Source organism: Salipiger sp. PrR003 (genome assembly GCF_010500785.1).
Lineage (GTDB): Bacteria > Pseudomonadota > Alphaproteobacteria > Rhodobacterales > Rhodobacteraceae > Salipiger > Salipiger pacificus_A.
Map to the genome: position 1 here is coordinate 1 of NZ_JAAGOV010000031.1, position 55,537 is coordinate 55,537.

Sequence of the window (55,537 nt, forward strand, 5' to 3'; positions counted from 1 at the left end):
TTCGTCGCCATCATCCGCCGGGAACAGTTCATCAGGTTTGTCGGCGTGCTTCAGACGTACTCGGATGGGAGCGTCATCGCGGGCGGGAGGTACGATCACCGGGAGGACTTCCTGCTCCCGTTCCGTAAACTTGTCGATCAGGTGATCAGTCGCACTGTACCGTGTGAGCCTGCTACGGCTGGGGCCAGTCTTGGCAACCTGTCGGTCATAGACTCCCTTTCGGGTCTGCTCGAGATAGCCAAGCTCCAGCATCCCCTGATAAGCCCGCTCAACATGGATGTTGTAGCTGAGGTCCGCAGGAGAGGCGGGGCCAGCATACCAGTTCGCGTTGAGTTGGATGGAAGCTTCACCCTTCCTCTTGCGCTGGTAGACCACAGCAACGCTGTCTCGGATCAGGGTCTCGAGAGAAGACCTCAACTTCCGAAGCTGGTCACCACGAAGCTTCCGCTTTGGCTTGCCGCTTCCGTGCCAGACATGGGCTTGGAGTTCACCGGCGATATCGTCGACGATCTGGTAGAAGCGCTTGTAGCGGTCTTCCCGTACGGTATCTCGGCTCTGGGAGTTTGTGACCACGTTAGAAACCTCGTGTGAAGCAGGTATTAGATCAGGGTAGAGGGTCAGGAGCGGCCTTGGGGGCCGCCCTTCCCCATACTAATAGGACTTAGGTGCATCAACTGCCTCCCACCCTTGGAAGCAGCTTTCGTCACGTCACAGCTTTCACAATCACATTAGACCTCAGAAGGCACCACTCTGAGCGGGGGCTAACTTGACGAACACGGGACCTCTTCCGTGATCGCACCTATATACGAGACCGGATACCCCCCGGGGTGGCACTCGCCCCCACCTTCATGCCCGACAAGCTGGTCTAAGCGGTAGCGCCAAGGCAGCGCATGAACTCTCCTAGCAGACAGGAGTATCGCAACTCTACGAGCCACTCTGTGCTTTCAGGTACGGAAGCCAAAAGTTGCACACGACCAAAGAGAAGCTGCCGTATCGCCTCCAGAGGACCGAACAGAACCGTAGTACATTCCGTAGTACAGATCGTTCCTGTTGACCTGTGACTCTCGGTGCTGATAACCCTTATTTTGCTGATGCTTACGATCGCGGAAGTGCCTGTAACGGGAGTAGAACCGCAAATCTGCGGAGCCAACTCCGGCCGCGGGTACCAACTCCGGATGGCGAAACACCGCTCCGCCACGACGTCTCGACGCGACGGCCTCTACACGCATCTTCAAACGACTCCGCGCGCCGCGTGTTGCAGCGGCGCGCGTGTCCAGAAGTCTGGCTGGGTCAGTTGCCGATCAGGGCCTTGATCCGGGCGGCTTTCTGGTTGTGGTTCTCGCTGGTGCTGATGATCGACAGGGCGTTGCCCATTTGCTGCCCGGTCATCTTGGCGACCTCTTCGGGCGATACATATTCCTCGATCAGCGCAATCTGCTCCTCCGAGAAGGTCATCGGCTCGGTCCCTTCGCCGCTGGCGATGAACTCGATCTGAGTGCGCTTTTCGGCGTCGGAGTCCGTGCCGTTGGCGGCGGCGAAGGCCGCCTCCACCTGATCATCATTCAACATCGAGACATCGACTCCCGGTGCGTATTGATTGATCGCGCTGGCCTGTTCCGGTGTCGCGTCGGCGAGAGCTGCGCCGGCGGTGATGCCGGAAATCAGAAGGGCTGCAACAAGACGTTTCATGGAAACCTTCCTTTCAAGAAGCATGACTGTGCTCTCGGGCGCAGTCGATGAGATGATCCAACCCGCCCGGCGGATGCCGGACTGCGGGCACTCGATACGGCACCGGCGGGCGCGCCCCCAAACGCTTGGGGCAGAGCGCAGGGACGCTGCGCAACCCCCAGAGTTTAACGTAAGGTAAAGCGCGCTGCTGGCAATTCCAGACGTGCACATCGGGATTTCACAATCTGTGCCGGGGCGGTCGGGCTGGGGATGCCAGAACCTGGGGCACCTGTCGTTCGGAAGAGCGCGCATCCGCCGGTCATGGCAACATTAGGTGACGCCGGTGGACGCAGCGGTCGGGCGGGTCGAGCCATCACACGCCCTGCCCAATGCGGACCCGTGAGAGCGGGGCGCGCCTGAATGCGCGTATGGCGCAAATATATCGGCTTCAGTCCTGCTTGGGCGCATATCTGCCCAGCCTTGCGGATCTCCGTCTGGCCGCAACCGCCGGGTCTTGGGTAGAAGTGCGCAAAGCACCGTTACGCCAACCGTGACGTGTCGCAGGAGGACTGAACATGAACACCCGCGCCCGCATCGGCTTCGCCGATCTTCGCCCAAAGAGGATGAGCGCCGAGGGTGCGGCCGCGCAGATCCACGACGGCATGACCATCGGCATGAGCGGATTCACCGGCTCGGGCTATCCGAAGTCGGTGCCGGTGGCGCTGGCGGCGCAGATCGAGGCGGCGCATGCGGCGGGGGAACCGTTCCGGGTGAAGGTCTTGACCGGCGCGTCCACCGGCCCCGAACTCGACGGCGCGCTGGCCAAGGCGAATGGCATCGAGTTCCGGCTGCCCTACAACTCTGATCCGATCGCCCGCGAGCAGATCAACTCGGGCAAGATGAACTACGTCGACATGCACCTCAGCCAGGTCGCGCCGGTGGTCTGGGAAGGCTTCCTTGGCAAGCTCGACATGGCGGTGGTCGAAGTCTCGGGGATCACGGCCGACGGGGCGCTGATCCCCTCGTCCTCGATCGGCAACAACAAGACTTGGCTCGATCAGGCCGAGAAGGTGATCCTCGAGGTCAACCACTGGCAGAGCCCCGCGCTCGACGGGATGCATGACATCTACTAGGGGACGGCGCTGCCGCCGAACCGCGTGCCGATCCCGCTGGTGCGCCCGGACGACCGGATCGGCCAGACCCATTTCCGCATCGACCCGTCGAAGGTGGTCGCGGTGGTCGAAACCGAGGCGCCGGATCGCAATCTGCCCTTTGCCAAGCCCGACGCGGTGGCCGAGGCCATCGCCGGGCACCTGCTGGAATTCCTCGCTCACGAGGTCGCGCGCGGGCGCCTGCCGCCGAGCCTGCTGCCGCTGCAGTGGGGTGTCGGCAACGTCACCAACGCGGTGCTTTCGGGGCTGATGGAGTCGCCGTATCACGGCATGACCGCCTTCACCGAGGTGATACAAGACGGGATGCTGGACCTTCTGGACGCGGGCAAGGTGCGGATGGCCTCGGCCACGGCCTTTTCGCTCAGCCCCGAGGCGGCGGAGCGCTTCAATCGCGATGCCTTGCGCTACCGGGACAAGCTGATCCTGCGGCCGCAGGAGATCTCCAACCATCCCGAACTGGTGCGCCGGCTGGGCTGTATCGCGATGAACGGGCTGATCGAGGCGGATATCTACGGAAACGTCAACTCGACCCACGTCATGGGCTCGCGCATTCAGAACGGCATCGGAGGGTCGGGGGATTTCGCCCGCAACGCCTACCTTTCGATCTTCATGACCCCCTCGACCGCCAAGGGCGGCAAGATCTCGGCGATCGTGCCGCAGGTGGCGCATGTGGATCATATCTCGCAGGATGTGCAGGTGATCGTCACCGAGCATGGGCTCGCCGACCTGCGCGGGCTCGCGCCGCGCCAGCGCGCCGGGGTGATCATAGATCGCTGCGCCGACCCGAACTACGCGCCGCTGCTGCGCGACTACTACGCTCGGGCACTGCAGGGGTCCCTTGGCAAGCACGCCCCGGTGCTGTTGAACGAGGCGCTGAGCTGGCACCAGCGCTACATCGACACCGGCTCGATGACCTAGGGCCGCTGGCCGGGTGCGCGCGCTCAAGCAAAAAGCCCGGCCAAAAGGCCGGGCTCTTTCGTCTCCCGCGGGGAGGGATCTCAGATGTTCTCGGCTTGCGGCATGCCGAGCACGTGGAAGCCGCCATCGACGTGGATGATTTCGCCGGTGGTATAGGCGCCTGCATCGGAGACCAGGTAGGCGGCGGTGCCGCCCACGGCCTCGAGCGTCGCGTTCGAGCGCAGCGGGGCGTTCTGCTCGGTGAACTTGTAGGTCTTGCGCGCGCCGCCGATGGCCGCCCCGGCAAGGGTCTTCATCGGGCCGGGTGAAATCGCGTTGACCCGGATGCCGTCCGGGCCGAGGTCGTTCGCCAGATAGCGGGTCGCTGATTCCAGCGCCGCCTTGGCCACGCCCATCACGTTGTAGTTCGGCACGACCTTGACCGATCCGTCGTAGGTGAGGGTGATCAGCGAGCCGCCATTCTCGACCATCAGCGGGTGCGCGCGGCGCGCCACTTCGATGAACGAGTAGCAGGAGATGTCCATCGAGTTCTTGAAGTTCGAGCGGCTGGTGTTGAGGAACCGGCCGGTCAGCTCGGACTTGTCAGAAAAGGCGATGGCATGCACCACGAAGTCGATGGTCGGCCAGCGGGCACCAAGCTGCTCGAACGCCGCGTCGAGCGAGGCGTCGTCGGTGACGTCCACGTCGACCATGAAGTCCGAGCCGACGCTCTGGGCCAGCGGCTCGAGCCGCTTGCCGAAAGCATCCCCCTGGTAGGTGAAGGCGAGCTCCGCCCCCGCCTCGTGCAGCGCCTTGGCGATGCCCCATGCGATGGAGCGGTCATTCGCCACCCCCATGATCAGCCCGCGCTTGCCCTTGAGAAGCTCGCCCATGTCCGTCTCTCGCTTGTTATTCTTGATATTTGCTGAGCAGCATCGACCCGTTGGTGCCGCCGAAGCCGAAGGAGTTTGTCATCACCGTGTCGAGACCCGCGTTCTCGACGAGGCTGGTGGCAATCTCTTCGGGTTTCAGCGCCGGGTCCAGCGTCTCGACGTTGATCGACGGTGCGATGAAGTCGTTCTGCAGCATCAGCAGGCAGTAGATCGCCTCCTGCGCGCCGGTGGCGCCCTGGCTGTGGCCGGTCATCGACTTGGTCGAGGAGACCGGCGGCGTGCTGCCTTCGCCGAAGACGCGGCGCACGGCCTCGATCTCGCCGACATCGCCGACCGGGGTCGAGGTGCCATGCGCGTTGATGTAGCCGACCTTGCGGTGCTCGGGCAGGGTCTGCAGCGCGAGGCGCATGGCGCGCTCGCCGCCCTCGCCCGAGGGGGCGACCATGTCATGCCCGTCAGAGGTCGCGGCATAGCCGGTGACTTCGGCGTAGATCTTGGCGCCGCGCGCCTTGGCGTGCTCGAGTTCTTCCAGCACGACGATGCCGCCGCCAGCCGAGATGACAAAGCCGTCGCGGCCCGCGTCAAAGGCGCGCGAGGCCTTTTCGGGGGTGTCGTTGTACTTCGAGCTCATCGCGCCCATGGCGTCGAAAAGGCACGACAGCGTCCAGTCGAGTTCCTCGCCGCCGCCGGCGAACATCACGTCCTGCTTGCCCATCATGATCTGCTCGGCAGCATTGCCGATGCAATGCAGCGAGGTCGAGCAGGCCGAGGTGATCGAGTAGTTGATGCCCTTGATCTTGAAGGCGGTCGAGAGGTTCGCCGAGATCGTCGAGCACATGGCCTTGGGCACGGCGAACGGCCCGACGCGCTTGGTGGCACCGGTGCTCAGCACGGTCTGATGCGCTGTCAGCAGGGCCGAGGTCGAGGGGCCACCCGAGCCGGCGACGAGGCCGGTGCGCGGGTTGACCACGTCGCCTTCCTCGAGCCCCGAGTCCGCAATCGCCTGTTGCATGGCGATATGGGCATAAGCCGCGCCCGGGCCCATGAAGCGCAGGGTCCGCTTGTCCACGTGCTCGGACACGTCGAGATCGATGGCCCCGGCGATCTGGCTGCGGAAGCCGTGTTCCTTCATCTGCTCGTTGGCGGTGATGCCCGAGCGGCCCGCCTTCAGCGAGGCGAGTACTTCTTCGGCATTGGTGCCGATGGACGAAACGATGCCCAGTCCCGTGACGACGACTCGACGCATGGGAGACCTCCCTCTCAGCTCTCGGAAAGAGCGACTTTCATATCTTTGACCTGGTAGATGACCTCGCCATCCGCCTCGACGATGCCGTCCGCGACACCCATGGTGAGCCGGCGTGTCTGCACGGCCTTGGTGAAATCAACCTTGTAGGTCAGCATCTTGCGGTCCGGGCGCACCATGCCGGTCAGCTTCACCTCGCCCACGCCGAGCGCGTAGCCGCGGCCCAGCCAGCCGCGCCAGCCAAGGTTGAAGCCGGTCAGCTGCCACAGGCCGTCAAGGCCGAGGCAGCCGGGCATGATCGGGTTGCCCGGGAAGTGGCAGTCGAAGAACCACAGGTCCGGGGTAATGTCGAATTCCGCGACCACGTGCCCCTTGCCGTGCAGGCCACCATCACCCGAAATATCGGTGATGCGATCCATCATCAGCATGGGCGGCGCCGGAAGCTGCGCATTGCCCGGTCCGAAGAGCTCGCCGCGCGCGCATTTCAGAAGATCTTCCTTGCCGAAGCTGGTGGGATAATCGGCCATGCAGGCGCGCCCCTTTGTACTTTGTGTCAGGTTGCGCCCCCTCTATCATCGCGAAACCGCGCCATGCAAGCCTGCGCATTGCGCCGTCACCTTGCGGCGCGGACCATGCCAGCTTCGGATTTCCATTTGAAAAGGGCACCTGCGAACCATTATATACGTCTCATGGAGCTAGGGCACTGGACTGAGCTATGACGAGCGACCCCATTCAAAGAGGCAGCGACTGGTTGAGCCAGGCGGGGCTCCGGCCCACGCGGCAGCGCGTTGCGCTGGCGGCGCTGCTGGTGGGCGACGGCAAGCACCGGCACGTCACCGCCGAGAGCCTCTATGCTGCGGCCCAGGCCGAGGGTGAGGGCGTGTCTCTGGCCACGGTCTACAATACGCTGCGCGCCTTCTGCGATGCCGGGTTGATCCAAGAGGTCACGGTTGACGGCAGTCGCAGCTATTTCGACACCAACACCCGCGACCACCCGCATTTCTTCTGGGAGGACGAAGGGCATCTGACCGACGCCCCCTCGGAGGACCTGGTGATTTCAAAGCTGCCGAGCGCGCCGGACGGGGCCGAGATCGCCTCGGTCGACGTGGTGATCCGCCTGCGCAGGAAGTAATCCGCGCTCCCGGTGACGTGTGAAGGGTGCGCCGCCCCTGTTTCTGCGGCGCTCTCCCCCGGCGTATTTGGGCCCGGCATATTTTAACGCGGTGCGTTTTGACATGGCCGCCCCTGCGGCGGACCCGAGGCATGCGCCGGAACCCTGTGCGCGGCGGTGGCGTTTTTTATGGGAAACCGGAATAGGAGGTCCCCATGAGCCGCAAGCTGACCCTGCAATCCATCGAACCGATTACCCATAACGTTCACCACTTGGTCTTCGACCGGCCCAAAGGGCTCGACTTTGTGCCCGGGCAGGCGATCGACCTGGCGCTCGACCGCGATGGATGGCGCGAGGAACGGCGGCCCTTCACCTTCACCTCGCTGCCGGGCCAGGATCGGCTGGAGTTCGTTATCAAGTCCTACCCCGAGGACGCCGAGGGCCACGACGGGGTAACCGAGCGCATCGGCCAGCTGCAGCCCGGCGACACGGTCCTCGTCGAGGAGCCTTGGGGCGCGATCGAAGACAAGGGCGACGGTGTCTTCATCGCCGGCGGTGCAGGCGTCACGCCGTTCATCGCCGTTCTGCGCAAGAAGTTGGAGGAGGCGGGCACGCTCGAGGGCAACACGCTGGTCTTTTCGAACAAGACCGAGGCTGACATCATCCTGCGCGAGAGCTTCGAGGGGATGCCGGGGCTGAAGACGGTCTTTGTGGTCACCGAGGAGACAGCGAGCCCGCTGCATCGTGAGCAGATCGATGGCGAGCTTCTGGCCCAGGTGGTCACCCCGGGGCGCGACGTCTGCTATGTCTGCGGACCGGATGCGATGCTCGACGACATGTCTGCGGCACTGCGCGGGATCGGCGTCGACGACGGTCGCATCGTCACCGAGGAATTCGACTAACCTGCAGCGGTCGGGGCGCTCAGAACCATTGCCCCGGCTCCATCAGCCCGAGGTCCAGTAGCTGCTGCGAATGCCATTCGAAGCGCGCCGAGTTGTGCCAGCGGAAGCCGGCGATCTCGGCGCTCGAGCCGGGGTTGCGCTTCAGCGCCTTGGCAGTCCGGAACGACGCGATCGCGGCTGTCAGATTGTTGTGCCAGGGGCAGGCATAGGTGTTGTATTCCTCGTCGCTGAAGGTGTGATCGTCGCGCAGCCTCAGGCCCTTGTCCGCGCGGAAGAGGGAGATGCGGTCGATGTTGCGCCGCTCCTTCGGAACGTGCTCGTCGAAGCGCCAGCGCAGCCCTCCGAAGAAATCCAGCTGCCGTTCCTTGGGGTGACCGTGGTTCGCCGGGTCCGGGCGGGCCTGCGCGTAATAACCCGAGCGGTCCAGCCAGGCGTCGTCCAGTGAGACCGCGCTCGGAGCCGCGCAAAGATCGCCGGCGTAGAGGTCGATCACGTAGGTGAGCATCGCGTCGCGTCGCTCCTCGGCGTGATAGGCCAGCATTTCGCCGATGCTGCGGGTTTCGCAAAAGGGGAAAAAGAGGAACTCGGCGTTGTAGCAATAGTACATCCAGCGCCCCGGGACCGCCCCGCCCATGCGCGAGACCGCGCGCGGCACCGCCCCGGGCACGTGGGGATCGAAGTCGATGCGATGGGTGCGTTCGGCGACGTCTGCGGCAAGTTCCAGATGGCGCGGCATGAACATGAGAACGGGGGCGAAGCCAAGCTGCATGTGGTGGCGCGCGGTGGTGTCGACCTCGGCCTGATCCTCGCAGAAGATCATCGCCAGCGGCCGCGCGCCGGTTGCCTTGCGCAGCCCCGCCGCCTGCCGTTTCAGGAACTCGTCCAACCCGCTATACTGCATCCGCTCTTCGCCCGGCGTTTTGACCGGACAGTCGGGGAAAAGCGATTGCATTGCAAGACGGGGCGGTATTGCGCTATGCGCACGCCCTGAAACGCCGAACCGGAGTGCTCACATGTCCCACTCGAAGTCCGAGCCGAAGAAGCTCTTCATCAAGACCTACGGGTGCCAGATGAACGTCTACGACAGCGAACGCATGCTCGAGGCGCTGGGCGGGCAGGGTTACGTCGAGACCCAGAGCCCCGACGACGCTGACATGATACTGCTCAACACCTGCCACATCCGCGAGAAGGCCGCCGAGAAGGTCTACTCCGAGCTGGGCAGGTTCCGTCACCTCAAGGAAGAAAAGCCCGATCTGAAGATCGGCGTCGCCGGCTGCGTGGCCCAGGCTGAGGGCCGGGAGATCATGCGCCGCCAGCCCCTGGTCGACCTCGTGGTCGGCCCGCAGAGCTACCACCGCCTGCCTGAACTCGAGGCAAAGGCGGGGCGGGGGGTGAAGGCGCTCGACACGGACTTTCCCGAGGAGGACAAGTTCGAGAAACTGGTATCGCGTCCCAAGGCCAAGCGGGGTCCGACCGCCTTCCTGACGGTGCAGGAGGGCTGCGACAAGTTTTGCGCCTTCTGCGTTGTGCCTTATACCCGGGGTGCAGAGGTCTCGCGTCCGGCCCAGCGTGTGCTTGCCGAGGCACGCGATCTTGTCGAGCGCGGCGTGCGCGAGATCACTCTGCTGGGCCAGAACGTCAACGCGTACCACGGTCACGAGCAGGGGCTTGCCGGGATCATCCGCGATCTGGCAAAGATCGACGGCCTCGAGCGCATTCGCTTCACTACCTCGCACCCCAACGATATGGACGACGCGCTGATCGCGGCGCATGGCGAAGTCGAGAAGCTGATGCCCTACCTGCACCTGCCGGTCCAGGCGGGCTCCGATCGAATCCTCAAGCGGATGAACCGCCAACACACCGCCGAGAGCTACCTGAAAGTGGTCGAGCGGCTGCGCGCGGCGCGGCCCGACCTGCACCTCTCGGGCGATTTCATCGTCGGCTTCCCGGAAGAGACCGAGGAGGATTTCCAGGCGACGCTCGATCTCGTCGAGGCGGTGCAATACGGCTCGGCCTACTCGTTTAAGTATTCCGAGCGTCCGGGCACCCCGGCGGCCGAACGCGCGCAGGTCTCCGAGTCGGAAAAGGACGACCGGCTGCAGCGTCTTCAGGCCCTCCTCGTGCGCCAGCAGCGCGCGCTGCAGGACGCCATGGTCGGCCGCGAGGTCGGCGTGCTCTTCGAAAAGCCCGGCCGGCAACCGGGGCAGATGGGCGGCAAGTCCGACTACCTGCACGCGGTCCACGTGATGGGCGAGGGGCTCTCGGTGGGCGATCTGCGCCGGGTCCGCATCCTCGAGTCCGGGGCCAATTCGCTGAAGGGCGAGCTGGTCTGAACAAAGCGCCGCGCCGTATTTTTGCCACAGGTTCGGGTAAAACGCCGGGGATTGATCCGTAGGCCGCGACAATGCGGCCCCAACGCCGCCGATGATCGCCGCTTGGACACAATATATGGTAGTTCTCTCTTCACAGAGTGGAAATTGCTGCTAGTCTCCCGTCGCGTAAGGGGTTTGGCCCGGTGCGGATCGTTCCGCGCCTGAGGGCCAATGGTATCAACATCGAAAGGGACAGAGGCTGTGGCGACACGCTTTTCCAAGACCCTCCGCGGCATTCTGGGAGTGGCGGCGGTTTCCGCGCTTGCCCTGACCGGCGTCGCGGCTCCGGCAGCCGCTGCCGCAGACGGTCTGAACACACCGGTCATTTCCACGCAGAACACCCGCACCATCCGCGGGGAGCGCTACATCCCGGGCATCTCGCTGTCGCCGGACGGCTGCGAAATCTGGGTCATGGACGATGGTGCCGAGGGATATGCCGTCTCGCGGGTCACCCGCGACGGGCGCCCGGTCTGCCACGAGATCAACATCTGTGGCACGCTGAAGGCAGACCAGTATTTCGCCACTGACAGCTACAGGATCTACCCGCAGAGCCGCGGCCGCCTCGAGGAATTCTTCCGCGACTCCACGGCCTTTGGGTACATCATCGTCGGCCACACCGACTCTCGCGCCAGCAACGCCTACAACGACCGGCTGAGCCTGAACCGCGCCAACTCGGTGGCCGCGGTGGCCAACGCCAGCGGCGCCCGTATCATCGACGTGCGTGGCTACGGCGAGAACTACCCGGTGGCGACCAACAGCACCGTCGAGGGCATGGCGAAGAACCGCCGTGTCGAAATCCTGTGCGTGCGCTGAGGGGGACCGGCCAGATGAAACTCGCAAAACTCGCCCTCGCGCTTGCTGCCGTCTCGAGCCTTGCCGCCTGCGACATGCCGATCGGCGAGGACAAGAGCCAAGACGTCAACCTGGTCGACCGCAACGACCTGTCGCAGATCCGTTGGGGCGTCTGGGTCGACCCGGACGGCTGCGACAACTGGATCGCCGATGATGGCGTCGAGGGCTATCTCGCCCGCCGTCTCGACAAATACGGCAAACCCGTCTGCTCCGGCATCGCCCCACCAACCGTGGCCACCGGCCCGTTCAAGCAGGGCGCCACTTCGGTGATCGGGGATCCGCTCTGACCGGGGTGCCCACAGTCAAATGCCAACGGCCGCGCGATGCCCACCGCGCGGCCGTTTTGTTTCTTTCACACCGGTGCCGCGCCGAAGCTGCTTGACCTCGGGCCCTGCGGCTTGGCACCATGAGCTTGCACTCAAGCGCAGGAGACATGCGTGAACACAGGCATCCTGACCGAAGCCATCCTGGAATTCCCGGACAACCGCCTCCTCATCGATCTGTGCGGGGAATACGACCGCAACCTCACCGACATCGAAGCCCGAACCGGCGTGCAGATCCTGCGCCGGGGCAACCAATTGGCGCTGCACGGCCCGGCCGAGGCGCAGGAAGCCGCGCGCGAGGTGCTCAACGCCCTCTACCAGCGGCTGGAACAGGGCCGCTCGGTCGGCCGCGGCGACATCGACCGCGAGTTCCGACTCGCCCCCGAGGAGCAGGAACCGGGCGACCAACTCGAGATGTTCTCGGCAGGCAAGGTCGAGATCAAGACCCGCAAGAAGCTCATCGAGCCGCGCACGGACGCGCAGAAAGCCTATGTGCGCGCGCTTTTCGAGAATGAGCTCGCCTTCGGCATCGGCCCGGCCGGCACGGGCAAGACCTATCTCGCCGTCGCCGTTGGCGTGAACCTCTTCATCACCGGCCAGGTCGACAAGATCATCCTCAGCCGTCCTGCGGTCGAGGCGGGCGAGAAGCTCGGCTACCTGCCTGGCGACATGAAGGACAAGGTCGACCCCTACATGCAGCCGCTCTACGACGCGCTGAACGACTTCCTGCCCGGCAAACAGCTCGCCAAGATGATGGAGGAGAAGACCATCGAGATCGCGCCGCTGGCCTTCATGCGTGGCCGGACCCTGTCGAACGCCTTCGTGGTGCTCGACGAGGCGCAGAATGCCACCTCCATGCAGATGAAGATGTTCCTCACCCGCCTCGGCGAGGGCTCGCGCATGGTGATCACCGGCGACCGCAGCCAGGTCGACCTGCCGCGCGGCGTGCAATCGGGCCTGCAGGACGCCGAGCGCCTGCTCAGCCACATCGACAAGATCAGCTTCAACTATTTCACCTCTGCCGACGTGGTGAGACACCCCCTTGTGGCGAAGATCATCGAGGCCTACGAGAAGGACGCGGAGCGCGGGGCCTGAGGGCCCCCGCTTCTTCTTCTTGGTTCCAATATCCCGGGGGTCCGGGGGCGCCGCCCCCGGCTTGAACATATGGCTCAGCTCACCGACACGATCATCGAGGACGACCGTTGGGAGGAGGCCGGGCTTGAAGACCTCGCCGAGACCGCGGCCCGTGCCGCGCTGGTCCATCTCGGCCTCGATCCCGAAGGGTTCGAGATCGCCCTTCTTGCCTGCGACGACGCGCGCATCGCAGAGCTGAACGCAGAGTTCCGAGAGAAGCCGACCCCGACCAATGTGCTCTCCTGGCCCTCCGAGGAGCGCGGAGCCGAGGTCGAGGGGGAGGCGCCGGAGTTGCCCGAGACCGAGGACGGCCCCTTCGCCACCGAGCTCGGTGATCTCGCCATCGCCTTCGAGACATGCGCCCGCGAGGCGCAGGAGGCGGGCAAGACCATGGCCGACCATGTGACGCATTTGATCGTTCATGGAACCTTGCATCTTCTGGGCTATGATCACCTGCGTGACGGCGATGCGACGCTGATGGAAAATTTAGAGACGGAAATACTTGGCAAGATGGGTATCGCGGACCCATATTCGTCTGACCTCTGAGAGACACAGGATCAAAAGGACCGATGGGAGACACTGACGACTCGTCTAATGCAGCGCATGGCGCGCAGGAAAACGAGCAGATTGACCGGCCTCCGGGTTTCTTCAAACGCATCTTTTCGGGCCGTGTGAACGGAACCGAGGCTGCGACAGAAACGGGGCAGGGTCTCGTGGCCGCTTACGAGCGGCCCGTACATGGCATGATGAACCTCCGGCGCATGCGCGTGGAGGACGTGGCGATTCCCAAGGCGGAAATCGTTGCCGTGCCCGATACACTCGCCATGGATGAGCTTGTGACGGTCTTCCGCGACAGCGGCATGACCCGTCTGCCGGTCTATTCCGGCACGCTCGACACGCCTGTCGGAATGGTGCACCTCAAGGATTTCGCCCTGCTGCACGGCTTCAACGGCCATGGCGAAGAGTTCGACATGAAGAAGATGCTGCGTCCGCTGCTCTTCGTGCCGCCCTCGATGCCGATCGGCGTGCTGCTCACCAAGATGCAAACCGAACGCCGGCACATGGCGCTGGTGATCGACGAGTACGGCGGTGTCGACGGTCTCGTGACGATCGAAGATCTGATCGAACAGGTGATCGGCGAAATCGAGGACGAGCATGACACCGAGGAAGGCCGCAACTTCTTCCGCGAGAAATCGGGCAGCTGGCTGGCGCTGGCCAAGACCCCGCTCGAGGAGTTCGAGGCAGCCACCGGTATTGCGCTCACCGACCCGGACGAGATCGACGAGGAGGAGATCGACACGCTCGGCGGCCTCGTCTTCATGCTCGCCGGTCACGTGCCGGCGCGCGGCGAGGTGATCCCGCATCCCGACGGTATCGATTTCGAGGTGGTCGACGCCGACCCGCGCCGCATCAAGCGGCTGCGGGTGCGTCCTTCGGCCCCGGCCGCCGACGTATCCATCACCCCTCCGGCGCTGCTGCCGCCGGCGAAACCCGAGGGTGCGGCCCAGCTGAGCGGCGGCGACACCGGGGTCGCGCGTGGCTGAACCGGAGGTGCGGCCCGATGCGGAAACTGCGGACAACCATCGCGAGATGATGGCCCCCGTTGCCGCCCGGGCCGCACGCCTGCTGACGGGCCGTGCCGCGGTTCTCCCGGCGCTTGCCTGCGGCGGGCTCATGGCCTTGGGACAGGCGCCGTGGAACCTGTGGTACGTCGCGCTGGCGGGGCTCGTGCTGTCCATGGCGCTCTTTGCACTGCAGCGCAGGCCTCGTGCCGCGCTCGCCATCGGTTGCGGCGTCGGCACGGGCTATTTCGGCCTGGCGCTCAACTGGCTCACCGAGCCATTTCAGGTCGATGCTGCGGTCACCGCCTGGATGGCGCCCTTTGCGCTCTTGTTCATGGCGGCAGGGCTGGCGCTCTTCTGGGGACTTGCCTTCTGGGGCGCCGTACAGGCACCGCGGGCCAGGCTCTTCGCGCTCGTGGTCAGCTGGGGGCTGGCCGAGCTGGCACGAGGCTATCTCTTCACTGGCTTTCCCTGGGGGCTCGTCGGCTACCTCTGGGAGCCAACGGGCGCGATCCAATGGGTAGCCTGGACTGGTTCCTTCGGGCTGACGCTCGTGACCCTGGCATTGGCGGCGCTGCTGGCCCGCGGGCTGTGCGGCGCGTGGCAGGCGGGGGCGCTGGGGCTTGTCCTTGTGCTCGGGCTGCTTGTCGGTGGGGCGCAGATGGTGCCGCCGCTGCAGGACTTGGGCGGCCGCCCGGTGGTCCGCCTTGTCCAGCCCAACGCGCCGCAGACCCAGAAATGGGACCGCGCCTATATCCCGATTTTCTTCGAGCGACAGGTCGAGTTCACCGCGGCCCCGGCGCAGGACGGTCTGCCGCGCCCCGAACTCATCGTCTGGCCCGAGACCGCGGTGCCGCGGCTGCTTGAGAACGCCGAGGGCGAGCTGCGGGTGATCACCGATGCCGCCCTGCCGGGCCGGGTGGTGCTCGGCATCCAGCGCAGCGAGGGCTACGATTACTTCAATTCCCTGGCACTGGTCACGCAGGGCCCGAAGGTCGAGGCGGTCTACGACAAGCACCATCTGGTGCCCTTCGGCGAGTACATGCCCTTCAAGGAACTCTTCCGCCACATCAACGTCAGCGGTATCGCCGCGCGGGCGGAGGGCGGCTACTCCGCCGGGCCGGGGCCGCAGCTGCTCGATCTGGGCGGGGAGATGGGCTACGCGCTGCCGCTTATCTGCTACGAGGCGGTCTTCCCCCAGGACCTGCGCGGCGCTCCGCGGCCCGAGCTGCTGCTGCAGATCACCAACGACGCCTGGTTCGGCAATTTCTCGGGCCCCTATCAGCACCTCGCGCAGGCCCGGATCCGGGCGATCGAGCAGGGCCTGCCGATGCTGCGCGCCGCCAACACCGGCGTGTCGGCGGTGATCGACGGCGCGGGGCGCGTGCTGAAATCGCTGCCGCTGGGCGAGGCCGGCTTCATCGACGCCCGCCTGCCGCCGCCGCTGCGCGTGACGCTCTACAGCCGGACCGGCGATCTGCCCCTCCTTGGGCTTCTGGCCGTGCTGATGCTGCTCGCCTTCCGCCCGGCTCTGCACAAGTCGCGACGTAATTCGGATTGACGCCGCTTTCGTTGCCGCGTAGCGAGAAGGTTCATATCCCTGTCACAACGGCTTCCTGGCGTGACAGCTGGTACCTAATGGAGCGCTTATGTCCCGACAGAACTATATCTTCACCTCGGAATCCGTTTCCGAGGGGCACCCCGACAAGGTGTGCGATCGCATTTCCGATGCCGTGCTCGACGCTCTTCTGGCAGAGGACCCCCTGGCCCGGGTCGCCTGCGAGACCTTCGCCACCACCAACCGCGTGGTGATCGGCGGCGAGATCGGCCTGACCGACCAGGACAAGCTGCATGACTACATGGAGCGCATCCCCGATATCGCCCGCGCCTGCATCAAGGATATCGGCTACGAGCAGGACAAGTTCCATCACGCCACCTGCGAGGTGACCAACCTGCTGCACGAGCAATCGGCGCATATCGCCCAAGGCGTGACCGGGCAGGGTGACCGCGACGAGGGCGCGGGCGATCAAGGCATCATGTTCGGCTATGCCACCAACGAGACGCCCGAGCTGATGCCGGCGCCGATCCTCTATTCGCACGCCGTTCTCAAGCGGCTCGCCGAGGCGCGCAAGTCCGGGGCCGAGCCGATGCTGGGTCCGGACGCCAAGTCGCAGATCTCGGTGCGCTACGAGGGCGGCAAGCCGGTCGGCGTGACGTCGATCGTGCTGTCGACCCAGCACAGCGACGAGGGGCAGACTTCGGACGATATCCGCGCCATCGTCGAGCCGTACATCCGCAGCACGCTTCCCGAGGGCTGGATCAGCCCCGAGACCGAATGGTGGGTGAACCCAACCGGCAAGTTCGTCATCGGCGGGCCGGACGGCGATGCGGGCCTGACCGGGCGCAAGATCATCGTCGACACCTACGGCGGCGCGGCTCCGCATGGCGGCGGTGCCTTCTCGGGCAAGGATCCCAGCAAGGTCGACCGCTCGGCGGCCTATGCCGCGCGCTACCTTGCCAAGAACGTCGTGGCGGCAGGTCTGGCCGAGCGCTGCACCGTGCAGCTCTCCTACGCCATCGGCGTCGCCAAGCCTTTGTCGATCTATGTCGATACCCACGGCACCGGCGATCTTGAAGCCGCGGCGATCGAGCGGGCCATCCCCAAGGTGATGGACCTGACCCCGCGCGGCATCCGCACCCATCTCGAGCTGAACAAGCCGATCTACCAGCGCACCGCGGCCTATGGCCACTTCGGCCGCGCGCCCGAGTCGGACGGCGGCTTCTCGTGGGAGCGGACCGATCTTGCAGAGGCGCTGAAGCGCGAGATCTGAAGCCGGGCAATTCCCATCAATCGGAATTGCGCGGGATCAGGCGGGCCGGAAGGAGACCTCTGGCCCGCTTCGCTTTTGGCGCTCTGACCTATGGTCAATCCCGGCGCCGCATGCCATGGCATGCCACATGGATTTGTGGATTGCCGTCACCCTCTGCGCTGCCTTCTTCCAGACCTTGCGCTTCATGCTTCACAAGGTGCTGAGCACGGGCGGGCTCACCGCAACCTCCTCGACCTTCGCGCGCTTTGCCTATGCCGCGCCCGCCGCCGTGCTGGTCGTAGCGACCTACCTGATCGCCACTGGGCAGGGCTGGCCGCAGCTGAGCTCCGCCTTCTGGGCCTATGCGCTCTTCGGCGCCCTGGGGCAGATTCTCGCCACGGTCTTGGTCGTGGCGCTGTTCCGGCAGCGCAACTTCGCCGTCGGCATCACCTTCAAGAAGACCGAGGTCATCCAGACCGCGCTCGTCGGCCTCGTGGTGCTGGGCGAGAACATCTCGGCGGCGGGCTGGGGGGCGATCCTCATCGGCCTCATCGGGGTCCTGCTGCTCTCCGAGACGCCGGGCCTTTCGGGCAACTGGCTGCGCCGCATCGGCAGCCGGGCGGTGGCACTCGGCCTCGCCTCTGGCTTCTTCTTTGCGATCTCCGGTGTCGGCTATCGCGGTGCCTCGCTCGAGATCGCCTCGGAGGCGCCCTTTCTTCGCGCCGGGGTGACACTGGTCTGCGTGGTGCTGTCGCAGGCCCTCGGCATGGCGCTCTGGCTGCGGCTCTTCGAGCCGGGGCAGATCACCGCCGTCTGGCAGGCACGTCGCACCGCGATCTGGCTTGGCCTCACCTCGATGGCCGGGAGCCTGTCGTGGTTCACCGCCTTTACCCTGCAGACCGCCGCCTACGTGCAGGCGCTGGGGCAGGTCGAGCTGATTTTCTCGGTCATGGCCTCGGTTCTGGTCTTCAAGGAGAGCATCACCCGCCGCGAGCTGGCGGGCATCGGCTTCCTGTGCCTGTCGGTGCTGATCCTCGTGCTCGTGCTCTGAGCGCCGGATCCGGGTTGCGCCGGGCGGGGGAGGCTGACATTTTCCGCGCCAGAAAAGGAGCCCGCCCCATGTCCTTCACCCTTGCCACCTGGAACATCAACTCGGTCCGCCTGCGCGAGCCCATCGTCCTCAAGCTGCTCGCCGAAGAGGGGCCGGACGTGCTGTGCCTGCAGGAGACCAAGAGCCCGGTCGACAAGATCCCGCTCGAGCAGTTCGCGGCGCTTGGCTACACCCATATCGTGGCGCGTGGGCAGAAGGGCTACAACGGCGTCGCCATCCTGTCGAAGCTGCCGCTGCTTGACGCCGGCGATCAGGATTTCGCCACCCTCGGCCACGCCCGCCACGTCGCGGCGAAGCTCGAGAACGGCGTCACCATCCACAACTTCTACGTCCCCGCCGGCGGCGACGAGCCGGACCGCGAGGTGAACGAGAAGTTCGGCCAGAAGCTCGACTACCTGACCGAGATGCGTGACTGGTTCCACGCCCACAAGCCCGAGAAGTCGATCCTCGTCGGCGATCTCAACATCGCCCCGCGCGAGGATGACGTCTGGAGCCACAAGAAGCTGCTAAAGATCGTCTCGCACACGCCGATCGAGGTCGAGCACCTGGCGCAGGCGCAGGACGCGGGGGAGTGGGTCGACATCACCCGGCAGGACATCCCCGAGGGGCAACTCTATTCGTGGTGGTCCTACCGCGCGCGCGACTGGGACGCGGCGGACAAGGGGCGGCGGCTCGATCACGTCTGGGCGACGCCGGATATCTCGAATGCCGGGCACGGCTCGCGCATCCTGCGCGCCGCGCGTGGCTGGGAGAAGCCCTCGGACCACGTGCCGGTTTTCGCCAGCTTCGACCTCTGAGCCACAGTCGCGTCCGGGCGGCGCACAAGTCCGGGCGCTTGCGGAACAATCCGCGATGCGCTCTGGTTGAGGCGGGGCCGGGACAGGGTTCCCGGACGCAACATCGGAGCGCCGTGCATGGGCCCCAACACCACGATCTTCGCCGTCTTCCTGGCGGTTGCCCTGCCGCTTCTGGTGGCCTTCGCCGTCTGGCGCGCGGTCACCACGGCGCGCACGCCGCAGGGGGCCGTCGCCTGGACGGTCTTTCTGGTCGCGGCGCCGTGGTTCGCGCTGCCGGCCTATCTCTTCTTCGGGCAGCACAAGCTCAAGGGCTACCGCATCACCCGGCGCAGCAGCCGCCTCGTGCGGCGCGAGATGGACGCATTCTGCGCCGACTACCCGCCCGCAGAAGCCGACGGGGCCCGCTACCGCGCCTTCGAGCGACTGGCGGCGATGCCGGCGGTTGGTGGCAACTCGGCGAACCTCCTGGTCGACGGCAAGGCCACTTTCGAGGCGGTTTTCGAGGCGATGGACCGGGCGGAGCATTACCTGCTGGTGCAGTTCTACACCATCGCCGAGGACGGACTGGGCAACGAGATGGCCGAACGGATGATCGCGGCCTCGGCGCGCGGCGTGTCGGTGCGACTGATTTTTGATGGGGTGGGCAGCTACGGGCTGCCGGCGCATTACCTCAATGCCCTGCGCGACGCCGGGGTGCAGGTGGTCGATCCGGCGAATGCGCCGGGTCCGACCAAGCGCTTCCAGATCAACTTCCGCAACCACCGCAAGACGGTGATCATCGACGGGCAGGAGGGCTTCATCGGCGGCCACAACGTCAAGGATGACTATCTCGGCAAGAACCCCACCTTCGGCCCTTGGCGCGACACGCACCTGCACCTGCGCGGCCCGATGGTGGCGCAGCTGCAGCTGGTCTTCGCAGAGGACTGGCACTGGGCCACCGGCGAGAGCATCGGGGGCGGGCTCAACTGGCGGCCCGACAGTGCCGAGGAGAACCTCTCGGGCCTGGTGCTGCCCTCGGGGCCTGCCGACGACATGGACACCGGAGCGCTCTTCTTCATCTCGGCCTTGGCCGAGGCGCGCGAGCGGGTGTGGATCGCGACGCCGTATTTCGTGCCCGACCAGGACGTGCTTTCGGCCCTCGTTGGCGCCGCGCTGCGCGGCTGCGACGTGAAGGTGCTCGTGCCCGATGCCATCGACCACTACCTTCCGTGGCTCGCCGCCCATGCCTTCTTCGATGAGGTCCGCGCCGCCGGGGTCGAGGTGCTGCGCTACGAAGGCGGCTTCGTCCACCAGAAGGTCGTGCTGGTCGACGACGACTTCGCCGCAGTGGGCTCGGCAAACCTCGACAATCGCTCTTTCCGGCTCAATTTCGAGACAATGGCCCTGATTTTCGACCGCGGCTTCGCGTCGCGGGTGGCGAAGATGCTGGAGGCCGATTTCACCAGCGCCTACAAGATGGACAAGCCGCTGCACGAGCACCCGAGGTGGGTGCGTGCCGCCGCGCCCTTTGCGCGGTTGCTGGCCCCGATCCTGTGAAGGTGTCCGCCATGTCGCCCCTGTCCGCCTCTCCCAAGCCTGCCGCGACTACCGCCGCGAAAACCGTGCTGAAGGTCGCCAGCTACAATATCCGCAAGGCAATGGGCATCGACCGCCGCCGCGATCCGGCCCGGATCCTGCAGGTGCTCAACCACATCGGCGCCGACGTGGTGGTGCTGCAGGAGGCCGACCTGCGGCTCGGCCCGCGCCCCGCGGCCATCCCGCGTTTCCTGATCGCGCAGGAAACCGACTACGAGGTCGTGAACCTCGCCCGCAACGACGTCAGCCTCGGCTGGCACGGCAATGCCATTTTCGTCCGAAAGGGGCTTGAGGTAACCGACATCCGGCGCTTCGATCTGCCGGGGCTGGAGCCGCGCGGCGCGGTCATGGCTCGGGTCGAGGGGGTGAACGTCGTGGGCGCGCACCTCGGACTGCTGCGCCGCTACCGGCTCAAGCAGATGTCCGAGATCCGCGACCAACTCGGTGAGCTACGCGCCGAGGCGGCGATCTTCGGCGATTTCAACGAGTGGTCCGACGTGCGCGGCTACGAGCCTTGGGAGCGCGATTTCACCCTTACCCTGCCGGGCCGAAGCTACCACGCCTCGCGGCCCTTCGTGGCGCTGGACGGCATCGCCTACGGCAGCGCCCTGGCGCTCGACGATGCAGGGGTCGAGGAGGGCGGCGCGGCGCGGCGCGCCTCGGATCACCTGCCGATCTGGGCGCAGCTCTCGCGCCGCGGCTGATCCCATCGCGGCCAGTGTCGGGAGGCGGTCTTGCATCACGCCATGTCCTGCGCCATGTAACACTCCAAGCTAACCGCCGCAGCGGAGGATCATATGCTGGAACTGGGCAAGACCGAGGCCCCCAAGGGCGATCTCATCAAGGACGTCAGCGAAGCTGACTTCATGGCCGAGGTGGTCGACGCCTCGCAGGAGGTGCCGGTCATCGTCGACTTCTGGGCGCCGTGGTGCGGCCCCTGCAAGCAGCTCGGCCCGGCTCTCGAGGCCGCGGTGACCGAGGCGCGCGGCGCCGTCAAGATGGCCAAGGTCAACGTCGACGAAGCGCAGATGATCGCCGGTCAGCTGCGCATCCAGTCGATCCCGACGGTCTATGCCTTCTACAAGGGCCAGCCGATCGACGGCTTTCAGGGCGCGCTTCCGGCCTCCGAGCTTAAGGCCTTCATCGACCGGGTCGTGCAGGCCTCGGGCGGTGACGCCTCGGGCGGGCTCGACGAGGCCGTGGCCACTGCCGAGGAAATGCTCGAGCAGGGCGCCGCAGCCGATGCGGCACAGGTCTTCGCAGCGGTGCTCGAAGAGGATCCGAAGAACGCCAAGGCCTTCGCGGGCATGGTGGCGTGCTATCTCGCGCTTGGCGAGATCGAGCAGGCCGAGGCGGTGCTGAACGGCGCACCGGTGGAAATTTCCAAGGCCCCCGAGCTGGAAGCGGCACACGCCAAGATCGAGCTTGCCAAGCAGGCGAGCAACGCCGGCCCCGTCGCCGAGCTGACCGCCAAGGTCGAAGCGGACCCGGCGGACCTGCAGGCGCGCTTCGATCTCGCGCAGGCGCTCTACGCGCATGGCCAGACCGAAGAAGCGGTGACCCAGCTTCTCGATCTCTTCCGCCGCGACCGCGAGTGGAACGACGGGGCTGCCAAGACCCAGCTCTTCACCATCTTCGAGGCGCTCAAGCCGAACGATCCGGTTGTGCTCAACGGACGTCGCAAACTCACCTCTATGATATTTGCCTGATCGCCGATGCGCCCTAGCTCGCAGGTCATGGTGAGACGAACCGACCTTCCCGGAATGATCCCGGTCTTTCCGCTGCCCGGAGCCCTGCTGCTGCCGCGGTCGCGCCTTCCGCTGCACATCTTCGAGCCGCGCTATCTGGCGATGCTCGACGACGCGCTGAAGACCGACGCGCGGCTCATCGGCATGGTCCAGCCTGCGGCGAACGGCTCTGACGAGCGGCCCTCGTTGCAGCGCATCGGCTGCGCCGGGCGCATCACCCAGTTCTCCGAGACCGAGGACGGGCGCTACATGATCACGCTGTCGGGCCTGTCGCGCTTCCGGGTGATGGAGGAAGTCGACGGCTTCACCCCCTACCGTCGCTGCAAGGTCTCATGGGAGGGGTTCGAACATGATCTCACGTCGCATGCCGACCACGACGACAGCTTCGACCGCGGCGCCTTCCTGCGGCTTCTAGACCGGTATTTCGAGGCGCGCGGCCTCTCCGCCGACTGGGACACGCTGAAGGATGCCGAGGACGAGCTGCTGATCAACTCGCTCTCGATGCTGCTGGATTTCGCGCCCGAAGAGAAGCAGGCGTTGCTGGAGGCCCCGCGCCTGGAGTCGCGCCGCGAGACGCTGGTGACACTGATCGAGTTTGCCCTGCGCGGCGGAGAAGAGGACCTGATTCAATGAGCGAAGAGACATTCACCTTTGACCGCCGCATGCTCGAGGCGCTGGTCTGCCCGGTGACCCATGCCGTGCTCGACTACGATGCCGGGCGTCAGGAGCTTGTCAGCAGGGGCGCGGGGCTCGCCTTCCCGATCCGTGAGGGCATCCCGGTGATGCTGATCGACGAGGCCCGGCGGCTCGACAGCTGAGCGCAGAAAAGCGAGGGGGCGCGCCCCTCGCGCTCCACGGAATATTCCCGGCTGAAAGAACAAGGCGCGGTCCAAAGGGGACCGCGCCTTTTCCTGTCTCAGATGTCGAGCGCGAGCGCGCGGGCGAGGATCGCCGCATCCACGTTGCCGCCGGAGACGGTGCAGATCACCGCCTCGCCCTCGATCTCGCTGGCGCGGAAGAGCGCCGCGGCCAGGGCCACCGCGCCGCCGGGCTCGGCGATGATCCTGAGATGGCGGGCCGCGAGTTGCATGGCCTTGAGCGCCTCTTCCTCGGAGACGGCCAGTCCCGGCCCGCAGAGCCGCTGCATGATGGGGAAGGTGAGGTTGCCCGGCTGCGGCGTGACGATGGCGTCACAGATATTGCCGCCCATGGCCGCGTTGCGCTGGATTGTGCCCGCCGCCAGCGAGCGTTTGACGTCGTCAAACCCGTCGGGTTCGGCGGGGCGTGCGCGCAGGCCGGGGGCTTTGGCCTCGAGCGCCAGCGCGATGCCCGAGGTCAGCCCGCCACCGCCGCAGCAGACGAGCACATCGGCTTCGGTCACCCCCTCTTGGGCAGCCTGCTCGGCGATCTCCAGCCCGCAGGTGCCTTGCCCCGCGATCACCTCGGGCTCGTCGAAGGGTTTGACCAGCGTGAGGCCGCGCTCCGCCGCCAGACGGGCGCCGAGCGCGTCGCGGTCTTCCTTCTCGCGGTCATAAGGAACCACCTCCGCGCCGAGCCCCCGGGTGCCGGCGACTTTCGCGGCGGGGGCGTCGGCGGGCATGATGATCACTGCGGGCACCCCGAAGCCCTTTGCCGCCGCCGCGATGCCCTGCGCGTGGTTGCCCGAGGAGAAGGCGATCACCCCCTTGGCCCGCACCTCGGGATCGAGCGCGGAGAGCGCCGACCAGGCGCCGCGGAACTTGAAACTGCCGGTGTGCTGCAGGCACTCGGCCTTCACCAGCACGCGGCGCCCGGCGATCTCGTCGAGGAAGGGCGAAGAGAGCAGCGGCGTGCGGCGGGCGTGGCCTTGCAGCCGCCCGGCGGCGGCTTCGATGCGGGTGATGTCCATGGGATATCCTCGGGTTGTCGGTCTCGGGCAGACCCTGTGCCGGCCCGGGGGGCAAGTCAACGGGCTTGCCAGGCGGTGCCTCCGCTGGTGAGAGTAACGCCATGATCGAACGGCGCCACGAGGACAACGGCACACGCCCGCGGGCGCTCTACTCGCCCTGCGGGACCTATCGATACGGGTTGGAACGGCTCTGGCGCGAGACGCCGGGGCCCGTGCTGCTCTGGGTCATGCTCAACCCTGCCAAGGCCGACGAGCGGCGCAACGATCCCACCATAGACCGCTGCCAGCGGCGGGCGCAGGCGATGGGCTTCGGCGGCATGCGCATCGCCAATATCTTCGCCTTCCGCGCGCCGACCCCGGCCGAATTGCGCCGCGCCGAGACCCCGGTGGGGCCGGAGAATGACGCGCTTTTGCTGCGCTGGCACGCCGAGGCGGGGATGACGCTGGCCGGCTGGGGGATGCACGGTGCACATATGGGACGCGGGCCGCAGATCGCGGCGCAGCTCATTGGCGCCGTGCATGTGCTGGGTCTGACGAGGGACGGGCACCCGCGGCATCCGCTCTATGTGGCCTACAGCCAGCAGCCGCGGCTCTGGCATCGGCAGGCTGGATCGGCCGCCGGATGACCCCGATTGGCCGCGCCGGGGAACTTCGGGCTTCCCTTCGCACCTGAATCGCCCTATATGCGCGCATCCGGCCATGCGGGCCGGAGCGCTCCAAGGGCCCTGCTGGACGACATCCCGGCTTGTGCCATCCCTCAAACCTTCAAGGAGACCCCGATGTCGATCACCGTTGAAGAAAAGAACCGCCTGATGAAGGAATTTGCAACCAAGGAAGGCGACACCGGTTCGCCCGAAGTCCAGGTTGCCATCCTCACCAGCCGCATCACGACCCTGACCGAGCACTTCAAGACCCACAAGAAGGACAACCACTCGCGTCGTGGCCTTCTGAAGCTCGTGGCTCAGCGCCGCAAGCTGCTGGACTATCTGAAGGGCAAGGAAGAGGCACGTTACACCGACCTCATCCAGCGCCTCGGCATCCGCCGCTGATCCGCGCAGGATACGGAAGTCGCAGCGCCCGCTCCTCTGGAGCGGGCGTTTTGCGTTTCGGGCCTTGCGCCCTGGGGGCGGTCCCCGGCCTGTCCGAGGGCGCGCCGCGCTTATCACTTCCCAAAAGGCGGATTCTCCTGTATGCGCGCCCCATCTGAGACGTGACGCCTTTGGCTCCCGGGCACATGCAAGAGGATAGGGAGCGGTGGCAATGGGGCCACCATAGGAACGGGAGACCCGGAGGGCCGGGAGTGCTCCCTTACAGGATACGCTACATGTTCAACGTAACGACGAAATCCATGCAGTGGGGCGAGGAAACCCTCACCCTCGAGACCGGCAAGGTTGCCCGTCAGGCAGACGGCACCGTCATCGCCACGCTCGGCGAGACCTCGGTCATGGCCAACGTGACCTTCGCGAAGGAACCGAAGCCGGGCCAGGATTTCTTCCCGCTGACCGTCCACTACCAGGAAAAATACTATGCCGCGGGCAAGGTGCCCGGTGGCTTCTTCAAGCGCGAGGCGCGTCCGACCGAGAAAGAGACGCTGACCGCACGCCTGATCGACCGTCCGATCCGTCCGCTCTTCGTCCCCGGCTTCAAGCATGAAGTGCTGGTGATGTGCACCGTGCTGTCGCACGATCTGGTCAACGACCCCGACGTCGTGGCGATGATCGCCGCCTCGGCCGCGCTGACCATCTCGGGCGTGCCCTTCATGGGTCCGATCGCCGGCTGCCGCGTCGGTTACACCGAGGGCGAATACGTGCTGAACCCGACCGTCGACGACATGCAGGGTCTGCGCAACAACCCCGATCAGCGTCTCGACCTCGTCGTCGCCGGCACCAAGGACGCCGTGATGATGGTGGAATCGGAAGCCTACGAGCTGACCGAAGACGAGATGCTGGGCGCCGTGACCTTTGCGCACGCGCAGATCCAGCCCGTCATCGACCTGATCATCGATCTGGCCGAATCCGCCGCGAAAGAGCCTTTCGACTTCCAGGCGCCCGACTACTCGGAGCTTTTCGAAGTGGTGAAGGGTCTGGGCGAAGCCAAGATGAAGGCCGCCTACGCGATCACCGACAAGCAGGCGCGCGTCGCCGCCGTGTCGGCCGCCAAGGAAGAGATCAAGGCACAGCTGAGCGAAGAGCAGCTCGAAGACGCGAACCTCGGTTCGGCGATCAAGAAGCTCGAGTCGGTCGTGCTGCGCTCGGACGTGGTGAAGAACAAGCGTCGCATCGACGGCCGCGCGCTCGACCAGGTTCGTCCGATCGTATCGGAAACCTCGGTTCTGCCGCGCACCCACGGCTCGTCGCTGTTCACCCGCGGTGAGACCCAGGCGCTGGTCGTGACCACGCTCGGCACCGGCGACGACGAGCAGATCATCGACGCCCTGCACGGCAACTTCCGCAGCAACTTCCTGCTGCACTACAACTTCCCGCCGTACTCGGTGGGTGAAGTGGGCCGCGTTGGCTCGCCGGGTCGCCGCGAAATCGGCCACGGCAAGCTGGCATGGCGCGCGCTGCAGGCCGTGCTGCCTGCACCGACCGACTTCCCCTACACCATCCGCGTGGTGTCCGAGATCACCGAATCCAACGGGTCGTCCTCGATGGCCTCCGTCTGCGGCGGCTCGCTGTCGATGATGGATGCAGGCGTTCCGCTGAAGGCACCGGTGGCCGGTGTGGCCATGGGCCTCGTGCTGGAAGACGACGGTGAGTATGCGGTGCTGACCGACATCCTCGGCGACGAGGACCACCTCGGCGACATGGACTTCAAGGTCGCAGGCACCGAGAACGGCATCACCTCGCTGCAGATGGACATCAAGGTCGCGGGCATCACCCCCGAGATCATGAAGCAGGCGCTGGCACAGGCCAAGGACGGCCGGATGCACATCCTCGGCGAGATGGCCAAGGCCCTCACCGAAGCCGGCGACTTCTCGGTCCACGCCCCGCGCATCGAGACCATGCAGATCCCGACCGACAAGATCCGTGAAGTGATCGGCTCGGGCGGCAAGGTGATCCGCGAGATCGTCGAAGTGTCGGGCGCCAAGGTCGACATCAACGACGATGGCGTGATCAAGATCGCCTCGGCCAACGGCGAAGCCATCCAGAAGGCCTACGACATGATCTACTCGATCGTGGCAGAGCCGGAAGAGGGCGCCGTCTACAAGGGCAAGGTCGTGAAGATCGTCGATTTCGGCGCCTTCGTGAACTTCTTCGGCAAGCGCGACGGCCTCGTGCACGTCAGCCAGATCGAGAACCGCCGCCTGAACCATCCGTCGGATGTGCTGAAGGAAGGCCAGGAAGTCTACGTGAAGCTGCTCGGCTTCGACGATCGCGGCAAGGTGCGCCTCGCCATGAAGATGGTCGACCAAGAAACCGGCGAAGAGCTGGCAGCGGACAAGAAGGAAGAGACCGCGGAGTGATCCGCGGCCTCGGCCCTCGCTGAAATGCACAAACGCCCCGGCCTTTCGGTCGGGGCGTTTTCTGTTGGGGGGACACTCGCCGCTGCGCGCGCTGCGCCCGCGTCTGGCTTCAGTGCAGCAGGGCAGGGGCCCGAGGCTGATCCAGCACCAGAGACGAGGTGCCCGCTCCGGCCCAGAAGCCTTCGAGGTGACGCGCAGGGTCGACTTTCTGGCGCATCTCCTCGGTAAGGGCCAGTAGGCCGGTCACCTGGTCCTGCGACCAGCTCAGCAGCAGCCCGGGCGCCGAGATCGCCGAAATCGGCGCATCCATCAGGGCCACCGGCGGCTCGTCCCGGTGCAACGCCTCGACCGGGCAGTCCAGCGAGGAGGTGCGGGTCTCGTCCCAGAGGGTGACCTCGTCGAGGCGGAGCGCCTCGAAATAGGGCACAAGCATTGGCTCGAGGACCAGCGGCAGCCAGTCCTCCTCCGGCTTGTAGAGCCCTTCGTGACGGCAGTGCCGCGCGATCCGTGAGACAAGCGTGGCATCGAGATCCGGCGGCTCGGCCCCGATCACCCAGAGCCAGACCATGCGTGCGAAATGTCGGAAGTCGCTGACACCAAGCGCCTGGGCGATCATGTCCCAGCGCACCGGCTGGCCGGTGGTCTTGATGATCTCATCGAAGGCCTCGGGGGCTTGGTCGGGCTGCGGCCCGCCAAGGCTCTCGAGCAGCGCCTCGAGTTCCTGCGGTGTCGTCGCTTCACTGCGCAGCGGACCCCAGGCGGTGGTTTCCGGCGTAAAGCCGGGCACGCGGAAGAAGGGGTTGAGCACCACGAAGACATGATCGTAGTCGCGCATCCACCAATGCAGGAGCTGCGCGTTCATGTTCGGATGTTCGAGACGTCGGGGCGTGTCGGTCAAACTGAGTCCTTTCCGGCCAGAGCGCCGGGCTTCTATCATCTGGTGCGTCAACGGCAAGCTGCGGGGGGATTCACCATGCGTGGCGGGGGAATCTCACCCTCGTTCGCACTTTTTTAACAATTTTCGACGCAGATCGAAAGGGCAAGCCGTCGTGACGCCACTCACGGAATTTGCACGACAATGGCTGGGATGCGCTTCGGACTCCGCAGGGTTCGGGGTCCGAGGCGCAGGCAGCTGGCGGGCTGAGCTTTGGGCTGGAACACGCTGGGCTTACATGTGCGGTCTGTCGACCATCCCGGAGCCGGACAGGTTTCGAAAAGCCGGAGACGTTGCAAAAAAGAGGCCGGGCGCGTGGCCCGGCCCAGTCCAACAGGGAGGTGCATGTGATGACCCGCACATGCCACGGGAACTGTTGAGGGACCTGACCGACGGGAGGAGTCCTATCCGAAAGGCTAGGTCAGAGTATCACCAAGTACAGTGTCAACCAATGGGCGAGCAGACGAAGATTGGCGGAAAACCGCTATGACGTGACATTTCCGCCGATTCGTCAGGCAACAAGCCGATAACCCCCGGATTCTGTGACCAAAATACGTGCGTTCGAGGGATCGGGTTCGATTTTCTGCCGCAGTCGATAGATGTGGGTCTCGAGCGTGTGCGTCGTCACACCGGCGTTGTAACCCCAGACTTCGTGCAGCAGAATCTCGCGCGGCACCACGCCTTCGGTCGAACGGTAGAGGAACTTGAGGATGTTCGTTTCTTTCTCGGTCAGCCGGATCTTACGGTCGTCCTCGGTCACCAGCAGCTTCATCGACGGCTTGAAGGTGTAGGGGCCGACGGTGAAGACCGCATCCTCGGACTGCTCATGCTGGCGCAGCTGCGCGCGGATGCGGGCCAGCAGCACCGGGAATTTGAAAGGCTTGGTGACATAGTCGTTTGCACCAGCGTCGAGGCCGAGGATGGTGTCGGCATCCGTGTCATGGCCGGTGAGCATGAGGATGGGCGACTTGACCCCCTGCTTGCGCATCAGCTTGCACAGCTCGCGGCCGTCCGTGTCGGGCAGGCCGACGTCGAGGATCAGCAGGTCGTAGACCTGTTCCTTCACCCGCGCCATGGCGGCAGCGCCGGTCTCGGCCTCGAACACCTCGAAATCCTCGGTCATGACCAGCTGCTCGGCCAGCGCTTCGCGCAGGTCGTCGTCGTCGTCCACCAGAAGGATGTTCTTGATCTGGGCCATTTGCCTCTCCGTCGTGCCGTCTCTGTCTTGCTGGGTCACATGTAAGCGTAAGGGGGAACAAACAAGTTTTGCTGCAGGGTTCTCACGCTCTCGTGTTGCGGGATGGCTTTTGTTACAGCAATGAAGCTGCTTTGTTTCAGCGCCTTCCCGGGCCGGCTGGCCCGGGTGTACCATCCGCCACGCTCGCCGCGGCCCAGACAGGAAGACGCCCATGTCCCTCGCGCCCGATCTCGGAGAATTGCTCGCCCGTGCCCGCGCCGACCTGCGCATGGGGGTGCCGGTGGTGCTGAAGGCGCGGGCCGGCGGCGCGCTGGTGATCGCGGCCGAGACAGTTTCGGCGGCGCGGTTGGCGGTGCTGCGGGCGCTGCCGGGAGAGCTTGACCTGACCATTACCGCGCGCCGGGCCGAAACGCTGAAGGCGCGGGCCTATGACGGCGATCTGGCGCGGGTGATCCTTCAAGGCGATGCGGGGCTCGACTGGGTGCAATCGATCGCCGATCCGGCGGATGACTTGGCCAAGCCGATGAAGGGCCCGCTCGCCACCCGCCGGGGCGGCGACACCGGGCTGCACCGGCTGGCGATCACCCTCGTGAAATCGGCGCGGCTGCTGCCCGCCGCCCTGATCCTGCCGCTTGCGGACCCCGAAGGCTTTGCGCAGGGCGAGATGCTGACCGTCGTCGAGGCCGACCCGGCAGGCCCCTACATGCTGACGCTGGCGCGGCTCGATCACGTGGTCTCGGCCAAGGTGCCGCTGCGCGCGGCGCAGAACGCCCGGCTGCACATCTTCCGGCCCGAGGATGGCTCAGACGAGCATTACGCCATCGAGATCGGCCGCCCGGACCGTTCCAAGCCGGTACTCTCGCGACTTCATTCCGCCTGTTTCACCGGCGACCTGCTGGGCTCGCTGAAATGCGACTGCGGACCGCAGCTCAATGCGGCGCTGGCGCAGATGGGCGAGGAAGGGGCAGGCGTCTTGCTCTACCTCAACCAAGAAGGGCGGGGCATCGGGCTGGCCAACAAGATGCGCGCCTACGCGCTGCAGGATCAGGGCTTCGACACGGTCGAGGCGAACCATCGGCTGGGCTTCGAGGATGACGAGCGCGACTTCCGCCTCGGCGCGGAGATCCTGCGCAAGATGGGCTTCGGCGCGGTGCGGCTGCTGACCAACAACCCCAACAAGATGGCGATGATGGAGCGCTGCGGCATCACCGTCGCCGAGCGCGTGCCGCTGAAGGTGGGGCTGAACACCTACAACGAACGCTATCTTGCCACCAAGGCCGAGAAATCGGGGCACCTGCTGTGAGCGGCGCGGGCGTGCGTGTGGGGGCGAATGACCTGGTGCTGACCCGCGCCGGTCTGCGTTTCGCGGGGCGGACGTGGCCCTGCGTTATCGGGCGCGGCGGCGTGCGGGCCTGCAAGCGTGAGGGCGACGGGGCGACGCCGGTCGGCGTCCACCGCGTGGTCGCCATGCTCTACCGGCCCGACCGCAAGGCGCGGCCCGCTTTCTGGGCAGAGCCGATCCGGCTGCGCGATCTCTGGTGCGACGACAGTGGCTCGCCGGCCTATAACCAGCTGGTGCAGGCACCTTTCGCACCCAGCCACGAAACCCTGCGACGGGCCGATCCGCTCTACGATCTCGTGCTGATCACCGACTGGAACTGGCCCGAGGCCGAGCCGGGCCGCGGTTCGGCGATCTTCCTGCACCAGTGGCGGCGGCCGGGCTATCCGACGGCAGGCTGCGTCGGTTTCGCGCCGGGCGATCTGCGGGAGATTGCCGGGCGGATATTGCCGGGCACGCGGCTCGTGGTGCCCGAGCCGCTGGACGGCTGGCGCGCGGGCTGAGGCGGCAGCAGCGGGGGCACACCCCGTGCCGCCATGGGAAATCTTGTGCTGGCGAAGAAAGCGGCCGCGGGTCCTCTCAGGCCACGAGGCTGTGGGCGATGCCTTCGAGCAGGCCGAGGCATTGCGCCAGCTGGCCGCGGGTGACGAATTCGTCGGGCTTGTGGGCCTGGGCGATCTCTCCGGGGCCGCAGACCACCACGGACAGGCCCATCTGCTGGAACAGGCCGGCCTCGGTGCCGAAGGGCACCACGTCGGCGGAATTGCTGCCGGTGAGGCGGGAGATCAGATCGCGCGCCGCGTTGTCCTCCATCGGGATCAGCCCGGCGACCTCGCCGATCACCTCGGTGGTGATCTCGGCGTCGGGGTGCACGGCGCGCATGGCGGGCAGCAGTTCATGCTCGATGCAATGGGCCAGCGCCTCGTTGACGAACTCGGCGTCGCCGGGCTGCACCGGGCGCATTTCCCAATCGACCTCGGCCTTGCCGGGAATGACGTTATGCGCGACACCGCCGGCGAGGCGGCCGACGTTCACCGTGGTCCAAGGCGGATCGAAGCGGCTGCCGTGCGGCGCGCGGGCCTTCAGCGCCTCGGCCATCTCCATCAGCCGCTGGGTATAGCGCAGCGCGTAGAGCACCGCGTTCACGCCGCGGTCGGGGGCGGAGCCATGGCCCTCGAGCCCCGAGAACCGCGTGGTGTATTCGCAGCAGCCCTTGTGCCCCTCGATCAGCCGCATGCCGGTGGGCTCGCCGATGATCGCCATGCGCGGCGCGTGGCCGCGGCGCTGCAGCTCGGGCACCAATGCGCGGGCGCCGAGGCAGCCGACCTCCTCGTCATGGGTGAAGCAAAGATGCAGCGGGCGGCGCAGCGTCATCTTCGAGACCGGCTCGGCCAAGGCCAGCGCGGCGGCGATGAAGCCCTTCATGTCGCAGGTGCCACGGCCGTAGAGGTGATCGTCGCGCAGGGTCAAGGTGAAGGGGTCGCTGCTCCAGTCCTGATCGGTCACCGGCACCACATCGGAATGCCCCGAGAGCACCACGCCGCCGGGGATGTCCGGGCCGAGCGTGGCGAACATATTGGCCTTGGTGCCGGTCGCGTCGCGGAAGAGCTCGACCTTTGCGCCGAGGTGCTCGAGGTGATCACCCATCATGGCCATCATCGCGAGATTGCTCTCGCTCGAGACGGTCGGGCAGGCGATGAGGTGCTTCAGGTGCTCCTCGGTGGCGGGCAGAAGATGGCTCATGACCGAAGGCTTAGCAGGGACGGACGCCCGGTCAAACCTCTTGCGACCCGCGAAGAGGGAGAAGGCGCCCGATCCCTTGTGTGTACCGGGGGCGTTTCAGGGGACGCAGAGGCCGGCGTTTCGCTCTGCTCGGAAGAACACGAAGATCTGGCGTTTTTCTCGCCATTTGCTCTTGAAATGTGCGGTTGCGGGGCCGCTACGCCGGAGGTCACGGCGATTCTGCGCTGATTTTCATCGAAATTCCGGTTCAGACGCCGTTCATGACCCCGCGGAAGCCGGAGGTAATCGGCCTGCTGAGCAATGTGTCATGACGATTTTTTGCTGCGAAGGGACGCATTTGTGCCCGATGGTCCTGCAAAGACGCGAATCTCTTCGCGTTCGCGGCAACACGGTTGCAACATGGGTCTGGACGCGCTCTTATCCTACGCAAGACAGCGGAGAAAAATCCGCGGAACACAAAACGGGGAGCCGGATTTGCCAGATACCGGGACAAGCGACGCTTTTGTCGCCTTTGAGCGCGTGCAGAAAAGCTATGATGGCGAGACCCTTGTCGTCAAAGACCTGAACCTGAGCCTGCCCAAGGGCGAGTTTTTGACGATGCTGGGACCGTCGGGTTCAGGCAAGACCACCTGCCTGATGATGCTCGCCGGTTTCGAGACCGCCACCCATGGCGAGATCAAGCTCGACGGCGTGTCGATCAACAATATCCCGCCGCACAAGCGGGGCATCGGCATGGTCTTCCAGAATTACGCCCTTTTCCCGCACATGACCGTTGCCGAGAACCTCAGCTTCCCGCTCGAGGTGCGCAAGATCGGCAAGTCGGACCGCGAGGCCAAGGTCAAGCGGGCCCTCGACATGGTCGAAATGGGGGCCTTCGGCGGCCGCCGCCCGGCGCAGCTCTCGGGCGGCCAGCAACAGCGGATCGCGCTGGCGCGCGCGCTGGTGTTCGAGCCCGAACTGGTGCTGATGGACGAGCCGCTCGGCGCGCTCGACAAGCAGCTGCGCGAGAAGATGCAGTTCGAGATCACCGATCTTGCGCACCGACTGGGGATCACCGTGGTCTATGTGACGCACGACCAGACCGAGGCGCTGACCATGTCTGACCGCGTCGCCGTGTTCAACGACGGGCGCATCCAACAGCTCGCCCCGCCGGATCAGCTCTACGAGCAGCCCGAGAACAGCTTCGTGGCGCAGTTCATCGGCGAGAACAACACGCTCGAGGGCACCATCGCCGAGATCAGGGGCGACAATTGCGTGGTCAAGCTGGACGGGGGCGAGGTGATCGACGCCAAGCCGGTCAACGTGACCAAGGTCGGCGAGCGTACCCGTGTTTCGATCCGCCCCGAGCGCGTCGAATACAACAAGGATCGCCTGCAGGAAGGCGCCCACACGCTCAAGGCCAAGGTGCTCGAGTTCATCTACATGGGCGACATCTTCCGCACCCGGCTCGAAGTGGCCGGCAACCGCGACTTCGTCATCAAGACACGCAACGCGCCCGACCAGGTACGCCTGACCCCGGGCACCGAGATCGAGATCGGCTGGTTGCCCGAGGATTGCCGCGCGCTCGACGCCAACTGACGAGACTCTGCCCGCGCTGCCCCCCTTGCAGTGGGCGGGCGGTGCGGACCGGAAAGGTTCCGGCGGTTTGCCCGTGTCCTGGAACCCACAATACACAACGGGCTATCTAAGGGAGTTACAGATGAAACGGACCAAGACCCTCCTGGCCACCACCGCGCTCACGGTTGCCGCAGGCGCCGTCTCCGCGCAGGAAATGGCCAACGACATGACCCTCGTGTCGTGGGGCGGCGCGTATCAGACGAGCCAGATCAAGGCCTATGCCGACCCCTACAAGGAAATGCACCCCGAGGTGAACATCTCCTGGGATGAAAGCTCGGCCGAAGCCGTGGCAAAGCTGCGCGCGATGAACGAGGCCGGCAACATCACCTGGGACCTCGTCGACGTCGTGGCCTCTGACGCCATCCGCCTGTGCGACGAAGGCCTCGCCATGGAATACGATCCCGACGAGCTGCTCGCCGAGGCAGACGACGGCACCTCGGCCGAGGACGACTTCGGCGATATGATCGTCTCCGACTGCTTCATCCCGCAGATCGTCTATTCGACCACCTTCGGTTACCGCACCGACATGGTGCCCGAGGGCGCGGATGCGCCGTCGGACATCTGCTCGATCTTTGATCTCGAGACCTACCCGGGCAAGCGCTCGCTCGAGAAGCGCCCGATCAACAACATGGAATGGGCGCTGTACTGCGACGGCGTGGCCAAGGACGAAATCTACGACGTTCTGGCTACCCCGGAAGGCCAGGACCAGGCGCTCGCCAAGCTCGACACCATCAAGGACAGCGTCGTGTGGTGGTCCGCGGGTGCCGACACACCGCAGCTTCTGGCGGACGGCGAAGTCTTCATGGGCTCGACCTACAACGGCCGCCTCTTCTCGGTGATCGAGGAGCAGGACCAGCCGGTCGCCATGATGTGGGACATGCAGGTGTTCGATCTCGACGGGTGGATCATCCCCGAAGGCCTTGACGACGCCGCTCTGGCGCGTGTGAAGGACTTCGTGAAGTTCGCCACCGACACCCAGCGTCTGGCCGATCAGGCCGCCTACATCTCCTATGGTCCGGCACGCCAGTCGTCGGCTCCGCTTGTCGGTCAGCACGCCGACCTGGGCATCGACATGGCGCCGCATATGCCGACCGATCCGGCAAACGCGACGAACACGCTGCTCTACAACTACGAGTTCTGGGCGGACTATCGCGACGACATCGACGCGAAGTTCCAGGCCTGGCTCGCGCAATAAGCGCAGACGCGACATGGAGAGGGGCCGCATGGCCCCTCTCTGCACTCAAAGACCCATAATCTAATAAAAACAGACCCGCAGGGGGTAGGATGACAGCTTCGACCGATGTCCCGGAGAAAGGTGCCAACGGGCCCATGCTGGCCGCGGATGGTACGCCGCTAAAAAAGAGCCTGTCTCGGGCGTTGCGCGTGCAGAAGTTGCGAGCCCTCGCGCTCATCGCTCCACTGCTGATCTTCGTTCTGGTCACCTTCATCGCGCCGATCGGGGACATGCTGTTCCGCTCGGTTGAGAACCAGATTGTTTCGAACACGATGCCCACGACCACCAGGGCGCTCTACGACTGGGACGGCACGGGCCTGCCGCCCGACCAGGTGTTCGAAGATGCCTATTACGATCTGTTTGTGGCCGCCGAACGCAAGGAGCACACTCGCCTCGGTTCGCGCCTGAACTACGAACAGACCGGCGCATCGTCGCTCTTCCGCAAGTCGGGCCGTGGGCTCGACGACATCGGTGAGCTCTATCAGGATCAGTTCGAGGATCTCGACGAGAATTGGGACGACGCGCAGATTTGGGCCGAGATGATGGGCTCCGAGGACTGGCTCGCCAAGGAAGCCGCCTGGGAGAAAGGCGAGCGCCTGCCGAAATTCGCGCTGCGTGACGGCGTCGAGGAGCTGCTGCCGCGCACCGCCGAGCAATATGAGATCTTCGCGAATTACACCCACCGCGAAGAGGGGGACTCCCTGCTCGACGAAGAGCCCTGGTCGGCGGTGCACACCGCCCTCTATCAGGACCTCTCGACGCAGGATGTCTCGGGCTACACCGGCCCCCACGCCGACATGCTCAAGGCCGCCGCCGCGCTGGTGGCCAGCCCCGATTTCGAGACCGTCAGCTTCAAGGACGGCTTCGGCGAGATCGACAAGGACTGGCTCGAGCCGCAGATCTGGCGGACGCTGAAGCTCTACGCGCCCGACTACACCTCGGGCTATTTCCTCAACTCGGTGGATATGAAACTCACGCCGGACGGTGCCGAGGCGCGCCCGGAGAATGAGCGCATCTACATCATGCTCTTCAAGCGCACGCTGTTCATGAGCCTCGTGATCACCTGCAGCTGCATCCTGCTGGGCTACCCGGTGGCCTACATCCTGTCGAACCTGCCGGCGCGCAAGGCGAACCTGCTGATGATCCTCGTGCTGCTGCCGTTCTGGACCTCGCTCTTGGTGCGAACCTCGGCCTGGAAGATCATGCTGCAGCAGCAGGGCGTCATCAACGACGTGCTGGTGTGGATCGGACTGGTTGCCGATGACGGCCGCCTGACGATGATCAACAACCAGTTCGGCACGATCGTGGCGATGACCCACATCCTGCTGCCCTTCATGATCCTGCCGATGTACTCGGTGATGTCGACGATCCCCAAGACCTATGTGCGGGCGTCAAAATCGCTGGGCGCGACCGACTGGACGACCTTCTGGCGGGTCTATTTCCCGCAATCGGTGCCGGGCATCGGCGCGGGCTCGATCCTCGTGTTCATCCTCGCCATCGGCTACTACATCACCCCCGAGATCGTCGGCGGCACCACCGGTACCTTCATCTCGAACCGGATCGCCTATCATATCTCGACATCGCTGAACTGGGGCCTCGCGGCCGCGCTCGGCTCGATCCTACTGGCGGTGGTCCTGATCCTCTACTGGGCCTACGACCGCATCGTCGGCATCGACAACGTGAAGCTGGGGTAACGGCCATGAGCAACGTCATTCTCACGCCCGCCATCAAGAAACCCCTGTCGCTGACCCTACCGGTGCTCGCCGCGGCGGGAGCCTTCGCCGGGGTCTTCATCGGCGCGGCCAACGGCTCGGTGCTGCTCGGCATCCTGCTCGGCGCGCTGGTCATGGCCGGCTTCGCCTTTGCCGCCATGTCACTGTCGAAGGAGCTGGAAAAGCCGTTGCGCTGGGGCATCATCGTCGTCTTCGCGCTGCTGGGCTTTCTCAGCGGGGGCGTCTCGGGCGGCCTTGTCGGAGCGCTCTTCGGCTGGTTCTTCGGCTGGTTCACCTACTGGATCGGCTTTGGACGCTACCGCGTGCCGCTGGTGCCCTACCTGTCGTCGGGACAGGTGCTCTGGCATTACAGCTTCCGCGTCATCTGCGGCGCGATCTTCGTCTTCCTGATCACGCCGATCCTGGTGGTCATGCCGCTTTCGTTCAACGCGGAGGACTTCTTCACCTTCACCCCCGAGATGCTGCGCTTCGATCCGGCGGGCTACTCGCTGAAACACTACCGGGACTTCTTCACCAACCCCGAATGGACCGGCGCGGTGAAGAACTCGCTGATCATCGCGCCGCTGGCGACGATCATCTCGGTGAGCCTTGGCACGTTGGCGGCCATCGGCCTGTCGCAAAGTCACGTTCCGGGCAAGCGCGCGATCATGGCCATCCTGATCTCGCCGATGATCGTGCCGCTGATCATCTCGGCCACCGGCATGTATTTCTTCTACTCGAAGATCAATATCGTCGGCACGCTCTGGGGCGTGGTTCTGGCGCATGCGGTGCTGGGCATTCCCTTTGTGATCATCACCGTCACAGCGACGCTGGTCGGCTTCGACCGGAGCCTCGTGCGGGCGGCGGCAAACATGGGCGCGAACCCGGTGACCACCTTCTTCCGGGTGCAGATGCCGCTGATCCTGCCCGGGGTGATCTCGGGCGCGCTCTTTGCCTTCATCACCTCCTTCGACGAGGTGGTGGTGGTGCTGTTCATCGGCTCGGCCGAGCTCCAGACCCTGCCGTGGCAGATGTTCACCGGCCTGCGCGAGCAGCTCTCGCCGACCATCCTCGCGGCGGCGACGGTGCTGGTGGCGATCTCGATCCTGCTGCTGGCGACGGTCGAGATGCTGCGCCGCCGCTCCGAGCGCCTGCGGGGCATGTCGCCGGGCTGAGCGCTGGTACAGGCGAAAGAACGCTGGAGAGCCGCGGATCACCGCGGCTCTTCACGTTTCGGAAACCGGTGCAGGGGCAAGCTGCGCGGAGATTCACTCCCAGTCGCGTGGCCCCTATGACCCAACACGATTCCCAGCTTATCGCGCAAACCCGCAACAGCGCCGTCGGCGAGGTGCCCTTCGAGCTGAAGGACCTGTTCTTCTCGCGCACCGACGAACGCGGCGTGATCATTCACGGCAACAGCGTGTTCCGGAAGATCTCGGGCTACATGTGGGAGGAGTTGAAAGGCGCGCCGCACAAGCTGGTGCGCCATCCCGACATGCCCAAAGGGGTGTTCCAGCTCTACTGGGACAAGCTGAAGGCGGGGGATTACGTCGCCGCCTACGTGAAGAACAAGTCCAAGGACGGGCGCTATTACTGGGTGCTCGCCGTGGCCTGGCCGATCGCGGGGGGGTATATCTCGGTCCGGGTCAAACCCTGCTGCGGTCTTCTCGACCGGGTGAAGGAAATCTATTCCCGCCTGCGCGAAGCGGAGACCGAACAGGGGGTTACCCCGGTACGCAGCAAGGACATGCTGCTGGCCGAGGTCGCGGAGCTTGGCTACACGTCCTACGAGGGGTTCATGACCGCCGCGCTCGCGCAGGAGCTGGAGGCCCGGGCGCAGCGCATGGGCACCAAGCTCGGCCCCCGGCAGCTGCGCTTCATGACCATGGCCAAGACCATCCTGCAAATCCGCGAGGAAACCGACCGGATGACCGAGATCATCAAGGCGATCCGCACGGTGCCGATGAACATGCGCATCCTCGCCTCGCGGCTGGAAAACGCTGGTGGGCCGATCAGCGCCATCTCGGTCAACTACGGCTCGATGCTCGACGAAATGGCGGCTTGGGTGCGCGGCTTCGTCGAGGGGGAGGACAGCACCTACATGCGCATGCTAACGACGATTCAGCAGGGCCAGTTCCTCGTTTATGCCGGCAGCCTGCAGGCAGAGATGTCGGCGATCTTCCAGGAGGATGTGCGCCATGCCAACGCGAAAGAGGACGTCATCCGGGACAAGGAAACCCTGATCGCCGAGGAGATCGTCTTTCAGAAGGCGGCGATCGATGCGCTCAAGGTCGTCGAGATCGAGGCGACGCGGCTCGGGCGGTCGGTGCTGGACATGAAGCGCTATGTCACCGGGCTCAGCTCCACGCGCATGATGTGCAAGATCGAGAGCGCGGCGCTCAGCGGCACCGGGGACTCTCTGGCCGGGATCGTCGACCAACTCGACGCGGGGCAGGATGAAATCGAGGCGCGGCTCGCCCGGATCGTCGAGCTGAACACGGTTATCCAGTCAAATACGGCGATGCTGCGCGCGATGAGTTGACCTGACGCATCCCGGCGCCCGGCGCACAGGCAAACGGCCCGCGCGGGGCGCGGGCCGTTGTCGGGATGCGAAACCCGGGGGCGGGGGGGGGCGACCCCCCCTGAGCGGCCGCTTACGAGCGGACCAGCTTTTCGTAGGTCTCGGCGATGTCGCGGGTCAGCGCGCCAACCTCGAAAGTGTAATCGCCAATCTGTCCGACCGGGGTCACCTCGGCGGCAGTGCCGGTCAGCCAGCACTGCTCGAAGCCTTCCATCTCCTCGGGCATGATGTGGCGCTCGTGCACGGTGATGCCCTTTTCCTTCAGCAGCTTGATCACCGTCTGACGGGTCAGGCCGTTGAGGAAGCAGTCGGGCGTCGGCGTGTGCACCTCGCCATCCTTCACGAAGAAGATGTTGGCGCCGGTCGCCTCGGCCACGTAGCCGCGGTAGTCCATGAAGAGCGCGTCCGAGCAGCCCTTGGCTTCGGCGGCGTGTTTCGAGGTGGTGCAGATCATGTAAAGACCCGCCGCCTTGGCGTGCACGGGGATCGTCTCCGGGCTCGGGCGCTTCCACTTCGCGATGTCGAGCTTGGCGCCCTTCATCTTGGCGTCGCCGTAGTAGTTGCCCCAAGCCCAGGCCGCGATCGCCAGGCGCACCGGGTTGCGCGCCGAGGCGACGCCCATGTCCTGACCCGCGCCACGCCATGCGACAGCGCGCACGTAGGCATCGGTGAAGCCGTTGGCTTTCAGCACCGCGTCCTTGGCCGCGTCGATTTCTTCAACGGAATAGGGGATCTGGAAATCGAGCTCGCCGGCCGAGAAATGCAGCCGCTTGGAATGCTCGTGGCCAAGGAAGATCTTGCCGTTGTAGGCCCGCTCGCCCTCGAAGACCGAGCTCGCGTAATGCAGCGCATGCGTCAGGACGTGAACCTTGGCATCTCGCCATTCCACCATCTGGCCATCCATCCAGATCTTGCCGTCGCGGTCGTCGAAAGCTCCGTCCATGGGTCATCTCCTTCACACAGGCGCTTTGCATTAGTTGCGTTCTTTAGGTCCGCCTCGGACATAATGTTGCGCAAAAACTGCGACTCGCTAACAGTTCGCTCTTGGAATGTCAACAACGCTGACTTAAAGTGCAGAAAACGAACGCAGAGGGTTTCATGGCAGAGGCGTCGGCAAGTCAGGTTCTGGGCGGTGAGTCGCTGCTCTTTCTGACGGATGAGCAGCTGCGGCAGGGGATCGAGGCGATGTTCTTCGCCTATCGCGGGTTCACCGCCGACCCGGACCGCATCCTGCAGGGGCTCAGCTACGGTCGGGCCCACCATCGCGCGATCCATTTCATCCATTGCGCGCCGGGCACGACGGTCAACAATCTGCTCAATATTCTCGGGGTCACCAAGCAATCGCTCAACCGGGTGCTGCGCACGCTGGTCGAGGACGGGCTGGTCGAAAGCCGAGTTGGCCGCGCCGACAAGCGCGAGCGCCATCTTTACCTGACCGAGGCCGGGGACGCGCTGGAAAAGCAGCTCTCGGACGCGCAGCGCGCGCGGATGCGGGCGGCGTACCGGCAGGTCGGACCCGAGGCGGTGGCGGGCTTCAAGCAGGTGCTCGAGGCGATGATGGACCCCGAGATGCAGCGCCAGTACCAGCGGCTCCGGGAGAACCGTGGATGAGCGATCCAGACGCGCATCTGCTGATCGTCGACGACGATGAACGCATCCGGAGCCTGCTGCAGAAGTTCCTGATCCGCCACGGCTTTCTTGTTAGCGCGGCGCGCGACGCGGCGCATGCGCGGCGGCTTCTCGCGGGGCTCGATTTCGATCTGATCGTGCTCGACGTGATGATGCCCGGTGAGGACGGCATCAGCCTCACCCGCGCGCTTCGCGAGACCCGCCACACGCCGATCATGCTGCTCACCGCCCGGGGCGAGACCGAGGACCGGATTGCCGGGCTCGAGGCCGGGGCGGACGACTACCTGGCCAAGCCCTTCGAGCCCAAGGAGCTGTTGCTGCGGATCAACGCGATCCTGCGCCGCATGCCCGAGAGCCCCGCCGCCGACGCGATCCAGCCCAAGCTGCTGACCCTCGGCCCGATCCGCTACGACATCGAGCGCGGCGAGATGTGGCACGGCGACGACCTGGTGCGGCTGACCGCGACCGAGAGCCAGCTGATGCGCATCTTCTCGGCCAAGCCCGGCGAGGCGCTGAGCCGCACGCGGCTGGTGGAGGAACTGGGCCGTGACAAGGGTCAGGCGCAGGAGCGCGCGGTCGACGTGCAGATCACCCGCCTGCGCCGTAAAATCGAGAGCGATCCCAAGCAACCGCGCTATCTGCAGACCGTGCGCGGCGCAGGATACATGCTCGCGCCGGATTGACCGCAGCAGGAGGGGGTCCGCTTGCCGGCGCGCCTGCCCTTGTCCCTGCAGAGGAATCACGCTCTGCTGCCCCGGACCCACAACCGGAGGAGGGCCACAATGGGCTGCGCGCTGATCACCCATGCCGACTGTCTCGACCACCTGACGCCCGACGGCCACCCCGAACAGGTGGCCCGGCTCGACCACGTGCTGCACGCCTTGCAGGGGCTTGATCTGTTGCGCCTCGCCGCGCCGCGCTGCGAGGATCGCGACATCCTGCGGGTGCACCCTCAGGCCTATCTCGACCGGCTGAGCGGGGCGCTGCCCGGCGAGGGGCTGATCCCGCTCGACGAGGACACCTGGCTCTCGCCGCGTTCGCTGGAGGCCGCGCGGCGCGCGGTCGGCGGAGCGGTGCGGGCGGTGGATGCGGTGCTGGCGGGGGAGGTGAAAACCGCCTTCTGCGCCACCCGTCCGCCGGGCCACCACGCCGAGGCCGAGACGCCCATGGGCTTCTGCCTCTTCGGCAATGCGGCGATCGCGGCGAAACACGCGCTCGACCACCACGGGCTGGAGCGCGTCGCCATCGTCGACTTTGACGTGCACCACGGCAACGGCACGCAGGCCCTTCTCTGGGATGAGCCGCGCGCTTTGGTTGTCACCTCGCAGCAATACCCGCTCTGGCCCGGTACCGGCGCGGCCGACGAGACCGGTGGGCACCACAATGTGCTCAACCTCCCCCTGCCGCCGGGCAGCGGAGGCGCGGAGATGCGCGCCGCCTACGCGGCACAGGCCTTCCCGCGGCTCGAGGCCTTCCGTCCCGAGCTCGTCATCGTTTCGGCCGGCTTCGACGCCCATGCCGACGACCCGCTGGCCGAGCTCAACTGGCATGAGGAGGACTTCGAATGGCTCACCCGCGAGCTTTGCCGGATCGCGCAGGGCACCGCGCAGGGGCGGGTGGTCTCGCTTCTCGAAGGTGGTTATGATCTGCGCGCGCTCGCGGACTCGGCCCGGGTGCACGTAGAAGAATTGATCGAGGCAGGCAGATGACTGACACCCCCGTCGCAGAGATGAGCTTTGAACAGGCAATGGCGGAGCTCGAGCAGGTGGTGACCCAGCTCGAACGCGGCGAGGTGCCGCTCGAGGAGTCGATTGCGCTCTACCAGCGCGGCAGCGAGTTGCGGAAGCACTGCGAGACCAAGCTCAAGGCGGCCGAGGAGAAGGTCGCCGCGATCACCCTCGACGCGAACGGCGAGCCCACGGGCACCAAGCCGGTCGAGGGGCTCTGACCTTCCATGTTCGCACAATCCCTGGTCGGTGCGGCGGCGGCAGTCGCCGCCCACCTCGAAAGTGTCCTGGACGAGCACGAGGCACTGCCGGTGGTCGAGGCCATGGGCTATGCCACCCGCGGCGGCAAGGCGCTGCGCGGGTATCTGGTGCTGGAATCCGCCCGGCTGCACGGGGTGCCCGAGGGCCACGCGATCTGGCCCGCCTGCGCCATCGAGGCCGTGCACGCCTATTCGCTGGTGCATGACGATCTGCCTTGCATGGACAATGACGACCTGCGCCGGGGTCTGCCCACGGTGCACCGCAAGTGGGACGAGGCGACGGCGGTCCTCGCCGGGGATGCGCTGCAGGCGCTCGGCTTCGAGCTGGTGAGCGACCCGCGTTGCCATCCCTCGGGCGCGGTGCGCGCCGATCTGGCGCTGTCGCTGGCCCGCGCCGCGGGCGCGCGCGGCATGGTCATGGGGCAGGCGCTCGACATGGCCGCCGAGGCCACCGACGTGCCGCTGGACCTGGCGCAGATCACCGCGCTGCAGGCAGGCAAGACCGGGGCTTTGATCCGCTGGTCCGCCGAGGCCGGCGCGCGGCTGGCCGAGGTCGACCCGGCGCCGCTCACCGCTTACGCGGACCGGCTCGGTCTTGCCTTCCAGATCGCCGACGACATCCTCGACGTCGAAGGCGATGCGGCGATGATGGGCAAGGCCGTGGGCAAGGATGCCGGGCGCGGCAAGGCCACCTTCGTCTCGCTGCTGGGACTCGACGCCGCCAAGCTGCGCGCGCAGCAACTGGTGGACGAGGCCTGCGACGCACTATCTCCCTATGCAGACCGGGCGGAAAACTTGCGGGCCGCAGCGCGCTTCGTTATCTCCCGCAGCAACTGACGCCAGAGGTGCACCCTATGTCCTCCCGCCCCGAGACTCCCATGCTCGACCGTGTGACCACGCCCGCCGATCTCAAGCGGCTCTCGGATGACGAGCTGATCCGGCTTGCCCACGAGTTGCGCTCCGAAACCATTTCGGCTGTGTCCGAAACGGGGGGGCACCTTGGGGCCGGGCTCGGCGTGGTGGAGCTGACGGTGGCATTGCACGCGGTCTTCGACACGCCGCGAGACAAGCTGATCTGGGACGTCTCGCACCAGTGCTACCCGCACAAGATCCTCACCGGCCGCCGCGACCGCATCCGCACGCTGCGCATGAAGGATGGGCTGTCGGGCTTCGCGAAACGCTCCGAAAGCCCCTATGACCCCTTCGGCGCCGGCCACAGCTCGACCTCGATCAGCGCCGCGCTCGGATTTGCCATGGCGCGCGAGCTCGGCGGTTCCTGCGAGACCGGGCTTGGCGATGCCATCGCGGTGATCGGCGACGGCTCGATGTCGGCGGGCATGGCCTTCGAGGCGATGAACAACGCTGGCCATCTCGGCAAGCGGCTGATCGTCATCCTCAACGACAACGAGATGTCGATCGCGCCGCCGACCGGCGCCATGTCGTCCTACCTCAGCCGGCTCTATGCCGAGGCGCCGTTCCACGATCTCAAGGCCGCAGCCAAGGGTGCCGTGAGCCTGCTGCCGCCGCCCTTCCGCGAGGGTGCCAAGCGCGCCAAGGACTTGCTGAAGTCGATGACGGTGGGCGGCACGCTTTTCGAGGAGCTGGGCTTTTCCTACCTCGGCCCGATCGACGGGCACGACCTCGACCAGCTGCTGCCGGTGCTGCGCGCGGTCAAGGCGCGGGCCACCGGACCGATCCTGATCCACGTGCTGACCAAGAAGGGCAAGGGCTATGCCCCGGCCGAGGGCTCGGCCGACCGCGGCCATGCCCGCGCCAAGTTCGACGTGGTCACCGGCGAGCAGAAGAAGGCGCCCTCCAACGCGCCCTCCTACACCAAGGTCTTCGCCAGAGCCCTCACGCAGCTCGCCGCCGCGGACCCGCGGATCTGCGCGGTGACCGCCGCCATGCCCGACGGCACCGGGCTCGACCTGATGGCCGAGCGCTTCCCGGACCGCGTTTTCGACGTGGGCATCGCCGAGCAGCACGGGGTGACCTTCTCCGCGGGCCTCGCGGCGGGCGGGATGAAACCCTTCTGCGCCATGTATTCGACCTTCCTGCAGCGTGGCTATGATCAGGTGGTGCACGACGTGGCGATCCAGCGCCTGCCGGTGCGCTTCGCCATCGACCGCGCCGGGCTGGTGGGCGCCGACGGCGCCACCCACGCGGGCGCCTATGACATCGCCTTCATGGCAAACTTGCCGGGCATGGTGGTCATGGCCGCCGCCGACGAGGCCGAACTGGTCAATATGGTCGCCACCGCCGCCGCGCATGACGAGGGGCCCATCGCGTTCCGCTACCCGCGCGGCGAGGGCGTGGGCGTCGAGATGCCCGAGACCCCGCAGATCCTTCCCATTGGCAAGGGCCGGATGATCCGGAGCGGAAGCAGGGTGGCGATCCTCAGCTTTGGCACGCGGCTGCAGGAGGTGCTCAAGGCCTGCGAGAAACTCGAGGCGCGGGGCATCTCCCCGACCGTGGCCGACGCCCGCTTCGCCAAGCCGCTCGACCGCGAACTGATCCTGCAATTGGCGCAGGACCACGAGGCGCTGTTCACCATTGAGGAGGGGGCGGTCGGCGGTTTCGGCAGCCACGTTGCGCAGCTGCTGTCGGAGGAGGGCGTCTTCGACCACGGACTGAAATTTCGCTCGATGGTGCTGCCTGACACCTTCATCGACCACTCCAGCCCCGCCGACATGTATGCGACGGCCGGTCTCAATGCCGAACAGATCGAGGAAAAGGTCCTCACCACACTCGGCGTGGACGTCCTCAACAAGCGCGCCTGACCGCAGCCCGGGCGGGCACCTCCGCCTTTCTTCGACGGAGAAGATACTTGGGGGTGTGCCCGCAGGGCGAGGGCGCGCCCCCACTCTGGCTTCCCCTTGCCGGCGCGCACACGCTTGCGTGTCGCCGGGCCCAAAACCCTTGCCCCGATCAGGGCGACCGGTTAGGACGCGCCCCACACCGGTCGCAGCCTACCCGGTCATCAAAACAAGGGTTCACAAATGAAGACTATCGTCATCTGCTCCGGCGGGCTGGATTCCGTCTCGCTCGCCCATATGGTTGCCGCAAACGGCGATCTCACGCGCCTCGTCTCCTTCGACTACGGCCAGCGACACGCCAAGGAACTGGACTTCGCCAAGGCCGCCGCCGCGCGGCTCGGTGTACCGTTCCAGCGCATCGACATGCGCGGCATCGGCGCCGCGCTCACCGGTTCGGCGCTGACCTCGGACATCGACGTGCCCGACGGGCATTACGCCGAGGAGACCATGCGCATCACCGTGGTCCCCAACCGCAACGCCATCATGCTCGCCATCGCCTTCGGCGTCGCCGCGGCCAATGGTGACGAGGCGGTTGCCACCGCCGTGCATGGCGGGGATCACTTCATCTACCCCGACTGCCGCCCCGGCTTCACCCGCGCTTTCGAGGCGATGCAGCGCGCGGCGCTCGACGGCTACGCGGATGTGCAACTCTACACGCCCTTCGTCGAGCGCAGCAAGGCGGACATCGTCACCGAGGGGGCAAGGTGCGGCACCCCCTTCGCCGAGACTTGGTCCTGCTACAAGGGTGGCGAGGTGCATTGCGGCTGCTGCGGCACCTGCGTCGAGCGGCGCGAGGCGTTCCACCTTGCGGGGATCGAGGATCCGACCGTCTACGCCGACCCCGACTTCTGGGTCCGGGCCGTCGCCAGCCGGGAGGAGGCGTGATGTTCCGGATCAGCAAGGAGTTCCACTTCTCTGCCTCGCACCAGCTGACGCATCTGCCGAGCGATCACCAATGCGCCCGGATGCACGGCCACAACTACATCGTCGTCGTCGAGTTGGCGGCGCGCGCGCTCAATGCGGACGGCTTCGTGCGCGACTATCACGAGCTGGCGCCGCTCAAGGCCTATATCGACGAGTACTTCGATCACCGGCATCTCAACGACGTGCTGAACGTGGCCTCGACCGCCGAGAACCTCGCGCTGCATTTCTACGAATGGTGCGCCGCGCGCTGGCCCGAAACCGCCTCGGTCAAGGTCAGCGAGACGCCGAAGACCTGGGCCGAGTACCGGCCCGCGCCGCAGGCCGCCTGACATGGTGCTGCGCATTGCCGAGATTTTCGGCCCGACAATCCAGGGTGAGGGCGCGCTGATCGGCGAGCCCACCGTCTTTGTCCGCGCAGGCGGCTGCGACTACCGCTGCAGCTGGTGCGACAGCCTGCACGCCGTGGACAGCGCCTTTCGTCACAGCTGGACCCCGATGAGCGACGATGAGGTCTGGGCCGAAGTCACGCGCCTGTCGGGCGGGCGACCGATCACCGTCTCGCTGAGCGGCGGCAACCCGGCGATCCAGGACTTCGGCCCGGTGATCGAGATCGGCCGGGCAGAGGGCTACCGCTTCGCCTGCGAGACGCAGGGCTCGGTGGCGCGCCCGTGGTTCGCGCGCCTCGACACGCTGGTGCTCAGCCCCAAGCCACCCTCGAGCGGCGAGACGGTGGACTGGGACATCTTTGCCGCCTGCGTCGCTTCGGGGCAGGGCGCGCGGCAAGTGGTGATGAAGATCGTGATCTTCGACGCTGCTGACTACGCCTGGGCGAAGGATGCCCACGCCCGCCATCCCGAGCTGCCGCTCTACCTGCAGCCCGGCAACCCCGAGGTCGATCCGCAAGTGCCGGTCGATCCGCAGGGCCTTGCCGAAAGGCTTCTGTGGCTCACCGAGACGGCCACCGCCGACGGATGGTTCGCCCCCCGCATTTTGCCGCAGCTGCATGTGCTCCTCTGGGGCAACAAGCGCGGCGTTTGAAATCCCATTTCCGGAGTTCCCGAAATGACCGACAGCATCTACAGCAACCTCAAGCAACTCGGTGGTGCCACGGTACTGCCCACCTCGCCCGAGGAGGCAGAGCTCGAGCGCGTCCCGAACCCGCAGGCCGACGTCGCCTACAACGTGCGCTTCACCGCACCCGAATTCACCTCGCTCTGCCCGATGACCGGCCAGCCCGATTTCGCGCATCTGGTGATTGACTACGTGCCGGGGGCCTGGCTGGTCGAAAGCAAGGCGCTGAAGCTCTACCTTGGCGCCTTCCGCAACCACGGCGCCTTCCACGAGGATTGCACCATCTCGATCGCCCGGCGGCTGGTGGACTTCCTCGAGCCGCAATGGCTGCGCATCGGCGGCTACTGGTATCCGCGTGGCGGCATCCCGATCGACGTCTTCTACCAGACCGGGCCGATGCCCAAGGGGGTGTGGATCCCGGACCAGGGCGTGCCGCCCTATCGCGGGCGCGGCTGAGAGGACCGGGCCTCAGCGCTCCTCAGCGAGCAGCGCTGCGAGACCCGCCCGGTAGTCCGGGTAGAGCAGCGTGACACCCAGCTCATGCTTGATGCGGTCGTTCCTTACCCGCTTGTTCTCGGCGTAGAAGCTGCGCGCCATGGGGCTCATCTCTGCAGCGTCGAAGGCGACCTCGCGCGGCGGCGGCAGGCCGAGCAGGGCGGCGGCGTGCTGCAGCACCGCCTCGGGCGGGGCGGGGTCGTCGTCGCAGAGGTTGTAGATGGCGCCGGGGCGGGGCTGGCGGATCGAGGCCTCGAGCGCCTGCGCGATGTCCTCGACGTGGATGCGACTGAACACCTGTCCGGGCTTGACGATGCGCCGTGCCGTGCCTTGGCGGACCTTTTCGAAGGGGCCGCGGCCGGGGCCATAGATGCCTGCAAGCCGGAAGATGTGCAGGGGCAACCCGTCGATGGCCTGCCAGGCCGCCTCGGCCTCGACGCGGGCCTTGCCGCGCGCCGTGGTGGGGGCGAGGGGCGTGTCCTCGTCCACCCAGTCGCCGCCGTGATCGCCGTAGACGCCAGTGGTCGAGAGGTAGCCGAGCCAGTCGAGCGTCGGGGCACGTTGGGCGATGGCGGCACCGATCTCGTCCAGCGCGGGATCGCCGCCATCGCGCGGGCCGGCGGACACGAGCACATGGCTGGCCTGCGCCAGCGCCGCCTCGAGCGCGTCGCGCTGCCAGAGCACGGGCTCGACGCCCTGCGCCTTGAGGTCGGATGCCTTGGAGGGGTCGCGGTGGGTGCCGAGCACGCGCCAGCCTTGAGGGATCAGGCGGCGGGTGAGGGCGGCGGCGGAATAGCCGTGCCCGAGAGTGAGAAGCGTGCGTGTCATGCGCGGCAACCTGCGGCGAGGCGGGGCGCTTGGCAAGCCCCGTGCGGGCAGGCGCCCTTCCGCTCATGCGGCATCGCGCGGGATAGGCCAAAGCGCGCAATGGAGGTATCAGGGCGTATCTGAGGCTACGTGGAATTCGGAATGTCCCGAAAGACCGAAATGACCCGGCGCGCCTGGCTGTCGCTTGTGCTCGTGCCGCTGGTGGCGCCGCTCTCTGCCTGCGCCGTGCAGCAGGAAGAGACGCCCGAGGTGACGCGCTTCGACCCGCCGCTCTATCCCAACGAGACCCCCGAGTTGCGCGCATCGATCAACAAGTGGTCCGACTATTACGAGGTGCCCCGGCGCTTGGTCCACCGTCTCGCGATCCGCGAGAGCACCCATACCCCCGAGGCGCGCAATGGTCCCTATTACGGCCTGCTGCAGATCCTCCCCGCCACAGCGCGCACCATGGGCTTCCAGGGAAAGCCGCGCGAGCTGCTCGATGCGGACACCAACCTCGAATACGGCGTGAAATACCTGCGCGGCGCCTGGTTGCTGTCGGATGGCAATCCCGACGCGGCCATCGGGCTCTATGCCAAGGGCTATTACTACGAGGCCAAGCGGCGCGGCATGCTTGTCGCGACCGGCCTGCGCCGGGGCTGAGCCTCAGCGTTCCAGAAGGGCGAGCAGTTGCGCCTCGGACCGGCGCAGCCCCGGGCGGTCGGGCGCGCGATCCAGCGCCTTCGGCAGGCCGGTCTCGGCAAGGGCGATCACCTCCGGATGGATGTAGGAGTTGCGCGCCACGGTCGGCGTATTGGCCAGCCGCTCTGCCGCCGCCTCGGCCATCGCCTTGATGCTGATCCGCTCCGCGCTCCGCGCCGCCTCCAGCGCCGCGACGCTGCCGTTCCAGGTACGGAAGGTCTTGGCGGTGAGCGCCGGGTTGCCGGTCCGCTCGGCCAGCCAGCGGTTGATCTCGTCGGAGCGCAATCCGTGCGGCTGGCCATCCTCGTCGAGCCAGGCGATCAGCTCCTTGCCGGGCAGGTCGCCGAGCGCGGTGAGGGCGCGCTGCAGAGTGCGGTCCTTCAGTTGCTTGTGGACGCGCTTGCCGCCCTTGCCGGGGAAGCGCAGGTGCAGCGTGCCGCCGTCGAGCCGCAGGTGCGTGCCGCGCAGCGTGGTCGCCCCGTAGCTGCCGTTCTCCATCGCGTAATCGGCATTGCCGACGCGCAGCCCGGCGCGATCCAGAAGTGCCAGAGTGGCGGCCAGAGCGAACTCCCTGTCGCCGGGATCGCGGGCGCGGAGCTGGCCGAGTATGCTGCGCCTGAGGCCGGGCAGGGCAGCACCGAACTCGGCGAGATGCCCATATTTTCGCTCTGACCGAAATGCTGTCCAGTCGGGGTGATAGCGGTATTGCTTGCGGTCCCGCGCGTCGCGGCCGGTGGCCTGCAGGTGGCCGTTGGCGCGCGGGCAGATCCACACCTGTTCGTAGGCCGGGGGCACCGCCAGCGCCCTGATCCGGGCGCGCTCCTCGGCGGCGTCGATCCGTGTGCCGTCGGGGGCGATATAGCTGAAGCCGCGCCCGCAGCGCCGGCGCAGGATGCCGGGCTGGCTGTCAGGGTAGTAGATGAGATCGAGGCGCGGGGTCATGCCTGCGAACGCCGCGCGCGGTACGCCGGTTCCGCAGGCTGATCGCGACGTCTTGAACCCGCCACCTCTTCCTGCCACGCTGGCTTGAAAAATAGCGGAAGGAGCCGCAGATGCAGGACATGCAGGCGAAATTGCAGATCGTTTCCCCCGAGGCCCCGGAGCCGGAGCTCTTTGACGAAGCCGAGGCGGCGGTCGAGCGGCTCTGCATGCTTTACGCCCAGGCCTCGGAGTTCCTGAAGGAGCACTTCCTGTCGTCCATGGCCGAGGGGCATCCGGGCGTCCGCTACCGCGCCTTCTATCCCGAGGTGCGGATCACCACGACCAGCTTCGCCAAGGTCGACAGCCGCCTCAGCTTCGGCCACGTCTCGGCGCCGGGCACCCATGCCACCTCGATCACCCGGCCGGACCTGTTCCGGCAGTACCTGAAGCAGCAGATCGGGCTGTTGATCGAAAACCACGGCGTGAAGGTGCAGGTGGGTCTGTCGGACACCCCGATGCCGGTTCATTTCGCGGTCGCCAATTTCCCCGAGCTGACCGTGCCGCAGGAAGGGGCGGGTCAGTTCATCCTGCGCGACGTCTTCGACGTGCCGGACCTGAGCACCACCAACGACGACATCGTCAACGGCGTGGCGCGCCCGGCGCCCGACGGCACCGAGCCGCTGGCCCCCTTCACCGCGCAGCGGGTGGATTACTCGCTGGCCCGGCTGGCGCATTACACCGCCACCGACCCCGCGCATTTCCAGAACCACGTGCTCTTCACCAACTACCAGTTCTACGTCAGCGAGTTCGAGGCCTATGCCCGCAAGCAGCTTGCCGACCCCGAGAGCGGTTACATCTCCTTCGTCTCGACCGGGAACGTCGAGATCACCGATGCCGAGACCGAGATCCCGCTCACCGCGAAGATGCCGCAGATGCCGACCTACCACCTCAAACGCAAGGACGGCTCGGGGATCACCCTGGTCAACATCGGCGTCGGCCCGTCGAACGCCAAGACCGCCACCGACCACATCGCCGTGCTGCGCCCGCACGCATGGCTGATGGTCGGCCACTGCGCCGGGCTGCGCAATTCGCAGAGCCTTGGAGATTTCGTGCTGGCCCACGCCTATCTGCGCGAGGACAAGGTGCTCGACGACGACCTGCCGGTCTGGGTGCCAATCCCGGCGCTGGCCGAGATTCAGGTGGCGCTGGAAGATGCGGTTGAGGAGGAGACGCAGCTCTCGGGCTATGATCTCAAGCGGGTGATGCGCACCGGCACCGTCGCCTCGGTGGACAACCGCAACTGGGAGTTGCGCGACCAGCGCGGCCCTGTGCAGCGGCTGAGCCAGTGCCGCGCCGTGGCGCTCGACATGGAAAGTGCGACCATCGCCGCCAACGGCTTCCGCTTCCGGGTGCCCTATGGCACCTTGCTTTGCGTCAGCGACAAACCGCTGCACGGCGAGCTGAAACTGCCCGGAATGGCGTCCGATTTCTACAAGACACAGGTGGCGCGTCACCTGATGATCGGGATAAGAGCCATGGAGCATCTCCGTTCGATGCCGCTCGAACGGATCCATAGCCGTAAATTGCGTAGCTTCGACGAAACAGCCTTCCTGTGATCTGGCGGTTTGCAGCTCGAAACGCGTAGATTTCTCTTGCAAACAGCCACTATTCGTTGTGTTTCGACTCTACATAGAGTTAAGTGACCTCAATGGGGCCCAAGTACTCGGGCAGTTCAAGGAGACCATGAAATGGCGAAGCCGATGACCAAAACCCAACTCGTGGCTGCACTGGCAGAAGAGATGGGCGCAGACAAGAAGACCGCGTCGACCGCTCTGGAAGCGATCACCGACATCATCACCAAGGAAGTTGCAGGCGGCGGCGCCGTGACACTCCCGGGCGTTGGCAAAATCTACTGCCGTGAGCGTCCCGAGCGCATGGTGCGCAACCCCGCCACCGGCGAGCAGTTCAAGAAAGAGGCCGACAAGGTGGTCAAGATGACCATCGCGAAGGCGCTGAAGGACAGCGTCAACGGCTGATCTTTCCTGCTCGACTGAGCATCAGGGCCGCGGTTTCGCGGCCCTTTTTTATTGATTTTCAGTTATTTAAAGGTCCTGAAGGCGCGCGATCTGCTGGCCTTCTGCGTCGAAGTTCGACGGATCGAGCCAAGCTTCGAAGCGCGCGCGCAGGGTCGGCCATTCGCTGTCGATGACTGAGAACCACGCTGTGTCGCGGTTGCGGCCCTTGGTCACCACAGCCTGCCGGAACGTGCCCTCGTAGCTGAAGCCGAGCCGCTCGGCCGCGCGGCGCGAGGGGCCGTTGAGCGCGTCGCATTTCCATTCGTAGCGGCGGTAGCCGAGCTCGTCGAAGGCGCGCTTCATCATCAGGTACATGGCTTCGGTCGCCGCCGGGCTGCGCTGCAACAGGGGGCTGAAGTGGATGTGCCCGACCTCGATCACGCCATTGGCCTGGTCGATCCGCAGGTAGGAGGCGATTCCCACCGGCGTGCCGTCCAGCGTGCAGATCGTTTGGAAGAGGGGGTCCGTGCTCTTTGCGCAGCTTTCGATCCAGGCCTGCGCTTCGGCCAGATCGCGCAGTGGCGCGCCGGGCAGGTAAGTCCAGTTCGCGCCGCCGTCGTCCTGGGCGAAGGCCTCATAGAGCGCCGGGGCGTGCTCCGAGCGCGTCTGCTCGAGCCTCACGAAGCGTCCCGTCATCGGCGCGTTCGGCGGGAAGGGGCGGGGAAACGATCCTTCGACGGGCAGCCCGATGGGCTGCCCGTGGTCGTTCGTGCGATGATCCGTCATCTCAGCCGAAGATCGTCCCCAGCGCGCCATCCACGGCCTCGACAATCTGGTCGATGTCGTCCTTGGTGGCGATCAGCGCCGGGGCGAAGCACAGCGTGTTGTTGTAGCCGGGGATCGAGCGGTTGGTCATGCCGATGATGACACCGCGCTTGTTCACCTCGGCGACGACGGCGGCCACGCGCTTTTCGTCCATCGGCTCGCGGGTGCTGCGGTCGGTCACCAGCTCGGCACCGAGGAACAGACCCTTGCCGCGGGCCTCGCCGATGACGGCGTGCTTGTCCTTCAGCGCCTCGAGCTGGCCGAGCATGTATTCGCCCATCGCCGTGGTGTTCTCGAGCAGGCCCTCGTCTTCGATGATGCGCATGTTCTCGAGCGCCGCGGCGGGGCCGGCGGTGCAACCGCCGAAGGTCGAGATGTCGCGGAAGTAGTTCATCGGGTCCGAGGCGTCGTCCTTGAACAGGTCGAAGACGCGCTCGTTGGTGACGCAGCAGGCGATGGCGGCGTAGCCCGAGGCGACGCCCTTGGCCATGGTCACGAAGTCCGGCTCGACGCCGTAGTGCTGATAGCCGAACCAGGTGCCGGTGCGCCCGACGCCACAGACCACCTCGTCGATGTGCAGCAGGATGTCGTACTTGCGGCAGATTTCCTGCACGCGCTGCCAGTAGCCGGCCGGCGGCACGATCACGCCGCCGCCCGCGGTCACCGGCTCGAGGCAGAGCGCTCCGACGGTGTCGGGGCCTTCGCGCAGGATCACCGCTTCGATGGCATCTGCCGCGCGCTGGCCATAGGCCTCACCCGACAGATCGCCCCACCCCTGATCCCCGGCGCGGTATTCGAGGCAATGCGGCACCGCCACGAAGCCCGGCGCGAAGGGGCCGTATTGCGCGTTGCGCTCTTCCTGCCCGCCGGCCGAAAGCGCGGCGATAGTGGTGCCGTGGTAATCGCGCTCGCGGTAGAGGATCTTGTGCTTCTTGCCGCCGTAGCGCTTGTGCGCGATCTGGCGGACCATCTTGAAGGCCTTCTCATTCGCCTCGGAGCCCGAGTTGCAGTAGTAGACGCGGCTCATGCCCGGCATCTTGTCGATCAGCTTCTCGGCAAACAGCGCGCCGGGGATCGAGCCCGCGGCGCCGGCATAGTAGTTCAGCTTCATCAGCTGCTCGGAGATCGCATCGACGATGGTCTTGCGGCCGTAGCCGACGTTCACCGTCCAGACCGCGCCCGACACCGCGTCGAGCTGCTCGCGCCCGGTCTGGTCCCAGACGCGCATGCCCTTGCCCTCGACGATGATCTTGGGGTCGCTGGTCTCGAACTGCTTGTGCTGCACAAGGTGGTGCCAGACGTGGGCCTTGTCGGCTTCGACGACGTGGCTGAGGTCGTTCTGGGTGAGGGTGCCGTCCATGGAAGCTCTCCTGAATTCCGGGCGCCGCAGCGGGCGCGAAAGCGTGACTCCGCGATGCGGGATGTTAGCACATGTGCCAGAAGAGGCGGGAAGTCGTAGCGCC

At 66.0% G+C, this 55,537-nt stretch carries 55 protein-coding genes, 1 pseudogene and 1 riboswitch; of the genes and pseudogenes, 42 read left to right on the plus strand and 14 right to left on the minus strand.

Annotated features, from left to right (window positions below; translation table 11 throughout):
• A partial coding sequence (locus G0D83_RS07115) for a hypothetical protein (protein WP_164191198.1) occupies window positions 1-591 on the plus strand: 591 nt, incomplete at its 5' end.
• A 699-nt stretch (window positions 592-1,290) separates the two neighbouring features.
• Here the strand turns inward: G0D83_RS07115 and G0D83_RS07120 are convergent.
• On the minus strand, window positions 1,291-1,689 hold the full coding sequence (locus G0D83_RS07120) for a hypothetical protein (protein ID WP_164191201.1): 399 nt from the start codon (window positions 1,687-1,689) through the stop codon (window positions 1,291-1,293).
• A gap of 554 nt (window positions 1,690-2,243) precedes the next feature.
• Here G0D83_RS07120 and G0D83_RS07125 point away from each other — a divergent pair.
• A pseudogene (locus tag G0D83_RS07125) lies at window positions 2,244-3,758 on the plus strand (acetyl-CoA hydrolase/transferase family protein).
• Between the two features lie 80 nt (window positions 3,759-3,838).
• On the opposite strand, the gene G0D83_RS07130 reads toward G0D83_RS07125, so the two are convergent.
• The 3 genes from G0D83_RS07130 to fabA are packed head-to-tail and all read right to left on the minus strand — an operon-like array spanning window position 3,839 to window position 6,400.
• Window positions 3,839-4,630 (minus strand): enoyl-ACP reductase, encoded by a 792-nt coding sequence (locus G0D83_RS07130; protein ID WP_108966944.1) that lies wholly within the window; start codon window positions 4,628-4,630, stop codon window positions 3,839-3,841.
• Between the two features lie 16 nt (window positions 4,631-4,646).
• The gene (fabB, locus tag G0D83_RS07135) at window positions 4,647-5,876 is read right to left on the minus strand and encodes a beta-ketoacyl-ACP synthase I (protein WP_164191204.1); all 1,230 of its coding nucleotides are present in this window, start codon (window positions 5,874-5,876) and stop codon (window positions 4,647-4,649) included.
• Window positions 5,877-5,890: 14 nt separating this feature from the next.
• Window positions 5,891-6,400 carry a bifunctional 3-hydroxydecanoyl-ACP dehydratase/trans-2-decenoyl-ACP isomerase gene (gene fabA / locus G0D83_RS07140; protein ID WP_108966940.1) on the minus strand — a complete coding sequence of 170 codons (510 nt, stop codon included), beginning with the start codon at window positions 6,398-6,400 and terminating at the stop codon, window positions 5,891-5,893.
• 188 nt (window positions 6,401-6,588) lie between these two features.
• Here fabA and irrA point away from each other — a divergent pair, with 188 nt between their 5' ends.
• Both irrA and G0D83_RS07150 read left to right on the plus strand, forming a co-directional pair.
• Window positions 6,589-7,005: an iron response transcriptional regulator IrrA gene (gene irrA / locus G0D83_RS07145; RefSeq protein WP_164191207.1), complete on the plus strand. Its 417-nt coding sequence runs from the start codon at window positions 6,589-6,591 to the stop codon at window positions 7,003-7,005.
• Between the two features lie 194 nt (window positions 7,006-7,199).
• A complete protein-coding gene (locus G0D83_RS07150) occupies window positions 7,200-7,886 on the plus strand; it encodes an FAD-binding oxidoreductase (protein WP_164191210.1) in 687 nt (228 codons plus the stop codon).
• 19 nt (window positions 7,887-7,905) lie between these two features.
• On the opposite strand, the gene G0D83_RS07155 is transcribed toward G0D83_RS07150, so the two are convergent.
• Window positions 7,906-8,787: a hypothetical protein gene (locus G0D83_RS07155; protein WP_203594967.1), complete on the minus strand. Its 882-nt coding sequence runs from the start codon at window positions 8,785-8,787 to the stop codon at window positions 7,906-7,908.
• A gap of 112 nt (window positions 8,788-8,899) precedes the next feature.
• Here G0D83_RS07155 and miaB point away from each other — a divergent pair, with 112 nt between their 5' ends.
• The 15 genes from miaB (at window position 8,900) to G0D83_RS07230 (ending at window position 22,988) form a co-directional block, all read left to right on the plus strand.
• A complete protein-coding gene (miaB, locus tag G0D83_RS07160; protein ID WP_164191213.1) occupies window positions 8,900-10,219 on the plus strand; it encodes a tRNA (N6-isopentenyl adenosine(37)-C2)-methylthiotransferase MiaB in 1,320 nt (439 codons plus the stop codon).
• 240 nt (window positions 10,220-10,459) lie between these two features.
• A complete protein-coding gene (locus tag G0D83_RS07165; RefSeq protein WP_370457184.1) occupies window positions 10,460-11,071 on the plus strand; it encodes an OmpA family protein in 612 nt (203 codons plus the stop codon).
• 14 nt (window positions 11,072-11,085) lie between these two features.
• Window positions 11,086-11,397 (plus strand): hypothetical protein, encoded by a 312-nt coding sequence (locus G0D83_RS07170; RefSeq protein WP_164191221.1) that lies wholly within the window; start codon window positions 11,086-11,088, stop codon window positions 11,395-11,397.
• 150 nt (window positions 11,398-11,547) lie between these two features.
• Entirely contained in the window at window positions 11,548-12,528 is a 981-nt protein-coding gene (locus tag G0D83_RS07175) for a PhoH family protein (RefSeq protein WP_108966928.1), read from the plus strand.
• 69 nt (window positions 12,529-12,597) lie between these two features.
• Entirely contained in the window at window positions 12,598-13,113 is a 516-nt protein-coding gene (ybeY, locus tag G0D83_RS07180) for an rRNA maturation RNase YbeY (protein ID WP_164191239.1), read from the plus strand.
• 23 nt (window positions 13,114-13,136) lie between these two features.
• Window positions 13,137-14,111, plus strand: a complete 975-nt coding sequence (locus tag G0D83_RS07185; protein WP_235939988.1) for a hemolysin family protein — start codon at window positions 13,137-13,139, stop codon at window positions 14,109-14,111.
• Window positions 14,112-14,160: 49 nt separating this feature from the next.
• The gene (gene lnt / locus G0D83_RS07190; RefSeq protein ID WP_164191537.1) at window positions 14,161-15,690 is read left to right on the plus strand and encodes an apolipoprotein N-acyltransferase; all 1,530 of its coding nucleotides are present in this window, start codon (window positions 14,161-14,163) and stop codon (window positions 15,688-15,690) included.
• A gap of 36 nt (window positions 15,691-15,726) precedes the next feature.
• A riboswitch (SAM-SAH riboswitch) is annotated at window positions 15,727-15,775 on the plus strand.
• 3 nt (window positions 15,776-15,778) lie between these two features.
• On the plus strand, window positions 15,779-16,960 hold the full coding sequence (gene metK / locus G0D83_RS07195; protein WP_164191243.1) for a methionine adenosyltransferase: 1,182 nt from the start codon (window positions 15,779-15,781) through the stop codon (window positions 16,958-16,960).
• 127 nt (window positions 16,961-17,087) lie between these two features.
• On the plus strand, window positions 17,088-17,990 hold the full coding sequence (locus tag G0D83_RS07200; protein ID WP_108966922.1) for a DMT family transporter: 903 nt from the start codon (window positions 17,088-17,090) through the stop codon (window positions 17,988-17,990).
• Between the two features lie 68 nt (window positions 17,991-18,058).
• Window positions 18,059-18,847 (plus strand): exodeoxyribonuclease III, encoded by a 789-nt coding sequence (locus G0D83_RS07205; RefSeq protein ID WP_108966920.1) that lies wholly within the window; start codon window positions 18,059-18,061, stop codon window positions 18,845-18,847.
• A 117-nt stretch (window positions 18,848-18,964) separates the two neighbouring features.
• Window positions 18,965-20,383, plus strand: a complete 1,419-nt coding sequence (gene cls / locus G0D83_RS07210; RefSeq protein ID WP_164191247.1) for a cardiolipin synthase — start codon at window positions 18,965-18,967, stop codon at window positions 20,381-20,383.
• 11 nt (window positions 20,384-20,394) lie between these two features.
• Entirely contained in the window at window positions 20,395-21,126 is a 732-nt protein-coding gene (locus G0D83_RS07215) for an endonuclease/exonuclease/phosphatase family protein (RefSeq protein WP_235940002.1), read from the plus strand.
• 93 nt (window positions 21,127-21,219) lie between these two features.
• A complete protein-coding gene (locus tag G0D83_RS07220) occupies window positions 21,220-22,131 on the plus strand; it encodes a co-chaperone YbbN (protein WP_108966916.1) in 912 nt (303 codons plus the stop codon).
• Between the two features lie 27 nt (window positions 22,132-22,158).
• Complete coding sequence (locus G0D83_RS07225; protein ID WP_108967780.1) at window positions 22,159-22,803, plus strand: LON peptidase substrate-binding domain-containing protein; 645 nt, start codon at window positions 22,159-22,161, stop codon at window positions 22,801-22,803.
• Entirely contained in the window at window positions 22,800-22,988 is a 189-nt protein-coding gene (locus G0D83_RS07230; protein ID WP_164191250.1) for a Trm112 family protein, read from the plus strand. Before G0D83_RS07225 ends, G0D83_RS07230 begins: the two co-directional genes overlap by 4 nt.
• A 98-nt stretch (window positions 22,989-23,086) precedes the next feature.
• Here G0D83_RS07230 and G0D83_RS07235 read toward each other — a convergent pair whose 3' ends face one another.
• Entirely contained in the window at window positions 23,087-24,058 is a 972-nt protein-coding gene (locus tag G0D83_RS07235; RefSeq protein ID WP_164191254.1) for a threonine/serine dehydratase, read from the minus strand.
• A gap of 101 nt (window positions 24,059-24,159) precedes the next feature.
• Between G0D83_RS07235 and G0D83_RS07240 the strand changes: the two genes are divergently transcribed.
• The 3 genes from G0D83_RS07240 to pnp all read left to right on the plus strand — a co-directional run bounded on the left by G0D83_RS07240 (window position 24,160) and on the right by pnp (window position 27,524).
• Complete coding sequence (locus G0D83_RS07240; protein WP_164191259.1) at window positions 24,160-24,684, plus strand: DUF1643 domain-containing protein; 525 nt, start codon at window positions 24,160-24,162, stop codon at window positions 24,682-24,684.
• A gap of 153 nt (window positions 24,685-24,837) precedes the next feature.
• Window positions 24,838-25,107, plus strand: a complete 270-nt coding sequence (rpsO, locus tag G0D83_RS07245; RefSeq protein WP_108966908.1) for a 30S ribosomal protein S15 — start codon at window positions 24,838-24,840, stop codon at window positions 25,105-25,107.
• 275 nt (window positions 25,108-25,382) lie between these two features.
• The gene (pnp, locus tag G0D83_RS07250; RefSeq protein WP_164191262.1) at window positions 25,383-27,524 is read left to right on the plus strand and encodes a polyribonucleotide nucleotidyltransferase; all 2,142 of its coding nucleotides are present in this window, start codon (window positions 25,383-25,385) and stop codon (window positions 27,522-27,524) included.
• Between the two features lie 109 nt (window positions 27,525-27,633).
• Here the strand turns inward: pnp and G0D83_RS07255 are convergent, their stop codons facing one another.
• Complete coding sequence (locus G0D83_RS07255; protein ID WP_235940006.1) at window positions 27,634-28,422, minus strand: hypothetical protein; 789 nt, start codon at window positions 28,420-28,422, stop codon at window positions 27,634-27,636.
• Between the two features lie 547 nt (window positions 28,423-28,969).
• A complete protein-coding gene (locus G0D83_RS07260) occupies window positions 28,970-29,656 on the minus strand; it encodes a response regulator transcription factor (protein WP_095880623.1) in 687 nt (228 codons plus the stop codon).
• A 211-nt stretch (window positions 29,657-29,867) separates the two neighbouring features.
• Here G0D83_RS07260 and ribA point away from each other — a divergent pair, with 211 nt between their 5' ends.
• Both ribA and G0D83_RS07270 read left to right on the plus strand, forming a co-directional pair.
• Window positions 29,868-30,959 (plus strand): GTP cyclohydrolase II, encoded by a 1,092-nt coding sequence (ribA, locus tag G0D83_RS07265; protein ID WP_164191268.1) that lies wholly within the window; start codon window positions 29,868-29,870, stop codon window positions 30,957-30,959.
• A 32-nt stretch (window positions 30,960-30,991) separates the two neighbouring features.
• The gene (locus G0D83_RS07270; RefSeq protein ID WP_164191541.1) at window positions 30,992-31,498 is read left to right on the plus strand and encodes a L,D-transpeptidase; all 507 of its coding nucleotides are present in this window, start codon (window positions 30,992-30,994) and stop codon (window positions 31,496-31,498) included.
• Between the two features lie 76 nt (window positions 31,499-31,574).
• On the opposite strand, the gene argE is transcribed toward G0D83_RS07270, so the two are convergent.
• Window positions 31,575-32,738, minus strand: a complete 1,164-nt coding sequence (gene argE / locus G0D83_RS07275; RefSeq protein WP_164191272.1) for an acetylornithine deacetylase — start codon at window positions 32,736-32,738, stop codon at window positions 31,575-31,577.
• A gap of 474 nt (window positions 32,739-33,212) precedes the next feature.
• On the opposite strand from argE, the gene G0D83_RS07280 reads away from it, so the two are divergent.
• The 5 genes from G0D83_RS07280 to G0D83_RS07300 all read left to right on the plus strand — a co-directional run bounded on the left by G0D83_RS07280 (window position 33,213) and on the right by G0D83_RS07300 (window position 39,843).
• Complete coding sequence (locus tag G0D83_RS07280; RefSeq protein WP_108966898.1) at window positions 33,213-34,316, plus strand: ABC transporter ATP-binding protein; 1,104 nt, start codon at window positions 33,213-33,215, stop codon at window positions 34,314-34,316.
• 121 nt (window positions 34,317-34,437) lie between these two features.
• The gene (locus tag G0D83_RS07285) at window positions 34,438-35,550 is read left to right on the plus strand and encodes an extracellular solute-binding protein (protein ID WP_108966896.1); all 1,113 of its coding nucleotides are present in this window, start codon (window positions 34,438-34,440) and stop codon (window positions 35,548-35,550) included.
• 89 nt (window positions 35,551-35,639) lie between these two features.
• Window positions 35,640-37,283 (plus strand): ABC transporter permease, encoded by a 1,644-nt coding sequence (locus tag G0D83_RS07290; protein WP_164191275.1) that lies wholly within the window; start codon window positions 35,640-35,642, stop codon window positions 37,281-37,283.
• A 5-nt stretch (window positions 37,284-37,288) separates the two neighbouring features.
• Window positions 37,289-38,476 (plus strand): ABC transporter permease, encoded by a 1,188-nt coding sequence (locus G0D83_RS07295; RefSeq protein WP_164191279.1) that lies wholly within the window; start codon window positions 37,289-37,291, stop codon window positions 38,474-38,476.
• Between the two features lie 116 nt (window positions 38,477-38,592).
• A complete protein-coding gene (locus G0D83_RS07300) occupies window positions 38,593-39,843 on the plus strand; it encodes a PAS domain-containing protein (protein ID WP_164191282.1) in 1,251 nt (416 codons plus the stop codon).
• A gap of 112 nt (window positions 39,844-39,955) precedes the next feature.
• Here the strand turns inward: G0D83_RS07300 and G0D83_RS07305 are convergent, their stop codons facing one another.
• Window positions 39,956-40,825 carry a branched-chain amino acid aminotransferase gene (locus G0D83_RS07305; RefSeq protein ID WP_164191286.1) on the minus strand — a complete coding sequence of 290 codons (870 nt, stop codon included), beginning with the start codon at window positions 40,823-40,825 and terminating at the stop codon, window positions 39,956-39,958.
• Window positions 40,826-40,980: 155 nt separating this feature from the next.
• On the opposite strand from G0D83_RS07305, the gene G0D83_RS07310 reads away from it, so the two are divergent.
• The 10 genes from G0D83_RS07310 (at window position 40,981) to queF (ending at window position 48,765) form a co-directional block, all read left to right on the plus strand.
• Window positions 40,981-41,493 (plus strand): MarR family winged helix-turn-helix transcriptional regulator, encoded by a 513-nt coding sequence (locus G0D83_RS07310; protein ID WP_108966886.1) that lies wholly within the window; start codon window positions 40,981-40,983, stop codon window positions 41,491-41,493.
• Complete coding sequence (locus tag G0D83_RS07315) at window positions 41,490-42,194, plus strand: response regulator (protein ID WP_108966884.1); 705 nt, start codon at window positions 41,490-41,492, stop codon at window positions 42,192-42,194. The genes G0D83_RS07310 and G0D83_RS07315 overlap by 4 nt, the downstream gene beginning before the upstream one ends.
• Window positions 42,195-42,293: 99 nt before the next feature.
• Window positions 42,294-43,220 carry a histone deacetylase family protein gene (locus G0D83_RS07320; protein ID WP_164191289.1) on the plus strand — a complete coding sequence of 309 codons (927 nt, stop codon included), beginning with the start codon at window positions 42,294-42,296 and terminating at the stop codon, window positions 43,218-43,220.
• Window positions 43,217-43,459, plus strand: a complete 243-nt coding sequence (locus tag G0D83_RS07325) for an exodeoxyribonuclease VII small subunit (RefSeq protein WP_108966880.1) — start codon at window positions 43,217-43,219, stop codon at window positions 43,457-43,459. The genes G0D83_RS07320 and G0D83_RS07325 overlap by 4 nt, the downstream gene beginning before the upstream one ends.
• Window positions 43,460-43,465: 6 nt before the next feature.
• The gene (locus tag G0D83_RS07330; RefSeq protein WP_164191293.1) at window positions 43,466-44,335 is read left to right on the plus strand and encodes a polyprenyl synthetase family protein; all 870 of its coding nucleotides are present in this window, start codon (window positions 43,466-43,468) and stop codon (window positions 44,333-44,335) included.
• Between the two features lie 17 nt (window positions 44,336-44,352).
• On the plus strand, window positions 44,353-46,278 hold the full coding sequence (gene dxs, locus G0D83_RS07335) for a 1-deoxy-D-xylulose-5-phosphate synthase (protein ID WP_164191296.1): 1,926 nt from the start codon (window positions 44,353-44,355) through the stop codon (window positions 46,276-46,278).
• Window positions 46,279-46,497: 219 nt separating this feature from the next.
• Window positions 46,498-47,199, plus strand: coding sequence for a 7-cyano-7-deazaguanine synthase QueC (queC, locus tag G0D83_RS07340; protein WP_164191317.1), 702 nt, complete (start codon window positions 46,498-46,500; stop codon window positions 47,197-47,199).
• Complete coding sequence (gene queD / locus G0D83_RS07345; protein ID WP_164191326.1) at window positions 47,199-47,567, plus strand: 6-carboxytetrahydropterin synthase QueD; 369 nt, start codon at window positions 47,199-47,201, stop codon at window positions 47,565-47,567. The genes queC and queD overlap by 1 nt, the downstream gene beginning before the upstream one ends.
• A gap of 1 nt (window position 47,568) precedes the next feature.
• Complete coding sequence (gene queE, locus G0D83_RS07350) at window positions 47,569-48,276, plus strand: 7-carboxy-7-deazaguanine synthase QueE (protein WP_164191329.1); 708 nt, start codon at window positions 47,569-47,571, stop codon at window positions 48,274-48,276.
• A gap of 24 nt (window positions 48,277-48,300) precedes the next feature.
• On the plus strand, window positions 48,301-48,765 hold the full coding sequence (gene queF / locus G0D83_RS07355) for a preQ(1) synthase (protein WP_164191332.1): 465 nt from the start codon (window positions 48,301-48,303) through the stop codon (window positions 48,763-48,765).
• Window positions 48,766-48,777: 12 nt separating this feature from the next.
• On the opposite strand, the gene G0D83_RS07360 is transcribed toward queF, so the two are convergent.
• Window positions 48,778-49,632: an SDR family oxidoreductase gene (locus G0D83_RS07360; protein WP_164191335.1), complete on the minus strand. Its 855-nt coding sequence runs from the start codon at window positions 49,630-49,632 to the stop codon at window positions 48,778-48,780.
• Between the two features lie 141 nt (window positions 49,633-49,773).
• On the opposite strand from G0D83_RS07360, the gene G0D83_RS07365 reads away from it, so the two are divergent.
• Complete coding sequence (locus G0D83_RS07365) at window positions 49,774-50,274, plus strand: lytic transglycosylase domain-containing protein (protein ID WP_235940019.1); 501 nt, start codon at window positions 49,774-49,776, stop codon at window positions 50,272-50,274.
• 3 nt (window positions 50,275-50,277) lie between these two features.
• Here the strand turns inward: G0D83_RS07365 and G0D83_RS07370 are convergent, their stop codons facing one another.
• On the minus strand, window positions 50,278-51,255 hold the full coding sequence (locus tag G0D83_RS07370; protein WP_164191338.1) for a DNA topoisomerase IB: 978 nt from the start codon (window positions 51,253-51,255) through the stop codon (window positions 50,278-50,280).
• A 110-nt stretch (window positions 51,256-51,365) separates the two neighbouring features.
• On the opposite strand from G0D83_RS07370, the gene G0D83_RS07375 reads away from it, so the two are divergent.
• Both G0D83_RS07375 and G0D83_RS07380 read left to right on the plus strand, forming a co-directional pair.
• On the plus strand, window positions 51,366-52,850 hold the full coding sequence (locus tag G0D83_RS07375) for an AMP nucleosidase (RefSeq protein WP_108966859.1): 1,485 nt from the start codon (window positions 51,366-51,368) through the stop codon (window positions 52,848-52,850).
• 132 nt (window positions 52,851-52,982) lie between these two features.
• Window positions 52,983-53,270 carry an HU family DNA-binding protein gene (locus G0D83_RS07380; RefSeq protein ID WP_095881830.1) on the plus strand — a complete coding sequence of 96 codons (288 nt, stop codon included), beginning with the start codon at window positions 52,983-52,985 and terminating at the stop codon, window positions 53,268-53,270.
• A 66-nt stretch (window positions 53,271-53,336) separates the two neighbouring features.
• Here G0D83_RS07380 and G0D83_RS07385 read toward each other — a convergent pair whose 3' ends face one another.
• Together G0D83_RS07385 and G0D83_RS07390 are read right to left on the minus strand one after the other, a co-directional pair.
• On the minus strand, window positions 53,337-54,035 hold the full coding sequence (locus G0D83_RS07385) for a GNAT family N-acetyltransferase (RefSeq protein ID WP_164191341.1): 699 nt from the start codon (window positions 54,033-54,035) through the stop codon (window positions 53,337-53,339).
• 1 nt (window position 54,036) lies between these two features.
• Window positions 54,037-55,434: an aspartate aminotransferase family protein gene (locus tag G0D83_RS07390; RefSeq protein WP_164191346.1), complete on the minus strand. Its 1,398-nt coding sequence runs from the start codon at window positions 55,432-55,434 to the stop codon at window positions 54,037-54,039.
• Window positions 55,435-55,537: the final 103 nt, after the last annotated feature.

Bases quoted from the DNA above. Each gene is read 5' to 3' on its own strand.
- G0D83_RS07120 (WP_164191201.1), bottom strand. From the start codon at position 1,689: ATGAAACGTCTTGTTGCAGCCCTTCTGATTTCCGGCATCACCGCCGGC.
- G0D83_RS07130 (WP_108966944.1), bottom strand. From the start codon at position 4,630: ATGGGCGAGCTTCTCAAGGGCAAGCGCGGGCTGATCATGGGGGTGGCG.
- fabB (WP_164191204.1), bottom strand. From the start codon at position 5,876: ATGCGTCGAGTCGTCGTCACGGGACTGGGCATCGTTTCGTCCATCGGC.
- fabA (WP_108966940.1), bottom strand. From the start codon at position 6,400: ATGGCCGATTATCCCACCAGCTTCGGCAAGGAAGATCTTCTGAAATGC.
- irrA (WP_164191207.1), top strand. From the start codon at position 6,589: ATGACGAGCGACCCCATTCAAAGAGGCAGCGACTGGTTGAGCCAGGCG.
- G0D83_RS07150 (WP_164191210.1), top strand. From the start codon at position 7,200: ATGAGCCGCAAGCTGACCCTGCAATCCATCGAACCGATTACCCATAAC.
- G0D83_RS07155 (WP_203594967.1), bottom strand. From the start codon at position 8,787: ATGCAGTATAGCGGGTTGGACGAGTTCCTGAAACGGCAGGCGGCGGGG.
- miaB (WP_164191213.1), top strand. From the start codon at position 8,900: ATGTCCCACTCGAAGTCCGAGCCGAAGAAGCTCTTCATCAAGACCTAC.
- G0D83_RS07170 (WP_164191221.1), top strand. From the start codon at position 11,086: ATGAAACTCGCAAAACTCGCCCTCGCGCTTGCTGCCGTCTCGAGCCTT.
- ybeY (WP_164191239.1), top strand. From the start codon at position 12,598: ATGGCTCAGCTCACCGACACGATCATCGAGGACGACCGTTGGGAGGAG.
- G0D83_RS07185 (WP_235939988.1), top strand. From the start codon at position 13,137: ATGGGAGACACTGACGACTCGTCTAATGCAGCGCATGGCGCGCAGGAA.
- lnt (WP_164191537.1), top strand. From the start codon at position 14,161: ATGGCCCCCGTTGCCGCCCGGGCCGCACGCCTGCTGACGGGCCGTGCC.
- metK (WP_164191243.1), top strand. From the start codon at position 15,779: ATGTCCCGACAGAACTATATCTTCACCTCGGAATCCGTTTCCGAGGGG.
- G0D83_RS07200 (WP_108966922.1), top strand. From the start codon at position 17,088: ATGGATTTGTGGATTGCCGTCACCCTCTGCGCTGCCTTCTTCCAGACC.
- G0D83_RS07205 (WP_108966920.1), top strand. From the start codon at position 18,059: ATGTCCTTCACCCTTGCCACCTGGAACATCAACTCGGTCCGCCTGCGC.
- cls (WP_164191247.1), top strand. From the start codon at position 18,965: ATGGGCCCCAACACCACGATCTTCGCCGTCTTCCTGGCGGTTGCCCTG.
- G0D83_RS07215 (WP_235940002.1), top strand. From the start codon at position 20,395: ATGTCGCCCCTGTCCGCCTCTCCCAAGCCTGCCGCGACTACCGCCGCG.
- G0D83_RS07220 (WP_108966916.1), top strand. From the start codon at position 21,220: ATGCTGGAACTGGGCAAGACCGAGGCCCCCAAGGGCGATCTCATCAAG.
- G0D83_RS07225 (WP_108967780.1), top strand. From the start codon at position 22,159: ATGGTGAGACGAACCGACCTTCCCGGAATGATCCCGGTCTTTCCGCTG.
- G0D83_RS07230 (WP_164191250.1), top strand. From the start codon at position 22,800: ATGAGCGAAGAGACATTCACCTTTGACCGCCGCATGCTCGAGGCGCTG.
- G0D83_RS07235 (WP_164191254.1), bottom strand. From the start codon at position 24,058: ATGGACATCACCCGCATCGAAGCCGCCGCCGGGCGGCTGCAAGGCCAC.
- G0D83_RS07240 (WP_164191259.1), top strand. From the start codon at position 24,160: ATGATCGAACGGCGCCACGAGGACAACGGCACACGCCCGCGGGCGCTC.
- rpsO (WP_108966908.1), top strand. From the start codon at position 24,838: ATGTCGATCACCGTTGAAGAAAAGAACCGCCTGATGAAGGAATTTGCA.
- pnp (WP_164191262.1), top strand. From the start codon at position 25,383: ATGTTCAACGTAACGACGAAATCCATGCAGTGGGGCGAGGAAACCCTC.
- G0D83_RS07260 (WP_095880623.1), bottom strand. From the start codon at position 29,656: ATGGCCCAGATCAAGAACATCCTTCTGGTGGACGACGACGACGACCTG.
- ribA (WP_164191268.1), top strand. From the start codon at position 29,868: ATGTCCCTCGCGCCCGATCTCGGAGAATTGCTCGCCCGTGCCCGCGCC.
- argE (WP_164191272.1), bottom strand. From the start codon at position 32,738: ATGAGCCATCTTCTGCCCGCCACCGAGGAGCACCTGAAGCACCTCATC.
- G0D83_RS07285 (WP_108966896.1), top strand. From the start codon at position 34,438: ATGAAACGGACCAAGACCCTCCTGGCCACCACCGCGCTCACGGTTGCC.
- G0D83_RS07290 (WP_164191275.1), top strand. From the start codon at position 35,640: ATGACAGCTTCGACCGATGTCCCGGAGAAAGGTGCCAACGGGCCCATG.
- G0D83_RS07295 (WP_164191279.1), top strand. From the start codon at position 37,289: ATGAGCAACGTCATTCTCACGCCCGCCATCAAGAAACCCCTGTCGCTG.
- G0D83_RS07300 (WP_164191282.1), top strand. From the start codon at position 38,593: ATGACCCAACACGATTCCCAGCTTATCGCGCAAACCCGCAACAGCGCC.
- G0D83_RS07305 (WP_164191286.1), bottom strand. From the start codon at position 40,825: ATGGACGGAGCTTTCGACGACCGCGACGGCAAGATCTGGATGGATGGC.
- G0D83_RS07310 (WP_108966886.1), top strand. From the start codon at position 40,981: ATGGCAGAGGCGTCGGCAAGTCAGGTTCTGGGCGGTGAGTCGCTGCTC.
- G0D83_RS07315 (WP_108966884.1), top strand. From the start codon at position 41,490: ATGAGCGATCCAGACGCGCATCTGCTGATCGTCGACGACGATGAACGC.
- G0D83_RS07320 (WP_164191289.1), top strand. From the start codon at position 42,294: ATGGGCTGCGCGCTGATCACCCATGCCGACTGTCTCGACCACCTGACG.
- G0D83_RS07325 (WP_108966880.1), top strand. From the start codon at position 43,217: ATGACTGACACCCCCGTCGCAGAGATGAGCTTTGAACAGGCAATGGCG.
- G0D83_RS07330 (WP_164191293.1), top strand. From the start codon at position 43,466: ATGTTCGCACAATCCCTGGTCGGTGCGGCGGCGGCAGTCGCCGCCCAC.
- dxs (WP_164191296.1), top strand. From the start codon at position 44,353: ATGTCCTCCCGCCCCGAGACTCCCATGCTCGACCGTGTGACCACGCCC.
- queC (WP_164191317.1), top strand. From the start codon at position 46,498: ATGAAGACTATCGTCATCTGCTCCGGCGGGCTGGATTCCGTCTCGCTC.
- queD (WP_164191326.1), top strand. From the start codon at position 47,199: ATGTTCCGGATCAGCAAGGAGTTCCACTTCTCTGCCTCGCACCAGCTG.
- queE (WP_164191329.1), top strand. From the start codon at position 47,569: ATGGTGCTGCGCATTGCCGAGATTTTCGGCCCGACAATCCAGGGTGAG.
- queF (WP_164191332.1), top strand. From the start codon at position 48,301: ATGACCGACAGCATCTACAGCAACCTCAAGCAACTCGGTGGTGCCACG.
- G0D83_RS07360 (WP_164191335.1), bottom strand. From the start codon at position 49,632: ATGACACGCACGCTTCTCACTCTCGGGCACGGCTATTCCGCCGCCGCC.
- G0D83_RS07365 (WP_235940019.1), top strand. From the start codon at position 49,774: ATGTCCCGAAAGACCGAAATGACCCGGCGCGCCTGGCTGTCGCTTGTG.
- G0D83_RS07370 (WP_164191338.1), bottom strand. From the start codon at position 51,255: ATGACCCCGCGCCTCGATCTCATCTACTACCCTGACAGCCAGCCCGGC.
- G0D83_RS07375 (WP_108966859.1), top strand. From the start codon at position 51,366: ATGCAGGACATGCAGGCGAAATTGCAGATCGTTTCCCCCGAGGCCCCG.
- G0D83_RS07380 (WP_095881830.1), top strand. From the start codon at position 52,983: ATGGCGAAGCCGATGACCAAAACCCAACTCGTGGCTGCACTGGCAGAA.
- G0D83_RS07385 (WP_164191341.1), bottom strand. From the start codon at position 54,035: ATGACGGATCATCGCACGAACGACCACGGGCAGCCCATCGGGCTGCCC.
- G0D83_RS07390 (WP_164191346.1), bottom strand. From the start codon at position 55,434: ATGGACGGCACCCTCACCCAGAACGACCTCAGCCACGTCGTCGAAGCC.